Raw genomic sequence first — 56,048 nt, 5'->3', positions numbered from 1 at the left:
CCCCGTCGTCCTTGAAGCCACAGCTTTGTTGGCTGCGCTGCTCGCCCCAGTCACATAGGACTACTATGCTCCAGGGGTCTCAATCTCTTGCCGGCGCGCTGCAACTCCAATTACTTAGGCTAAAATCCCCGCCGTATTTGGCGCTGCAGCGTTCGGGCGGGGATAAACCCCGCCCCTACAATTTATTGAATTTAATTAGAGTTATTGTAGGGGCGACCTTTATGGTCGCCCGTAGTTTTTAATCAATTTTATTACCCGTCGTCGTATTTGGCGCCGCAGCGTTCGGGTGGGGATAAACCCGCCCCTACAATTTATTGAATTGGAATTTGAAACGGGCGGGGATGAACCCGGCCCCTGCAATTAGCTTTCTTTCTTCGGTTCTTTATCCAGCAGCAAAGCAATCTGTTCTGGTTGCACTGGTGGGCTGAATAAGTATCCCTGCACCACCTGGCATCCCATTACATGCAGCAAATAGGCCTGCATTTCAGTTTCCACACCTTCGGCCACTACTGCAATTTTCAGATAACTGGCCAGCCGGATTATAGTGGAGGTGATATTGCGATCCTGCTCTGAGCTATCCATGTCTTTAATAAAAGCCCGGTCAATTTTTAAGGTGTCGATAGGGAAACGCTTCAGGTAACCCAAAGATGAATAACCAGTGCCAAAATCGTCCAGCGCCAACGTAAAACCAAGGGCTTTCAGTTGATGCATCACCTCAAGGCAATGCTCTGCATCGCGCATCATGGCGGTTTCGGTAATTTCCAGTTCCAGTAAACTGGCGTCCAGTTGGTAATGCTGCAGTTCCTGCTGTAAAAAATCTAATAAGTCCGGTTGCTGCAGTTGTTGTACCGACAGGTTCACTGCGACACGACCCCGCATCCGGCCTTGTTGTTGCCATTGTCGGATCTGAGCACAGACCTGACTGAATACCAGCCGGTCCAGCTGAATAATAACGCCATTTTCTTCTGCTATAGGGATAAACATTGCAGGAGACACCATACCGCGACTTGGATTGTGCCAACGACATAAAGCTTCATAACCCACTATGGTATTGGTGCTGACATTGTATTTGGGTTGGTACACCACTTTAAATTCGCCCTGACTGATGCCCCGCCATAAGTCACTTTCCAATGCCAGATATTCAGGAGTGCGTTGCAGCATCTTGTCATTAAAGAACTGTGCGTTATTGCGACCCATTTGTTTGGCATGGTGTAGCGCTGTATCGGCGCTGCGCAACAAAATGTCTGACGAGCGGCCATCGTCTGGGTAAACCGCTATACCAATACTTGCGGTCAGGGTGATTTCCAAATCACCTAATAACAGCGGCTGCCTGATGTGCAACAACAATTGTAAACTCAGCCGGTTCAGTAACAGATCAAACTGTTCAACACTAAAATGGGAAGGGACCAGAACAGCAAATTCATCAACGCCTAGTTTTGCCAGAATATAGCCTGCTGGCAGTTGTTTTTGCAGGCGTTCAGCCACCATTTGCAGCAGCATATTGCCGCTGTCGTGGCCTAAGGAATCGTTTATTTTGGCAAAACGGTCCAGGTCAACCAGCAGCACAGCAAAGTGCGGAAAACGACTGCTGCAACTAAAAAATGCTCTGTCCAGATGTTCCAGAAACAAGGCACGGTTAGGCAGTTGGGTCAGAGGATCTCTGGTGCTGAGTTTACGTAGCTCACGTTCATTCAGCTTACGATTGGTCACATCCGAGAAGATCGCCAGATAAAGTTTGGGTTCCAGAGCACCTTTACCAGACAACAAAGTAATAGCTAACGACAAAGCAAAGCTGTCGCCATTGGCTTTTTTACTCCAGACTTCACCCCGCCAGAAGCTGAATTGTTGTAACTGCTGCACTATGGTTTTCAGCAGTTCAGTCTGATGTCCTTGTGCTGTGTAAAGCTGTAGGGTTTTACCTTCAATTTGAGCTGGCGCAAAGCCGGTGATCTGACAAAAGGCCTGGTTTACTTTTTCTATCCGCAATTGCTCATCGCCTAACCAGACTGCATCCTGCGTATTGTCGAACAGGGAGCTTATCATCAGTTGCTGTTCCATCGCCTGATGCAAACGATACTGGTGTTTTTTGTAACGCCATAACAACAAAGCCAACATCAGGACTGAAGCAAACAACATCAACCAGAGCCAGCTTTGTTGGATCCACCAGTAGCGGTTAAATTGCAGTTGGTAGTCACCCACCCGTTGCCAGCTCAAGCCATCCTGACTGGCTTCGATAGACAACAGATAGGCAGCACTGTTATCCAGCCACAATTTGAACTGGCGTTGAGGGTAGGTCAGCATCACTGGCTGGGCGTTATCCAGACTGTAACGGAAATAATTCCATTGCTTACCTGCAGTAGGGTAATGGCTTACACGAAACTGTAGCTGTGGGCCCCAACTGTCCAGCTGCAACAAATGGTCCTGCTGTTTTAATCGCTGTCCATTTTCTGCAATGAGTTCAAGACGCAAAGGATTTGCTATAAAGCTGCTTTTTTGTTGAGCCAGCGGCAGTTGGTAATGACCTATGGAGCTGTTGATATGCAGTTGCTGATCCACTACCTGAACCTGAAAGGGGTTCAGCTGTTCTGCCTGATTCAGTTGCCATTGCAGCAGAGACTTATCGGTCAGATCCAATAAACTCAGGCGTTGTCTGGACCAAAGCCAAACCTGCTGGTCCTGCTTTAGCATATGCTGTTGTTGCCAGGGCACCTGCCATTTGTTTTGCAGTACCAGCGTCAGCTTAGAATTGTTTTGCTGAGCTTCATAGTGGTAAAGCTGATCCGGCGTTAGCAGCCATAACTGTTGTTGCTCCGGCACTATATCCAGTATTTGCCTTGCATCCAGACAGGGAGAGGAGGCGCAGGGGCTGATGTCGTAAGTACGCAACTGTTGATCAGCCAGTTGGTATGAATACAACCTGTTGCTGCCAGAGAGCCAGAGTTGTCCGGACTGATAACGTACTAAAAACCAGCTGGCCTGGTCGGTCAGTAAAGTGGATCCAACCGAAGCCTGCTCCCATTGCCAAAGTCCCTGATGCGTCAGATACCAGAATTGCTCATCCGCCAGAGTCAGATCCAATACGGGCTCTTCTTCCACTGATACCCAGTTGGCTGTGCTGTCGTTATAACGCCAGATTTGCTGATCAACCCAAACAAAATACTGTTGCTGGTACCAGAATTTTTTCACCTGCTCCAAAGCAAAAGGAAAAACCAGTACTGGCTTGTTGTTTTGTTCTGGTGTTACCTGAGTTAATTGCTGTTGTTCCAGTTGCCAGCTTTGGCCTTTGTGATCCAAGACGACAGACTTACCTCTGGCTTGCACTTCTAAAGCAGAAGATTGCGCCAGAGCTAAGGCACCGCCCGGGTCGGCCAGCCAGATATTCTGGTGCCGGTCGGCAAACAGCTGAATCCAGGGTTGAGCCAACTGCTGTGTTTGCCAGCTTTGGCTGTCATGCTGATAGAGGTAAAGTTTTTGAGCCGATAACAGCCAGACCTGGCCTAATGGATCAACTTCAAAGGCTGTGGCGTAAAAGTGCTCTGGAGTTTTTACCAGTTGTAGCTGTTGTTCTTTTAACTGATAAAGTGTTTGATTTTGCGCCAGCAGCCATAGCTGTTGGTCCGGACCTAAAGCTAAATCGGTTTGCTGGGGTAAATTCACCGGATAATGTTGCCAGCTTTGATCGACTAAATCATAGCGGGCTAATTTTGCATCTTTGGACCATAACCATAAGTAGCCGCCATCACTGACGCCCTGAGCCCAGCCTGCTGCTGTACTGCTACCGCGCCACAATAACTGGGCATCAGTGGATTCAGCCGACCATTGCCAGATTTCCTGTTCTGTTAAGATCAGTGGGGTGGATCTACCGGATAAAAACAGCGCTTTAATTGGGGCTTTGCTTTGCCAAATCTGGCGAAACTCACCACTTTGTTGTTCAAATAACCAGAGCTGATCAACACTGGCAAGCCATAATTTATGCTGATCCAGCGTCAGCAATTGCACCAAAGCCTGAGTTTGTAATTCGGCAGGTAAAGTGTAAGATCGGTGATCATGACCATCAAAGCGGTGCAGTTGGGTACTGGTGCTCCACCATAACAGGCCTGATTTATCCTGAGTAAAAAGTTCTATGGCCAAATGCTGCGACTGACGCGAATGCACTATAGGTTGCACTTGCAAATAAGCTTGCAGACCAGCGCTGCTGCAAGCAAGCCAAAGCGCCAGACAAAATTTTAGGCAACGCAGCAGCATCTGAATCTATTCCCTGGATAATTTTTTATTAAAAATACTGATAAATCAGCAGGCTGAGTATCACTATAGCTCTAGGATTCAGAGCTTGGCAAACTCAGGCTCTGGCGCCTGCATAACCCAGCTGACGCCATGATTCATAAACAAATACCGAGACCGCATTGGACAGATTCATAGAACGGCTGTCTGGCGTCATTGGAATACGTAACCACTGCTCTTTTGGTAAAGTGGCCAGCAGATCCGCAGGTAAACCCCGGCTCTCAGGGCCAAATACTAAGGCATCTCCTAACTGGTACTGCGCATCACTATGATGATTGCTGCCTTTGGTGGTACAGGCAAAAACCCGTCCTGGCTGAACTTCCGCTAAAAAGGCTGCAAAGTTCGCATGACGTTTCACATCAGCAAATTCGTGGTAGTCCAGGCCAGCTCTTTTTATGCGTTTATCGTCCCAGGCAAAACCCAGCGGTTCAATTAAATGCAGGCGAAAGCCTGTATTGGCACAAAGGCGGATAATGTTGCCGGTATTTGGCGGGATTTCAGGTTCGTATAACACTATGTCCAGCATGATGATTTCCAGTATTTGAAGCCCGGTGAGTGTATCAAAATTGGCGTACAATGCCTATGGATGCAGATGATGAAAGAGGCCGGCATGAGCACCTTGAATACACAAAAGAACCAAAGCACAGATTATCGGCTCTGGGTTAAGCGTTCTGGTTATCTGACCCTGACCATCGCATTCACTATCTTAGTGCTGAAGTTGTGGGCTGTGATAGTCACGAATTCCAGTTCTGTGCTGGCGTCATTTACCGACGCATCACTGGATTTATTGGTGTCGGTATTAAATTTTTCAGTATTGAGTTACGCACTGCGTCCTGCGGATCAGAACCATAGTTTTGGTCATGGTAAAGCCGAAGCAGTGATGGCCTTGTTGCAGGCGGCTTTTTTAGCCGGAGCCGCTTTGCTGTTATTCACTCAAACGGTGAGCCGTTTTCATCAAACCGGTATGGTGCAGCAACTGGCTTTTGGTATGTGGATCACTGTGCTTTGTGCTGGCTTAACTTTAACTCTGGTGCTGATCCAGCGCTGGATTATCCGGCGTACCGGTTCTTTGGCGGTAAAAGCTGATTTATTGCATTACCGCAGTGATTTACTAATGAACCTGTTGGTGCTGGTAGCTTTGTTTTTGACCAGTCAGAGTTTTTTATGGGTAGATAATCTGGTGGCCACACTGATTTGTGGTTATTTACTCTACAGCGCTGCAGTGCTGGCTAAAGAAGCCTTGCAGCATTTATTGGATGAGCAACTGCCTGCTGAACAATTGCAGCGTATCAAAGACACAGTATTGGCCCAAACCGAAGTGCTGGCGGTCGAACAACTGAAAACCCGCCAGGCCGGGCCTGCGGTATTTATTCAACTGCGGCTGGTGTTGCAGGATGATTTATCTTTGCTGGCCGCTCACGCCATAGTGGATAGGGCCGAGCAACAACTGATGGCCTTGTATAAGCAGGCGGAAGTCATTATTCATGCCGAGCCTTATTCATACTCCGAATTGAAGCGAAAGTGATGATTATCAAAGTCCAAGCTGAAGAAAAAACCGATTTAGTTCTCTGAACAATGGGTTACGCAGTGCATCGCTTTCAAAAATAATTTCGTGCAAGGCGCCTTCAATTTTCACTAACTCACAGTACTGCTCCTGATGTTTGTCCTGATAGCTTTGATGCATCTGGTTATCCACCACAGGGTCTGCTGTGGCCTGAATAAGCAGCTGTGGTAAAGACAAAGCCGGCGCTTGCTGTAGTTCTTCAATTGCAAGCAGAGCCTGTGCCAGCCAGCGGCAGGATACTCCGCCTAATTGCAGTTCAGGCTGCTCAAGATAGAGTTGTCGAAACTGCTGATAACGTACCTGGCTGTGCGTCAGATGATTGCCGGTAAAAGGCTTGTCTTTATAGCGGGATTGACCCGGAAAATACCAGTTTTGCGTACTGCACAACCTGTTTAGTCTTGCCATCAGGCGGGCAAAAGGCTCAGCTATTGCTTTTGGTAAAGGATGGCTTCGAATACCAAACATAGGGGAGCAATACACAGCACCGATAAGCCCATGCTGTGCATACTGCTGCAGATAACGGCATAAAATGGCGCTGCCCATTGAATGAGCCAGTCCCAGCAGCGGTGCCTGTTGCTGCGGCAGTATATGGCACTGTAACCAGAGTGCAAAATCCTGCACATAATGCTGGAAGTCCGCCACGTCGCCTAAATGCCGATCCGGATTGAGTCTGTCAGACAAGCCCTGACCTCTGTGATCAATCAGATGCACAGTAAAACCGGCCTGATATAAATCAAAACAGAATTCCTGATACTTCTGGCTGGCTTCAATCCGTCCTGGTGACAGCACTATTTCAGCTCTGGGCTTTGGATGGCGAAAACTGCTGTAACAAAGCCGGGTTTGATCAAAACTTAAAAAAGACTGATGCTGGCCTTGTTGCCAGAATTGCTGCAAAACGGGCAATGCTGATGCCAGTTGCTCTTCGCTAAAACGGGCGGACAAAGGGGGAAAGCGGGATTCAGGCAAGGGGTCGTCCTTCGTTGCTCAAAGGTAACAAAATGCGGATCACTAAACCGCCGGTTTCAGGCACTGTAGCACTAATGCTGCCCTGATGTTGCCGTATGGCTGAAGCTGCAATAGCCAAACCAAGGCCTGTGCCATTCTGGTGTTCACGCACTGCGGACACCCGGTAAAAAGGTGCAAAAATTTGCGATAAGCTCTCTGCTGGCACGCCAGGCCCCTGATCCTGAATCAGTAATTCCAACTGGTGTTCGTGCTGTTTCAGTGTACATAAAATCAGGCTTTCTGCCGGACTGTATTTAATGGCGTTACGCAGCACGTTTTCAATGGCACGACCCAATAAACGTTGATCGGCATCCAGCCAGCACTCTTCAGGAGCATTCAGATGTACCTGCTGTTGTTTAGCATCGGCTTCGAGCTGATTCAGTTCAATAATGGCATAAAGTAACTCAGTTAAATCCAGTTGCTGTTTTTCCAATGGGTATTGACCTGCGTCCAGCCTACTGAAGGTTAACAATTCATCCAGCAGTTGATCCAGTAATTTCAGTTCCATTTCAATACGTTGTAACTGAGGATGATCCCCTTGTCGTTGTTGCAATGCCAGCGCCAGTTGCGATCGGGTCAGGGGGGATCGTAATTCATGCGACACATCCCGCAATAAACGCTGCTGGTTATGGATCAGGTTTTCTATCTGAGCGGCCATGGTATTAAAACCCCGGCCTAAATCACCCAGTTCATCTTTACGGGCGGCCAGAGCTGTGACCCTGTTGTCCAGCTCACCTTGGGCAAATTTTAAATGACTGCTGCTAAGCTCGCGCAAAGGTCGTGTGATGGACAAGGCCAGAATTAAGCTGGCAACGGCAGAAACGGCCAGCAGTAAGATCAGTAAAAAGCCTTCCGGCAGTGTATGCAGTTGCCACCAGGCTTGTTCAGGCCGTTGTTTTAGCTGAAATAAGGCGACATTTTTATCCGAAGCCACGATCACTAATGGCCCCATCACAAAAGTATTTTTATACACCAGCATACGAGGCCTGTTGAGTTGCGATAGCTCAGTCAGCCAGTTCGGGTCGAAGTTTTTTGGCAAGGCCTCTGGATTCAGCAACTGATTATTGTCTACATCGACCATCAGCCAGCGGCCTTTGTATTTGCGTTCCAAATCCTGTTGTAATCGGGTGAGATTGGCAATTGGCTGAAAATGTTCTTTCAGATGCCTGAATTGTTCTGCCACAGGGTGGGGTAAACGCCGTATTTCCGTTTGTTCAGGCCAGCCTCTGGCCAATAAAATAGCGCCAGCTACAGCCACAGACAAGACCAGCCAGAACCATAAAAATATGCGGCCAGCCAGATAATTTACCGGGTTACAGCGCGACCAGTTCATCAGTTCTCACCCTGAAGTAACAGATAACCTAAACCTCTTAAGGTCTGAATTTTTTCACCTTCATCATACTGAGCAATTTTTTTGCGGATATTGCTGATATGCATATCCAGACTGCGATCGTACAGCTGTAGTCTTTTCCCTAAAGCCAGTTGGCTTAAATCTTCTTTACTGACCACATCACCCGCATGGCGCATTAACAACTCAAGAATTTGATATTCGGTGGCTGTTAATACCAGTGGGTTATCCAACACAGAGATTTGGCGTTTGGCGCTATCGAGTTTCAGCTGATTCACCTGCAAAGAACTGGCTTGGGGTTGTTGCTGTTGTTGTACCAGCTCGACCCGGCGCAAAATAGCTTTAATGCGCGCCACCAGTTCTCTTGGGCTAAAAGGTTTTGCCAGATAATCATCAGCACCCAGCTCCAGACCCACCACCCGGTCTATTTCATCCCCCCGGGCTGTTAACATCAGCACAGGGCAATAGCTGTGCTGGCGCAATTGCTTCAGCACAGTTAAACCGTCCATACCGGGCAACATAATATCTAACAATACCAATTGAAAGGCGTTGGATTTGGCAAGTTCAAGACCTTCAGGCCCCTGATGCACAGCCGTAAACTGATAACCATCCAGCTGCAGGTATTCCGCCACCAGTTGGGTCAGAGCTACATCATCATCAATCATCAATATAGAAGTCATTTCAGCTCCGGGCTGTTTTTTTGCCAGTGTAAAAGACAAGGCCATCTTGTTGCAGTCCTTTACACAACCTTTACGTTGGCTTTGCGCTGCTTTGCATTCAGTGTCGTAAGCTATCACTGTCGCAATACAGCCCAAACGAGGAAAGACACTATGAAACATTCTACAGTGATTGCATTATTATTCAGTGGTTTAGTTGCCGCAACCAGCATAAGCAGCTTTGCAGGTCCAGAACGAGGTCATCAAGGCCATGGCCCGGCAGCAGGCTTCCATATGAAAGCCTTAAAAGGCCTGGATTTAACCGAAGCGCAAAAAACACAGATCAAAACTCTGATGGAACAACACCGGGCCACTATGCCAAAACGTGGTGAAGCAAAACCAGAAATGGAGCAGTTAAAAGCGCTGGTACAAGCTGATCATTTTGACGAAGCAGCGGTACGGGCTTTATTAGAGTCCAAACAAAAAGACAGACTGGATCACGAAGTGGCCCGTGCCAAATTACAGTTTGAGATCAATCAGGTACTGACGGTTGAACAAAAAGCTAAACAGGCAGAACGCCAACAGAAATGGCAGGAAAAAGCCAAAGCAAAGGCAGAAGCCAGAGCTGAAGCCAAGTCTTAATTTGTAGTCTTAGAAAACGGCAGTCTGCTTAACAGGCTGCCGTTTTTTTATGGAGGGGGAAAAGGCTTACTGATCAGACGCAAGATTGTTTTCTGCTTTCCTAAAACCCACGACACTGCTACCTTAGCGGCTTTTACAGTCTTGGGGTGAAGCGATGAAAAAAAGCCTGTCTTATCTGAACTGGAGTTTGCGGCGTTTAAAATGGAGCAGTCTGTTCAGTTTTTTGCTTGCAGCTGCCGCAGTAGCTGTCTTTGTCTGGTTTCCCAAATACACAGTGCAAAGTGATGGCTCCGATTTATTGCAGGTTCCCGCTGTTTTAAGTGGCATGAGCTGTGATGCAGGTGCAGATCGCAAAGGCATTATTTACTTAAAAAGCAGCTTGTCGACCGAATGGTTGCCGCTGCAGGACAGACAGGACTGCGACAATACCCAGCAGTTATATGGTTTTTTAAACAGAGAAAATCAGCTGATATTTTTTATTGAAAATAAAGTTGGCGACTTTTTAATCCATGGTATCCGCTCTGCGGCGACCAACAAAAAGCTGCTGTGGCCAGAGGACAACATTATTGTGATGCAAAAGTGGAATAGTCTGCCGCTGGTGCTGGCTTTTATGTTTTTAATCTGTGGTGTGATGTTCTGGCGGGCCTACGCTCAGCGCACTGAATTCTGAACGTCTTGTGGCTGCAATTGCTCTGTCAGCCATTGAATAAACTGCTCTACAGCAGTGGCTTGCACACTGTCGGCTTTGTAATGCAACTGATACTGGCCCCAGGGCAACTGGTAACTAAACTGACGCAAGGCAATCAACTGACCTGTAGCTACTGCAGGTCCGGCAATAAAATCATTCGACAATGCAAAGCCACTGCCACAACTGACGGCTTTAGTTGCCAATAACGCCAGATTGACATAACGCAACTGCAAAGCCGCAGGGCTGCGCAGTTGTTGATGCTGACACCATAACTGCCAGTCTTCTCCTGTTTCCGAACTGTACAGTGGGTAATCCAGTAGCTCTGCTGCTTCTGTGCCAGTTAATAACTGAAACTGGGCCGGTGCACAAACCGGGTACCAAAACTCAGTGCGCAATTGCCGGCTGACAAAACCGGCAGGGGCCGGCCAGGTGCCAAGGATCATATCGTATTGCTCGGCGTCGGCGTGGTGCGCCATAGAGGCCATATCCAATAAGGTGTCCAAATCAGGGTAACGCTGTTTAAATAATTCCAGCCGGGGTGCCAGCCATTCCACTGCAATAGAAGTTTGCGCCAGAATTTTTAACTGCACCGGAGGCTGATTTAATAAATGCTGAGTGACAGAGTTCAGCCGGACAAAACAATCCCGCACCACTGAATACAACATATCGCCAGACTGGGTCAGCTCTACACTTTTGTTTTGCCGCAGCAACAAAGGCTGGCCGATAAAATCTTCCAACTGCTTCACCTGATGACTAATAGCGCTTTGTGTGACAAATAGCTGCTCTGCTGCTTTGCTGAAGCTTTTTAGTCGGGCTGTGGCTTCAAAAGCCTGCAGTGCTTTTAGTGGAGGTAACATGGATGAGCTCAATTCATGGGTTGTTGAGTTTATATCATTTTAATTCATGCAATCACAGTCGCATACTCAACACATCAGTTTAAAAGCGGAGTGCATAATGAGTCAGATAGGTGGTCAAACCAAACAACAGGCGCTGGACAGCTTAAGCTCAATGACGGCGGGCCTGTTGCCTGTTGGGCTTGCGGAATACCAGTCCCGGATCAAAAAAGCGCAGCAACTGATGCGTCAGCACGGCATAGATGCTTTGTATCTGAATGCCGGCACTAATTTAAGTTATTTCACCGGCACAGTCTGGTATGCCAGCGAAAGGCTAGTGGGGGCCTTGCTATTTGCAGAAGGGCCGGCTGAAGGTGAACTCTTGTATATCAGCCCTGTGTTTGAAATTCCTACGCTCAGCGGTTTTCAGGTGGTGCAGGGTGAAGTGCGGGGCTGGCATGAAGATGAAAACCCGTATCAATTAATGCTCAATGCCCTGAAGCAATGTTGCAATAAGCCAAAGCCAGTGCTGGCTTTGGATGACAGCAGCGCATTTTTTATTTTCGAAGGCTTACGTCAGGTCAATCCGGAGCAACAAATCCTCAGTGGTAAGGTTATTACTCAGGGCTCTCGATCGCAAAAATCAGCGGCTGAACTGGCTATTATGCAGCGGGCTATGGATATGACTTTGGCAGTACATAAAGCCGTCGCCAGTATCTTGTATGAAGGCATCAGCACCTCTGAAGTGGAAGCCTTTATCAACGAAGCACACCGCAAAGTAGGGGCCAGTGGCTCGTATTTTTGTATTGTGTTGTTTGGACCGGATTCGGCGTATCCGCATGGCGTGAAAACACCAAAAAATCTTGAAAGCGGCGATATGGTGTTAATAGATACAGGTTGTCGTTTATTAGGTTATGTCTCTGATATCACCCGCAGTTATGTCTTTGGCACTCCTTCAGAACGTCAACGCGAAATCTGGGCAGTGGAAAAAGCCGCTCAGGCCGCCGCTTTTAATGCTGCAAAGCCTGGAATGGCTTGTGGTCTGGTGGATGTTGCTGCACGTGAAGTGATAGAAGCTTTTGGTTTAGGGCCGGATTATGCACTGCCCGGTTTACCGCACAGAACTGGCCATGGTATAGGCATGGATATTCATGAAGGGCCTTATCTGGTGCGCAATGAACAGACTTTACTGGCGCCAGGTATGTGTTTCAGTAACGAGCCTATGATCTGTGTGCCGGGTGAATTTGGCGTGCGGCTGGAGGATCATTTTTACATGACAGCTGCTGGCCCTCGCTGGTTTACAGAACCTGCAGTCAGTATTGAGCAGCCTTTTGCTTAATACTGCATAAACCAGCCGTGTCCGGCGGCTGGTTTTACCTTTGGTTGTATCCGGTAACTTTTGCCAACCTAACCATTACAAATGGTCACAGCCTCACTTTTTCTTGCCCTTAGACTCAAGGCAGCAAAAAGGAGATCGATGATGCAGCGTTTGGCTTTCGTAATGGTTTTTAGTGGGGTGTTCCTTTCAGGCTGTGATGTGGAGCTGATATCAGCTAAGGACAAAGCCTACAATTTTAATTTCAACTCAGGAGCTCAGGGCTGGACCGCTGGCTTTTCAGATTATCCTGCCGACAATGCAGCTATTTACCAGTTGGAGTCGGGGATCCGCACTTTGCCTGGTGAGACATCAGCTAATGGCTTTTACCTGTCTGGTATGAATCGCAGTGATGATTTGTTTATGTTTCTGAAAAACCAGTTTTCCGGGCTGGAACCTTCCACTAAATATTACGCCAGGGTTCGTCTGAGCTTTTTATCCAATGCCGGTGTTGATTGTGCCGGAGTAGGGGGCGCACCAGGTGAAAGCGTTTATCTGAAGTTTGGTTACGGCGACAAAGAACCCAAACAAGAGGGTTACTATTTAAACCTGGACAAGGGGCAGCAGTCACAGTCAGGCAGTCATGCCAAAGTGATAGGCAATGTTGCCGCCCAAGGTGCAGCCTGTGATGGTTCTGCATTCGCTGAAAAAACAGTCCAAACCACAACCAGTCAGCGCATTCCTTTATACAGTGATGGGCAAGGCAAAGTCTGGGTTTTTGTAGGTACAGACTCAGGGTTCGAAGGCTTAACCTCGTTGTATTACAAAAGCATCGAAATTGCGCTCGAACCCTTTTGAACGCAATTCAGTTTCCTGCCGGCCAGATGGAAAGATGTGCCATCTGGCTGGTTTTTTTTATGGCTGAGCAGGGGGAGAACAAAATCCCCTATTCCATGTTCAGTTCTTTTAACTTACGGGTCAGAGTATTTCGGCCCCAGCCCAAACGTTTAGCTGCATCTTGTTTATGACCATGGGTGTAATGTAATGCCTGTTGCAGCACTATTTTTTCAAATTCAGGCCCTGCTTCAGCCAGAATGTTTTCTTCACCGGCATTGAGTTTTTGACTGACCCAGGCCGCTAACGCATCTTGCCAGCTTTGTTGACCGCCAGTTGTGGAGCTTACTATGACTTTAGGTGCGCTGGTGAGTTCAGGCGGTAAGTCGGATAACAGCACTTGTTTGCCACTGGCCATCACTGTTAACCAACGACAGCTGTTTTCCAGTTGGCGCACGTTACCAGGCCAGTCGAGCTGAGCTATAAATTTTTCGGTCTCAGGCGCCAGATTTTTTGCTTCCACATTCAGCTCACGGGCTGCCTGCTGCAGGAAATGCTGCGCCAGTTTGGGAATATCCTGTTTGCGATCTTTCAGTGCAGGAATTTGAATGCGGATCACATTCAGGCGATGGAATAAGTCTTCGCGGAACTTGCCTTCAGCCACCAGTATTTCCAGATTCTGGTGAGTGGCCGCAATAATGCGTACATCCACGCTGATGCCCTGGTGACCACCGACCCGGTAAAACTGACCATCAGCCAGCACTCTTAACAAACGGGTTTGCACGTCCAGCGGCATATCACCTATTTCGTCGAGAAATAACGTGCCACCATCTGCTTGTTCAAAGCGACCTTTACGCAAGTTGGCAGCGCCGGTAAATGCGCCTTTTTCATGACCAAACAGCTCAGATTCTATTAAGTCTTTTGGAATAGCCGCCATATTTAACGCAATAAAAGGCTGTTCTGAACGTGGGCTGTGTTTATGCAGTGCATGAGCCACCAGTTCTTTGCCTGTACCGGACTGACCGTTGATCAGCACGCTGATACTGGAGCGTGATAAGCGGCCAATAGCACGAAATACTTCCTGCATAGCCGGAGCTTCACCGATAATTTCCGGCACTTCAGTCTGTACTACAGCCTGTTGTTTTGGCTGTTTCGCCTGACTGTGCGCCAAAGCACGCTGAATAAGCGATACAGCTTCATTAATATCAAAAGGTTTTGGCAGGTACTCAAAAGCGCCTTTTTTAAAGGCATTGACTGCACTGTCCAGATCCGAATGCGCTGTCATAATAATCACAGGCAATTCAGGGGAGAGTTCCTGCAACTTGGTTAACAGCGCCATACCATCAGTGCCTGGCATCCGAATGTCGGATACCACCACTGTAGGTTGTTCATACTGCAGACGTTGCAACATCAAATCGGCAGAAGCATAACTTTCGCAGGCAATATCTGCCCTGGCTAACGCCTTTTCCAATACCCAGCGGATCGAATTGTCATCATCAATAATCCAGACTACTTGCTGCATTCTTCTTCTCCAGAGTTATTGAGCGGTAAATACAAAGTAAAAGCGGTTTGCCCCGGCCAGCTTTCGCAATCAATCCAGCCACCATGTTGATGGATCAGGGTTTGAGCTATCGACAAGCCCAAACCTGTACCACCAGGTTTGCCTGTGACCATAGGGAAAAATAAGGTGTCTTTAATTTCAGGTGGAATACCAGGGCCGTTATCTATCACTTTGACGGCTGCGACTAAGCGGTGACGACGACCATGAATGGTATGCTGATTTAAAATCCGGGTTTGTAAGGTGATTTGGCCACCTTCAGTCAGCACCTGCTGAGCATTGCCAACTATGTTCAGTAAGGCTTGTTCTATCAATTCGGGGTCAAATGAAAAGTCCGGAATACTCGGATCGTAATCGCGCACAAACTGCACCTGAGTCGGGTTATCCATTTGAGCCAGTTGGCTGACTCTTTCCAGCACCTGATGCACGTTAGACGATTTTTTATTGGGCGCTTTATAAGGCCCCAGCAAGCGATCCACCAGATTACGCAACCGGTCAGCCTGAGCAATAATCAGCTGAGTGTATTCTTTTTGATCCTCATTCAGCGACTCTTCCAGCAACTGGGCCGCACCGCGCAAACCCCCTAAAGGGTTTTTAATTTCGTGGGCTAAACCGCGGATCAATTCACGGGCAGCTAAGTGCTGGTGCTGTTGTAAACTTTCCAGACTGATTTTGCGTTGCTGATCCACCTGACGTAGTTCCAGCATCAAAGCTAAATGGGGCTGTTCAATCAGATTAACTGTGACATCCAGCAGAATATGCCGCCCATCCAGTAAAACTGCCTGCACATCACTGATGCCAAAACCCTGCCGGTTTTGCAGTGCGGTTAAAAAGAAACTGGAGGTTAAATCTGTGTATTGAAACAAGGTAAAAAAATACTGCTGCGCCAGTCGTTTTTCGCCCACACCAAACATTGCCGAACTGGCGGTATTAAAATACTGCACCTGTAATTGGCTATCCAGCACCAAAATGGCGGTACTGAGCTGATCGGTAAAGTCGGTGGTGGAAAAGTCCATCGTCTTTTGTTGTTGGGTCACTGCGCTCACCTGTTGCACCAAAATGGTGCTTTGATTTCACAGTGTACTGTAAAATCAGACGGATCTCCGTCAAAACGCACTATTTTGGTGTAGCTATTGTAGTTTTACGTAAATAAAAGGTTGTGACAGGACTTTCTGCAATTAGCTTGCCGTTTTGATCAAGGGCTTGAAGTTGAAGTTGATGTTCCCCCCGTTCAACGCCAAGTAAACGGAAGTTGCTACTTTGTTGCAGCGGGCTGTGCTGACTGTTATCCAGCACTAAACGTAATTTGTGGTGGTCGGCAAGTTCCGGGCTGACGTCGCTTTGTACTACCACTTCACCCTGATTGGAAATCACTGTGTCTTCTGCAGCTGGTGTCAATATGGTCAACTGATACAGTGGCGCTTCCTCAGTTAAAGAGGCAAGAGGGTCTATTTGAGTGGCTTGTTGTGGCTGTTGGCTTTGCAGTGATACTTTCAGTTCTATTTTTTTAGCCCCTGCGCTGGCTTTGTCTGAATACAGCGGAACGCCATTTTCATCAACACTGACATAAACCTGCTGTGCAAACAGGCTGGTGCAAAATGCAGTGGTGCAGAGTAAAACAAAAAACAGGATCAGCTTGTTCATGTAAATCCGGATTAGGGGTGCAGCTGTATTCACTCTAATCTGTCCGGGCGGGGATCTCAAATTCCAGCCAAAGAAAAACCCGCGCAGGCGCGGGTTTTCATAAGTCTACAGAGTAATTCGTGGATTACACGCTGTAGTACAGTTCATATTCCAGTGGGTGAACTGCGATAGAAACACGTTTGGCTTCAGCACGTTTCAGTTCGATGTAGGCATCGATCATCGCGTCAGACATTACGCCGCCTTTAGTGTAGATAGCGCGGTTTGAATCTAAAGCATCCAGAGCTTCGTCTAAAGAACCACAAACCTGAGGGATCAGTGCTTCTTCTTCTGGTGGCAGGTCATACAAGTCTTTATCCATGGCATCGCCTGGGTGGATCTTGTTCTGAATACCATCTAAACCAGCCATTAACTGAGCGACGAAAGCTAAGTAAGGGTTAGCTGCCGGATCCGGGAAACGCACTTCGATACGACGTGCTTTCGCACTTGGTACCAATGGGATACGGATAGAAGCTGAACGGTTACGGGCTGAGTAAGCCAGCATCACAGGAGCTTCGAAATGTGGCACTAAACGCTTGTACGAGTTGGTAGAAGGGTTAGTGAAGGCATTGATTGATTTAGCATGTTTGATGATACCGCCGATGTAGTACAGCGCAGTTTCAGACAAGCCAGCATATTTATCACCAGCAAACAGGTTGACACCATCTTTTGCTAATGACTGGTGACAGTGCATACCTGAACCGTTATCGCCTACTAAAGGTTTTGGCATAAAGGTTACAGTTTTGCCGTACAGGTTAGCTACGTTGTGGATCACGTATTTCAGAACCTGAATTTCATCCGCTTTTTTAGTTAAGGTATTGAAACGAGTTGCGATTTCGTTCTGACCCGCAGTAGCCACTTCGTGGTGGTGAGCTTCAACTACCTGACCCATTTCTTCCAGCACCACACACATGGCGCTACGGATATCGTGGTGTTGATCTACTGGTGGTACCGGGAAGTAACCGCCTTTGATACCAGGACGGTGAGCTTTGTTACCGCCTTCGTATACTTTATCTGAGTTCCATGCAGCTTCTGCTGAATCGATAGCGAAGAAAGCAGTAGACATAGTGTTTTTGAAACGCACGTCATCAAACATGAACCATTCTGGCTCAGGTCCAAACAATACAGTGTCAGCAATACCGGTAGACTTCAGGTACTCTTCAGCACGTTTAGCGATAGAGCGAGGGCAACGCTCGTAACCTTGCATAGTGCTTGGTTCGATAACGTCACAGCTGATGTTTACTGTCGTTTCTTCTGAAAACGGGTCCAGTAACATGGTGTCGGCCTGAGGCATCAGGATCATGTCTGAGTCATTAATACCTTTCCAGCCGGCAATAGAAGAACCGTCGAACATTTTGCCGTCTTCAAAGAAATCTTCGTTGATCTGGCTGACTGGAATAGTCACGTGTTGTTCTTTACCTTTGGTATCTGTAAAGCGTAAATCAACGAATCTTACGTCGTTCTCTTTGATAAAACTCAGTACTGTAGATGCAGACATGCATTCCTCCGGTTTGTGCTGTTGACGGGTGCGATAAAGCACCTGTTTTTATAATGCTGGCTTAGGCCAAAGCTTTGCGCTTTGTAATGCCATTCTTATGCCAAAGATTTATGGTGTTGATTTGTAACGACTTTCAGTTGTGCTGCTCCGCAATGATTCATGCCTGTGCATTATATTGGTGCAATGTTGCTTCATTGTGATGCAAAAGCCCCAGCCTGGTGCTTTTTCAAATAAACACGCCTTAAAATAGCAAGTTTCATCCTGTTGTCATTGAAAAGCGTTGAAATTCATCGTTTAGTTACAGTGGAGTAAAAATAAGCCGCTGCAGATCACAGTTATTTTTTCTTTCTGCGTAAAAACAGAGTAGAATACGCGCCCTTGAATTCGAACAACTTTTAGTCAATGCCTAGTAGTCAAGATTATGGTCAGCTAGTGCCACAGAGGAAATATAAATGAGCGGAACCGCTTCAGCGATCGAAAAACTGCGTAATGTCGCCATTATCGCGCACGTTGACCATGGTAAAACAACTTTGGTAGACAAATTGCTGCAACAGTCAGGCACTTTTGATGCCCGCGCTAAGTTGCAGGAACGTGTAATGGACTCTAATGCCCAGGAATCCGAACGCGGTATAACAATATTGGCAAAAAATACCTCAGTACGCTGGAACGGTTACCACATCAACATTCTGGACACACCAGGCCACGCCGACTTCGGTGGTGAAGTTGAACGTGTATTGTCTATGGCTGACTCTGTATTGTTATTAGTTGACGCTGTTGAAGGCCCAATGCCACAAACACGTTTCGTAACTCAAAAAGCTTTTGCTCACGGTTTAAAGCCTATTGTTGTTGTCAATAAAATTGACCGTCCGGGTGCACGTCCGGATTGGGTTATCGACCAGGTATTCGACCTGTTCGACAACTTAGGCGCAACTGACGAGCAGTTAGATTTCCCTATCGTTTACGCCTCAGCCATCAATGGTTGGGCGACTCTGGATTACAACGAGCCAAAAACAGATATCAACGATTTGTTCGCAGCCATTGTTGAGCACGTAGCTCCACCAAAAGTTGAATTGAACGGTGATACCCAGATTCAGGTGTCTCAGCTGGATTACTCAAGCTACTTAGGCATTATCGGTATCGGTCGTATCAAGCGCGGTACTTTAAAGCCTAACCAGCAAGTCACAGTGATTGGTGCCGATGGCAATAAACGTAACGCTAAAGTAGGTCAGGTTTTTGGTTACTTAGGTCTGGAGCGTATTGAAGCCACTGAAGCCAACGCAGGTGATATTGTTGCCTTCACTGGTTTAGGCGAGCTGAAAATCTCTGATACCATTTGTGCTCCAAACAATCTGGATCCATTGCCAGCTCTGCAGGTAGATGAACCAACAGTGACTATGACCTTCCAGGTCAATACGTCTCCGTTCGCGGGTAAAGAAGGTAAATTTGTTACTTCACGTCAGATCTTAGATCGCTTAAATGCTGAACTGAAACACAACGTGGCTTTACGTGTTGAAGAAACTGAAGACGGTGACAAGTTCAAAGTATCAGGCCGTGGTGAATTGCACTTAGGCGTGTTAATTGAAAACATGCGTCGTGAAGGTTTTGAACTGGCTGTATCTCGTCCTGAAGTGATCATGAGAGTGGAAGACGGTGTAAAAACTGAACCAATGGAAAACGTGACCATTGACGTTGAAGAACAACACCAGGGTTCTATCATGGAAAAAATGGGTGAGCGTAAAGCTGACCTGACCAATATGCAACCAGATGGTAAAGGCCGTATTCGTATGGACTTCAACATGCCAAGCCGTGGTTTAATTGGTTTCCGTACTGAATTTATGACTCTGACTTCAGGTACTGGTCTGATGTACCACAGCTTCGACTGCTACGGCCCGTACAAAGGCGGTACTATAGGTCAGCGTATGAACGGTGTATTAATTTCTAACGCTACAGGTAAAGCTGCTGGTTACGCCATTTTCTCTCTGCAGGAACGTGGCCGTATGTTTATCAGCCATGCTGAAGAAGTGTATGAAGGTCAGGTCATTGGTATTCACAGCCGTAGCAACGACTTAACTGTAAACTGCTTAAAAGGTAAACAGTTAACCAACGTACGTGCTTCTGGTACTGACGAAGCCATTAACCTGGTTCCGCCAATCCGTTACGCTTTAGAACAAGCTCTGGAATTTATCGATGACGACGAACTGGTTGAAGTAACACCAGCTTCTATTCGTATCCGTAAACGCCACTTAACTGAAAACGACCGTAAACGTGCTGGCCGTGCTGGTTAATACGTTGTTTTAGTTAAATAAAAACCGCCTCCGGGCGGTTTTTTGTTATCAGTATCCTCTAAAAAAATACAGCTCATAAAAGTCAGCAAAAGCTGAACAAATCCAAGTGTCAGGCTTTGTCAGCAAGCTATTACATCTGAACACTTCTTGGCACAATTAATCACTTCAGACAAAGGAACGGACTAAGCTATAGTGATGTCAGTAGAGTAAGAGATCCTGGATCATTTATTCAGAGTAACCAGCCACAGACTTTGTTGAACCAATAGTGTGGCAGGTGCAAAAAAGAAGAGGTGTGTTATGCGTTTTATGAAATCAGGTGTAGTGATACTTTCCCTACTTGCGATCAGTGCTGCGATGGCAGGTGAAGTCAAAGTGGAATACAAAGACTACAAAAAATTTACCGATATGAAACCAGCCAACGAAGCCCGTGGTGCTTTTGAAAAAAGAACTATGGCCAGCTTCGACAAAATATTTGCAGACTTAGCCAAAGAATTACCAGAAGGTTATAGCTGGAATGTGGTAGTGACAGATATAGATTTGGCGGGTGATGTGAATCATATGTTTACTCAGACAGGTCAACAGATCCGCGTGATCAAAGACATCTTTATCCCGCGTATTAATTTCAGTTACAGCCTGCTTGACCAAAACAAAGTGGTGGTCGCTGAAGAAAAAGATCTGAAGTTAAAAGATATGGGCTTTATGAGCAGAAGCAGCGTGAGCAGATCTGACCGTGCTTTTGAATACGAAAAGGTGATGCTGGAGCGTTGGTTTAAAGACACTATGACTCCTGCCGTTGCTTCACATCAGCAAAAAACGGCTAAATCAGATTAGCGATTTCTCTGTAAATGGCAACGGCCTCCTCCCGGCTTAACTGACCACTGGAGGCTGCTTTTCCTATAGTGCTTGTCACCCGAATTGAATCCTGCCGGGTTTCTTCTTTCTGGGGTTGCTCTTGTGGCAAGCTGGAAAAAGCCTGTTGAAATTTGTTTTGCTGTACTGCGGGCTCAAGCTCCTTTGCGAGCGAAGCTGCGGGATTTGCACGAGCCTGATTACCTGACAAGGCTAATTGTCTGGCTTCCAGTTTGATGCTGTCTAATGAAGTCGTTAAAGTGGCCATAGCGTACTCCTTCTCCTCTGTTAGAGTAGTGCAACGGCCTTTTTGCGTTAGAATAGTTTCTTATAAGCAGGTCAAAAAATGAGCTATTTTGTAATGGCCTGACGAAACTCAGCTAAGGTCTTGTGTAATAACTGAATTTGTTTGACCACCCGCTGCAAAGTTGCGGTATTAAATTGCTGAGTCTGACGCATAGCGGCAACTTGTTCAGCCGCTTCGCTTAAATAAGGCATAAATCTGTCGCTGCTGACCTGAAAACTTTTGTCATCAACAAAAATGCGTTGATATTTACCATGACCCTGCTGTTGCACTTCATCCAGTAGAGCGTCTGCATCCAAAGCTTTGCGGTACAACTCTTTTAAGTTCTGATCCAATTGATCCAATAATTGATCCACGACTTTGCCTCCAAAAAATTTTCCGCATTATGCCATAGCAGAGGCCAGAAACCGATTCAGTCAGCCAGCTTTTCTCTGCAGCTAGGAAAAGAATAGGACAGGCGGTTTGTTTTTCTTTTGATTTGTTATATTATCTCACTCCTTCAAAAACGGAGTGTCAATTCGTGTTAAGTCAGGTTCGTAGTACATTGGATAAAGTAGGCATAGCTATCACATCTTTGTGTGCTATCCATTGCATTATGCTGCCTGTGTTATTGCCCGTGTTGCCACTGTTGGGCTTAAGCGCCTGGCATAATCATGCCTTTGAGCAGATTATCCTGTTGATCACTATGGCCTTGGGTTTTATTACCTTGTTTGCTGGTTTCCACCGTTACCATAAAAAGATTTACCCTTTTTATTCGTTGTTTTTAGGTGGCTTTATCTATTGGCAAAAAGACATCTTTGGCCATGACTATGAACATTACATTCTGATTGTCGGTGCATCTTTTGTGGTGCTGGCGCACATACTCAATATTCGTTTGTGTAATCAGTGTCATAGCTGTGATAGCCACAAAGGCTGATCTTCTGTTGAACTGCTACCAGCTTCTGGCTTGCTGCGGATAATTACAAAAAATCCCATCTACTCCTAACTGCTGCATTTTTGCGGCAGTGACAGCATCGTTGACTGTGTAAACCAGTACTTTTAAGCCACGTTGATGTGCATCCGCAACCATCTGTTGATCAATAAAATCTTTATCACAATTCACTGACCAGGCGCCCAGTTCTGATGCAAAGGCGGCATAATCCAGCGGTAATGAAGCTGTTAAAGCGCCGGTTTTTAAATCTGGCCTCTGTGTTTTAATGTATTTTAGCAGAGGATGATTAAAAGAAGAAATAAGCAGTTTATCCGGCTCTGTGCCTAGTTCAGTTTCAGCTTTTTCGATCAGTTGTAATAACGCTTCTGCAGTATCGGCGCCTTTGAGTTCAATATTCAGCAGCGTTTGATTGTTCACCAGTTGCAGCACTTGCCATAAAGTAGGCACCTGCTGGCCTGAACCTGCGTCCAGTTGCTGCAGTTGCTTTAAGGTGAAATCCGACAAAAAACCTGTACCGTTGGTGGTGCGGCTGACATTCTGGTCATGGATCACCACCAGAGTATTTTCGACACAAAATACATCAATTTCAATGCCATCGGCCTTTGCCAGTAAAGCCTGTTCTATCGCCAGCAAGGTATTTTCCGGATAGGATCCGCTGGCACCACGGTGGGCAATAATCTGCATTTGTATTCTCCGTAACCTGAAGCAACACACAAATCAAAAGTTCAGATTAAAAAAAAGCAGAGCCAGGCTCTGCTTGATGTATTTAATCTTTCGAGACTATATCGGCAAAGGGCTCGCCCATTCGGGTGACCGCTGTTGGATATTGTTTGTCAGTAAATTCAATCTGACCAGCCTGGAACGCCAGGATCACTGTGGAACCCAGTTTAAAGCGGCCCATTTCTGCGCCTTTTTCTAAAGTAACAGCTTGTGGCCCTGTGGCAGGGTAAGTCCAGCGGAACACGTCTTTACCAGCAGGTGGCGTCACTGTACCAGCCCAGACAGTTTCTATGCTGGCCACTATAGTTGCGCCCACTAACACCAGCGCCATAGGGCCCAATTCAGTATCAAAAATCGCTACTACACGCTCATTACGGGCAAATAAATCCGGCACGTTTTCTGCGGTTAAAGGGTTCACTGAAAACAAGTCACCAGGCACATAAATCATTTCACGTAAGGTGCCGGTGATTGGCATATGAATACGGTGATAGTCTTTGGGCGCTAAATAAATAGTGGCAAACTTACCGCCAGCATAAGGCGCTGCCGTAGCCGCATCGCCGCCTAATAATGCCTGCAATGAATAGTTGTGGTTCTTCGCCTGAATCAACTTGCCGTCGACAATATCACCCAACTGACTGATAGCGCCATCAACCGGCTGACAAACGATATCAGCGTCGGTATTGATTGGGCGTATACCTTCTTTTAATGGACGGGTAAAAAATTCATTAAAGCTGGCGTAGTCAGAAGCCTTTTCAAATTGGGCTTCGGCCATATTAATTTTATAGGCCTTGATAAACAGGCTGATCAGTGCATGGCTGATAAAACCTAAATGCGCCGCCGCCAAATAGCCAACAAGACGGGACAACAAATGCTTTGGCATTGCATATTGCAATGCGATTTTGACTTTATCCATGGTGGATTTAAACCTCAGGGTTGAAAATAATTCGGTTTATCCTGCGCCATACTGAGCAGGATTTTATGATAACTGGCAAAACGTTCCGGGTGAACTTCACCAATACTGACCGCATGTTGCAGTGCACAGCCCGGGTCATTCAAATGTTTACAGTCACGGAATTTACAGCGGCCCAGCCAGTCTTTAAATTCCGGAAAACCCAAAACAATCTGGTCTGGTTCTAAATGCCACAGCGCGAATTCGCGGATACCGGGCGAATCTATTAAATCGCCGCCATCCGGTAAATGATACAAACGTGCTGTGGTGGTGGTGTGTTGGCCTAAACCTGAGTTTTCTGATACTTCGCGGGTTTCTACACCCAAATCAGGCAGCAGGTTATTCACTAAAGAGGACTTACCTACACCAGACTGACCGACAAAAATACTGACGCCTTGCTTCAGGTAAGAATCCAGCTGAGCTGTACCTTCACCGGTTTTAGCACTCAGTAATAAAAACTCGTAACCAATGTTCTGATAAATCGCCAGTTGCTGATCGACTTCAGCGCGCTGCTCTTCGGTTAATAAATCAATTTTATTCAGCAGTAACAACGGCTTGATATGCATGGCTTCGGCGGCTATCAAGTAACGGTCGACAATATTCAGTGAAAAAGCTGGCAAAACGGCTGAGACAATAATCATTAAATCTATATTGGCCGCTACAGGTTTTAAACCATCATAAAAATCCGGGCGCAGTAAAACAGACTCACGTTCTGCTACGGCCTCCACCACACCCTCTGGGCCACCGCCCGGTACTTTAGTTCGGCAGAATACGACTTTGTCGCCTGTGACTAAGGAGTTGATAGTGCGACGGATATTGCAGCGGAAAATCTGGCCTGAGCTATCTTCAATATCGGCATGTTGACCAAAACGACTGATCACTAAGCCATGTTCAGCTTCAGCCAATAAGTCTGAATCCAGCTCTTTTTTGTTGGTTTTATTCTGAGCCCGGGCTAAACGACGATCCTGATTGGCGGCTATACGTTGATGCTGGCGTTGATTAAGATGCTTTTTTTTGGTCACTGTGGCCTTGTGCCTTTACTGTCGCCTGACTGCGGCGGTTTTTACTTTGCTTAAGGCATAGTATGATACCGCTATTCGGGCAAGTTACAAAGCAGCAAAACTGGCTGCACTAATCAAAGGTATACAGCATGGCGAGCAACGACAATAATCTGGTGTGGATCGATCTGGAAATGACAGGTCTGGATCCGGAAAAGGATGTGATTTTAGAAATGGCCACTATAGTGACCGACAGCCAGTTAAATATCCTTGCTGAAGGCCCGGTGTTTGCTATTAAAACACCAAAAGAAGTTTTAGACGGCATGGATGCATGGTGCACTGAAACCCATGGCAAAAGCGGTTTAACCAAACGTTGCCTGGAAAGTGAAGTTGAATTAGCCGACGCTATGGCACAGACCATCAGCTTCTTGTCTGATTATGTGCCTGCAGGCAAATCTCCCATGTGCGGCAATAGCATTGGTCAGGACAGACGCTTTTTAGTCAAGTATGCACCGGAATTTGAGGCTTTTTTCCACTACCGCAATCTGGATGTCAGCACAGTGAAAGAGTTGGCCAGAAGATGGTATCCGGAAGTGACTAAGCTGGTTAAAAAGTCATCAAGTCATTTAGCTTTGGATGATATTCGGGAATCTATTGCTGAATTAGCAGTTTATAAAACACATTTTTTCAAAATTCCTGAATAAAATCTCTTGCAAAGGGCAGGGAATTTTGTAAAATGCGCGCCGCTTCGAACGAAAATTCAATTGAAGCGGTGTTTTTAGTAATCTTCTTTAATTCCAACGTAAAGAGCACAGATTACGAAAACAGGATGCGGGCATAGCTCAGTTGGTAGAGCGCGACCTTGCCAAGGTCGAGGTCACGAGTTCGAGCCTCGTTGCCCGCTCCAAATCAAATTGGTCCACCAATAACCAGTTTGAGACAAAAATCAGTAATACCCCTAAGCGGGCATAGCTCAGTTGGTAGAGCGCGACCTTGCCAAGGTCGAGGTCACGAGTTCGAGCCTCGTTGCCCGCTCCAAATTTCAATCTTGTTAAGTAATCAATTCACTCTATTCAAACACTACCCATGCGGGCATAGTTGTGTTGGTAGAGCGCGACCTTGCCAAGGTCGAGGTCACGAGTTCGAGCCTCGTTGCCCGCTCCAAATTTTATCGCTTTTCTGTTTCCAACTTAAATTCAAACTTACTCTTCTTTGTCCTGCGTCTAACTTGCTGCCTGATTTTATTACTGCTATCTTTGCCAGACTAAAACTTACAGGTAAGACCAGTATGAAAGCCATCAATAAACTTGGCCGTTATGTTGCCAAAATCAATCACTACTCGCCCTGGTTACGTTCACCTTTATTGACCTTGTTATTTGGCAAAGCAGTGAAGTTTGCCGGTACTGCTTCGGTGAAAGTAGATGTATTAAATTTCCAGCAAGCGCAGTTGAGCCTGGCGAATAAAACCAAGGTACAAAACCACATTGGTTCAGTGCATGCAGCTGCTATGGCTTTGTTGGGCGAGTCGGCCAGTGGCTTTTTGGTAGGTTTGCATGTGGCGGACGACCGTATTCCGTTGTTAAAGTCGATGCAGCTGAACTATGTCAAAAGAGCCACTGGCAAACTGGTTGCGACCACTTCGTTAACTGAAGAGCAGATCCAGTTTATCCGCGACACTGAAAAAGGCGACATCACTATTCTGGTGAAAATTACTGACGAAGTGAATGTGGAGCCAGTGATTGCAGAGTTTGTCTGGGCCTGGGTGCCAAAACAGCGTAAGTAGGGGATGGATGGTGGATTGCAGGCTATGCTTAATCTGCTAACGGAGGAGCCTATGCCTGCATCACCTTGTAACCGTATTTGTTGTTTAAACCACTCTGACGTCTGTTTAGGTTGTGGCCGTACTTTGCAGGAAATTAAAGACTGGCATACCGCCGATCGCACGCAAAAACTACAAATTTTACAAAATTCGCAACAACGTTTGACTGCCAAGCCCCAGTTTGACCTCAGGCATCCCGTGGTAAACCCTTCTGAATAACCCTTACTAAACGGTCAGTCTGGCGGCTTAATAAATTCTGTTGCAACAGACTTTTTTTCTGCTGTTGTAGCAAAGCCCACTGAATATGTTCCGCTACCAACTCTTCACTTTGCGGTAGTTGTTGCTGCAAAGCTTCAATAATGGCCAGATCATAAGGTGCATTACCCAAAGCCACAGCAATATTACGTTGCCAGCGTTGATAGCCTATGCGGCGAATGGCTGAACCTTGGGTGTAGTTTAGAAATTCGGCTTCAGTCCAGTGCCATAAATCCAGCAGCGATTTATTCAGCCACTGTGGTCTGCGCTGAAAGTCTTGCTCTTTAGTGATATCTGCCGCCCTGTTGACAGGGCACACCAGTTGGCAATCGTCGCAGCCATAAATACGGTTGCCCAGTAAAGGCCGGAATTCTTCCGGAATAGCGCCTTGCAGTTCTATCGTCAGATAGGAGATACAACGTCTGGCGTCCACAGTGTAAGGTGCTACTATGGCCTGAGTAGGACAGATAGTGATGCATGCGACACAAGTGCCGCAATCTTCCGAATTAGGTGTATCGACAGGCAGGGGAATATCAACCAGCAATTCACCCAGGAAAAACCATGAACCCGCATCCTGATTCAGCACCAGACTATGTTTGCCTTGCCAGCCCAAGCCTGCTTTGACTGCTAAAGGCCGCTCCAGAATAGGGGCTGAGTCCACAAAAGGCCGGAAACCCAAGGCCCCTAACTCTTTTTCAATGCGTTCGCCCAGCTGCTTTAAGCGGTTACGAATCAGCTTATGATAATCCCGTCCCAGCGCATAACGGCTGATATAAGCCATGGAGGGATCGGCCAGATTAGCGGCAAACTGCGCATGTTCTGGCAGATAGTCCATTCGTGCGCTGATCACGCGCAGAGTGCCTGGATGCAGTTCAGCAGGGCGGGCTCTTTTCATGCCATGCGCGGCCATATAGTCCATGTCACCGTGAAAACCAGCATCCAGCCACTGCTGCAATTTAGCTTCTTCCGAGGTTAAATCTGTATCGGTAATGCCTATCTGCTGGAAACCCAATTGCTGGCCCCAGACTTTGATTTGCTCTGCAAGATGCAGCCAATTGATGTCGCTGTTTGTAGTACTGAGGCTGTTGCTGGTCATCATAAAATCCGCTGTTTTTCGCTGCGCACTTTAGCATAAAAGCCAATCAGGATTTTGCTTTGCCTTTTATACCTCCCCAAAGTAATTGGAGTTGCAGCGAGGCGGCAAGTGATTGAGACCCCAGGAGCATAGTAGTCCTATGTGAAATTGGATTGAAGCGAGAACTCGCAGGTCTGCCAACCATCATATGCCACAAACTACTGGGGCGAGAGCTCACAGCCAACAAAGCTGCAGCTTCAAGTACGAAGGGGATAGAAAGAAACTGGCTGCTTTGCGCTGTTTTTGTTAGCATAGCGGCCAATTCATCTGCTGTACTTGAACAGCATGTGCGCTTATAAAATAGTTATGACTGAGATCACTCAGCTTAGGTACAGATGACAGCTCAAAGTTACACTTTTCACTTAACGGATGAAGCCGCTACTTTGGCATTGGCTGCCTTATTTGCCCCTCATTTACGGCAGGGTGCTGTGCTTTATTTGCAAGGCGATTTAGGTGCAGGTAAAACCACCTTCAGCCGCGGTTTGTTGCAGGCTATGGGCCATCAGGGCAATGTAAAAAGTCCAACTTACACTTTGGTTGAACCTTACACTATTGCTGACCAGCCCGTATTCCATTTTGATTTATACCGCCTGCGCGACCCGGAAGAGCTGGAGTTTATGGGCATCCGTGACTATTTCTCTAAAGGGAACTTGTGTCTGATTGAATGGCCAGAACGTGGTTATGGTTTATTGGCTGATGCCGATTTGGAGCTGAAATTACAGATTGATCAGAACCAACGCCAGTTGAGCGTGACAGCGAATAAGCCGGACGCTGTGGTATGGATGGACGCTATTGCCCTTCAGTGGAGTCAGGCTCAATGAGTCTGATAGTGCGGGTGTTTAGCCTGATGCTGTTGCTGCTATGCAGTCACAGCTGGGCAGTGAACAGTGTCAAGGGAGTGCGGATTTGGCATGCTCCTGATAACACCAGACTAGTGCTGGATTTAGCGAACGCACCGTCTCATAAAGTAAAACGCTTAAGTAACCCAAGCCGGTTGGAAATCGAACTGGCCGGTGTAAACAGCTTAAATATAGGTGCTGTTACTGGTGACTCGCCCTTAGTTAAACGTGTGTATGCCAGCCGCACTCCAAGTGCTGCCACAGCAGTAGTCATTGAACTGTCTTTCCCTGTCAGCGATAGCATTTTCTCTTTGCCACCTTCACCTCCTTATGGCCACCGTTTAGTTGTTGATTTAAAAGCTCAGGGGAGTGCTTCTTCCGCCAGTCAAGGCGCACCTGTGAGTTCAGCAAAACCTGCGCCTGTGGTGTCTCAGCCTGCTCAATCAGCAACAAGCAGCAGAGTCACTGGCCGAGATATTATTATTGCGATTGACGCAGGTCATGGTGGTCAGGACCCCGGTGCTGTTGGGCCTAAAGGTACCCACGAAAAAATTATTACTCAGTCGGTATCACGCCAGTTAGCAGCGATGATCAATAAACAGCCTGGTTTAAAAGCTGTGTTAACCCGTACCGGTGATTATTACATCCATCCAAATAAAAGACCTGAGATAGCAAGGCAAAAGCAGGCCGATTTATTAATCTCTATTCATGCTGATGCAGTGCAAAACCGCAAAGCTCATGGCGCTTCGGTCTGGGTGTTGTCTATGCGCCGCGCTACTACTGAAGTTGGCCGGATGCTGGAGCAAACTGAGCAGCATTCAGAGTTGTTAGGTGGTGTAGCTGAAGTTATCAAAGATTCAGCCAACGAACGTTATCTGGCGCAAACCGTATTGGATTTGTCGATGAACCATTCGATGGTGACTGGTTTTGAAGTGGCCAAAGAAGTATTGCGTGAAATGTCGACAGTGGCGCATTTACATAAAAAAGAGCCGCAAGCGGCCAGTCTTGCGGTATTAAAAGCACCTGATATTCCGTCAATTTTGGTAGAAACCGGTTTTATTTCTAACTACAACGAAGAGCGTTTACTCAAAGATCCAAATCATCAGCATAAGCTGGCACAGGCTATTTTCAGGGCTGTAAAAGGTTATTTTGAAAAATCACCACCGGCAGATTCATTATTTGCCGCACATAAAAATAACGGCCGTTCCGTGCCTACTGTGATGCCAACTGCACAAAACAGAAGTACAGCCGTTGCCAGCAGTGGTAACCGTACTCATAAAGTAAAACGCGGTGAGTCTTTATCCCGAGTGGCGAAACAGTATGGCGTCAGCATGGCGGAACTGCGCCGGCACAATAATCTGAAAAGCGACAATATTCTGATTGGTCAGGTGCTTAGGATCCCCTGATGCCTATTCAAATTTTACCTCCTCAACTGGCGAACCAGATTGCCGCAGGCGAAGTGGTAGAAAGGCCAGCTTCTGTCGTTAAAGAGCTGGTCGAAAACAGCCTGGATGCAGGTGCCGATCAAATTTTGATTGAGATTGAGCGCGGTGGCAGTAAAAAAATTCTGATCCGCGACAATGGTTCAGGCATAGCTGAAGCTGAATTAGGCCTGGCGTTAAGCCGGCATGCCACCAGTAAAATCAGTTCTCTGGATGATTTAGAACAAATTGTCAGCCTCGGTTTCAGAGGTGAAGCTTTAGCCTCCATCAGTTCAGTTTCCCGTCTGACTTTAACTTCCAAGCCTGCAGCTCAGGATAAAGCCTGGCAGGCTTATGCCGAAGGTCGTGATATGCAGGTGCAAATTAAACCAGCAGCTCATCCGGATGGCAGCAGTATTGAAGTGCTGGATCTGTTTTTTAATACTCCGGCGCGGCGTAAGTTTTTACGCAGTGATAAGACTGAATTTGCTCATATAGACGAGCTGGTCAAACGTTTAGCTTTAAGCCGCTTTGATGTCAGCTGGACTTTAATTCATAACGGCCAGACAGTTCGACAACTGAAAAAAGCCGAAAGCCGTGAAGCACAGCAAAAACGAGTTGCTGCTTTATGCGGTAAAAATTTTCTGGAGCAGGCTGCTTTTGTCGAAGTGGCGTACGACGATCTAAAACTCTGGGGCTGGGTGTTGCAACCTTCAGCCTGTAAAGAACAGCTACAGTGCCAGTACAGCTATGTCAATGGCCGTATGATGAAAGACAAATTGCTCAATCATGCGATACGTCAGGCTTATGGCTCTCTGCTAAGCGCTGAACAACAACCCGCTTTTGTGCTCTATCTGGACATTAATCCACGTCAGGTGGATGTCAACGTGCATCCGGCCAAACACGAAGTACGGTTTCATCAGGCCCGTTTAGTACACGACTTTGTTGCCTCTGCTTTAACCAATGCTTTGCTGCAGTTAGAACCACAACAACACAGTGTTGAGGTCGCAAGCACAACTGAACCAGCCGCTTTATCCAGAGCTGAAACTGCTGCACAGCAAAGAGGAGCTGAACAACGACAGCAGGCCGTAAGTGCACCCGCTTATGCCGCGCGACCTTCAGCTTATGCAGGTCAACCCTACAGACCTGCTGTGGCGCAACCTGTCGCACCAAGCTGGCCAGTTTTTGCTGAAAAAACTCAGCGAATGGAGCAATCAGATTCTGTTGTACTACGGGAAGCTCTGATAAGCCAGAATCGTTATCTGCTGTGCTCTGTTTCAGATCAACTATGGGTCATCGATATAGCTGCCAGCACAGCCAGCTTATGGCTGGAGCAAGGTGCAGATCCTTTGCCTCTGTTAATGCCGGTGCGGTTAACGTTGCAACAGGCAGAACAGCAGTTTTTGTTAAGCAAAGCGGATTTATTAAGCCATCTGGGCTTTGATTTTTTGGTCAATAACCAGACACTGATTGTCAGAGCTGTGCCTGCCTGGTTACGTCAAAGTGCGGTAGCGCAGTGGTTACCTTTGTGGTTGCAAGGCTGGTTGCAACAGCAGGACCATCAACTGCTAAGCTTGTTACTGCAGCAGCTACTGAGTTCCGCTCTGTTGCAGGCTGTAGTTTTAATCAAAAATTTCCCACTGTTAAGCCAGCAAGGGCCATATTGGCACGCTGTACCGCTGGATTTAACAGCTTCTATTCAGTTATTACAGGACTCAGATGGATCCTAAAGTTATTTTTTTAATGGGGCCTACCGCCAGCGGTAAAACTGCACTGGCGATTGATCTGTACAAAAGCATCCCGTCTGAGCTGATTAGTGTCGACAGTGCTTTAATTTATAAAGGCATGGATATAGGCACCGCCAAGCCAATTGCGGCAGAGCTTGCAGATGCGCCTCATCATTTAATTGATATCCTGGACCCTGCTTTGGCTTATTCTGCAGCTGACTTTCGTACTGATGCATTACGACTTATTGCTGATATCCACAGCAGGGGCAAAACCGCTATTCTGGTGGGCGGCACCATGTTGTATTTCCGCACTTTGTTGCAGGGTATATCGCCTTTGCCCGAAGCGGATCCGGAAATACGGCAACAGATAGAAGCAGAAGCTGCACAGCATGGCTGGGGTTATTTACATCAGCAACTGGCAGACTTTGATCCAGTGTCGGCGGCTCGTATTCACCCTAATGATCCACAAAGGGTAAACCGGGCTGTAGAGGTTTACCGATTAACAGGCAAGAGCCTGACGGAACTGACGGAGCACAAAGGTGAGCCTTTTCCATACCCAGTGCAACAATTTGCTATCAATCCAACAGATCGGTCTGAACTTCACCACCGTATAGCTGTCAGATTCCGGCAAATGTTAGATTGTGGTTTTGCGGATGAAGTAAAAGCTTTGATGCAACGTTCTGATCTGCATTTGGATTTACCTTCGATGCGCTGTGTTGGTTATCGCCAGATGTGGTTACACTTGCAAGGACAGTTGTCTGAGCAGGAGATGCTGGAGCAAGGTATTGCTGCAACACGTCAACTGGCGAAACGGCAATTGACCTGGTTACGCAGTTGGCCTGAATTAAATTGGTTAAAAACCGAAGACAAACAGGCAGAAAACTTGCAAGCCATTTTAACTTCGCTAAGCTAGTTGAAGATAATTGAAAAAAAGTTGTTATTTAACGACTTGAAAATAATATAATAATCCATATATAGAGAAACATAATTAGAAATAAGGAAAGCGAAAATGGCAAAGGGCCAATCGTTACAAGACCCGTTTTTAAATACTTTAAGACGCGAGCGTATCCCAGTCTCTATTTATCTGGTGAACGGTATTAAACTGCAGGGACAAATCGAGTCTTTTGATCAATTTGTGATCCTTCTTAAAAACACAGTCAGTCAAATGGTCTATAAACATGCCATTTCTACTGTAGTCCCAGCTCGTGCTGTCAATACTATGGCTAGCCATGGTACTGGTACAGGCGATATGGACGAGATGGAATAACCAGGAATTCTACAGCTTGTTTGACAGCGATATGGTGCCCGAGCAAGCGATCCTTGTGCATATCTATCTTTCACAAGACAGTGCCAGTGAAGATTTGCAGGAACTGGAGATGCTTGTTTCGTCGGCTGGAGTTGAATCACGTGCTGTGATGACTGCCAACCGTAGTACGATCGACGCCAAATTTTTTCTTGGTAGTGGCAAAGCGGCAGAACTAGCGCAAGCTGTCGCTGAGCTACAAGTTGATCTGATTATTTTTAATCACTCTTTAACCCCAGCTCAAACCCGTAACCTGGAATTGCTTTGTCAGTGCCGGGTTATTGATCGTACCACTTTGATCCTGGATATTTTTGCCCAGCGCGCCCGCAGTTACGAAGGTAAGCTGCAGGTTGAACTGGCTCAGCTGAAACATTTGTCGTCACGTTTAGTGCGTGGCTGGGATAATGCTGAGCGGCAAAAAGGCGGCATAGGCATGAGAGGGCCGGGGGAAACCCGCCTCGAAACCGACAGACGTTTACTGCGGGATAAAATCACGGCTTTGTTACTGAAGCTGGATAAAGTCAGTAAGCAACGCGAACAAGGCCGTAAAGCCAGGCAGCGTGCTGAAATTCCTGTGGTGTCTTTGGTAGGCTACACCAATGCTGGTAAATCTACTTTATTTAACCGCCTGACCAGTTCGGATGTGTATGCAGCCGATCAGCTGTTTGCTACTTTGGACCCAACATTGCGGCAAGTTAAACTGCAGGAGTTTGGCTCTATCATTTTTGCCGATACCGTTGGTTTTATCCGGCACTTGCCTCACGACTTAGTTGCGGCTTTTAAGTCAACCTTGCAGGAAAGCCGTGATGCAGACTTACAATTGCATGTGATTGATGTGGCCGACCAGCGTATGGCGGACAATATCAAGCAAGTGCAACTGGTGCTGCATGAGATTGACGCTGATCAGGTGCCACAGTTACTGGTGTTTAATAAAATTGACCAGACTGAGCAGCAGGCCCGTATAGAATACAACGAGCAGGCTGAACCCATTGCCGTATATATTTCTGCAAAGCAAGGTGTGGGTATCGAATTGCTGCTGCAAGTGATCCGCGAGCGTTTAGCTGATGATTATATGCAGCTGGATTTAAAGTTGCCTGCCGATGCAGCTGTGTGGCGGGCACGTTTACATGAATTATCAGCGGTTCAGACTGAATCTTTTACCGATCTGGGTGAAACTCAGGTGAGAATAGCGTTATCAAAAGCAGAGTGGGCACGTTTACTGAAACAAAGTGACGGACTGTTACAAAACTATATAGTCCGAACTTAGTTTTTTTATCGTCAGCCCTGAGCTTTTTTTGATACATTAGTTTCAATATCACAATTAGAGATGGAGTGAAGCATGGCTTGGAACGAGCCGGGCAATAACGGCAAAGATAAAGACCCTTGGAAACAAGGTGGTCGTGATCAAGGCCCGCCCGATTTAGATGAAGTCTTCCGCAACTTAAGCAAAAAGTTCGGTGGTATCTTTGGTGGCAATAAAAACAGCGGTAACAGCAACAGTAATAACAGTGGTGGTTCTGCCGCGCTGATATTGATACTGGTGGTTGCATTACTGGTCTGGGCTTTCAGCGGTTTCTATACCATTAAAGAATCAGAACGTGGTTTGATCTTACGTTTTGGTCAGTATCACTCAGAAGTGATGCCAGGTATTCACTGGAAACCCACTTTTATCGATACAGTGACGCCAGTTGATATCACCAGCGTTCGTTCATTACGTACTGATGGTTTTATGCTGACTCAGGATCAAAACCTGGTTCGTGTCACCTTTGAAATTCAGTACCGTGTGTTTGACGCCCGTGCTTACAAGTTCTCTGTAGTCGATGCCGACAGCAGCTTACGTGAAGCCACAGACGCAGCCTTACGTTATGTCGTAGGTCACTCTGTCATGGATGACGTACTGACGAAAGGTCGTGAAGTGATCCGTCAAAACACCAGAACCGAGCTTGAACAAATTATCTCTTTGTACACTATGGGTCTGGAATTAGTTGATGTGAACTTCCGTGATGCCCGTCCACCAGAAGAAGTGAAAGAAGCTTTTGATGATGCGATTTCAGCACAGGAAGATGAACAACGTTATATCCGTGAAGCTGAAGCTTATGCCCGTGAAATTGAACCACGTGCCCGTGGTCAGGTGAACCGGATGATGCAGGAAGCAGAAGCCTATAAACAACAAATTTTGTTAAAAGCTCAGGGTGAAGTGGCTCGTTTCGAGAAACTTTTACCTGAATATCTGGCTGCACCGCAAGTGACCCGTGACCGTATGTACTTAGAGACTATGGAACAGGTGTATGGCAACAGCTCGAAGGTATTGGTTGATGTGAAAAATGGTAACAACATTATGTATTTACCTTTGGACAAAATGATCAATAACAGCGGCGATACCAAAGCTCCTGCTATAAATCCTTTGTCGCCAAACAGCAGAACCAATAGTAACGATGGCAGAACTCCGGATCTGCGTCCTGAAGCAAGCCGTGCTGACAGCACCAGAACTGGCAGAGGTTAAGTGATGAAAAATTTAGTATTAGCCTTAATTGCTATCCTTGGTATTGTTGCAGTGTCTTCAGTCTTTGTTATCCCTGAAGGCGAACGCGGTATTGTGATCCGTTTTGGTAAAATCCAGCGTGATGACGCAGAACTGGTGCGTGTATTTGAACCAGGCCTGCACTTTAAAATGCCGCTGATTGAAAACGTTCGTAAGCTTGATGCCCGTATCCAGACATTGGCCGATCCGTCATCTGATCGTTTTGTAACTGCCGAGAAAAAAGACTTATTGGTTGACAGCTACGTGAAATGGCGTATTGCCGACTTTGGTAAGTATTTCTTATCAACAGGCGGTAATTTGTCTCAGGCTGAAGTGCTGTTAAAGCAGTATATCAACAACGGTTTACGTACAGAGTTTGGTAGCCGTACCATTCAGGAAATTGTATCAGGTGAACGTACTCAGTTGATGCAACGAGCGATGGAACAAGCTGCTGCTGGTGCAAAAGAATTAGGTATAGATATCCTTGACGTTCGCGTGAAGAAAATCAACTTACCTGATGAAATCAGTAACTCGATTTTCCAACGTATGCGTGCTGAACGTACTGCTGTGGCAAAAGAACACCGCAGCCGTGGTATGGAACAGTCTGAAATTATCAAAGCTGACGTGGATGCCCGCGTAACTATTATGGTAGCTGACGCTGAACGTAACTCCCGTACTGTGCGTGGTGAAGGTGATGCTTCTGCTGCAAAAGTTTATGCAGACGTGTACAGCAAAAACAGCGAGTTCTACAGTTTTGTTCGTAGTTTAGAGGCCTACAGAAACAGCTTCCAAAACAAAAACGATGTGATGGTTATTCAGCCAGACAACGACTTCTTCAAATATATGAAGTCGGACAAAGTGCAAAACTAAGCTGACAACAGCTGGTTTTCACTAAATAGAAAAGGCCCCGCGGGGCCTTTTCTATTTGAACTGCTTTCGGTTACTCTGGCTGCATCTTATGTAAGGATCTCTTTATGTATCAGCAGTTTTATCAGCACTTCTTAAAAGCCAACCCTGGTAAACAACATTTTGCCTGCCATTCCCACCACTATTGGCCTGACGTCACCCGTGATGCCACTTTGGCCTACTGGGATGACAGTGCCAGATTGGTGGACGACAAATGGGAGCTGGTGTTTGGTGAAAAGGTGCCGGCTGTACAGCAACATATAGCCCGTATTTTAAAGCTGCCTGAACCAGAGCAAATTGTGTTTGCGCCTAATACTCATGAATTTGTCATGCGTTTATTAAGTTGTTTTGACTGGTCCACCCCTTTGACCGTGGTCACTACAGACAGTGAGTTTCATAGCTTTCATCGTCAAATCAACCGCCTCTCTGAATTAAATACAGTTAATGTGATTCGGGTGCCCACAGAACCTTTTGCTACTTTGCCAGAGCGATTAGAAGCTGCAGTGGCTGCACAGCACACAGATTTGGTCTTTTTCAGTCAGGTGTTTTTTAACTCTGGTGTCGGTATCAAAGATTTAACAGCTTTGGTGCAGACGCTGGATAAAGTCACTGACGCTATGATAGTGGTCGATGGTTACCATGGTTTTATGGCAGTGCCAACTGATTTATCTGCTATAGCAAAGCGTGTTTTTTATCTGGCTGGCAGTTATAAGTATGCACAGGGTGGGGAAGGCTGCTGTTTTATGGCTGTGCCACAAAGTAGTGAACACAGACCCATCTACACAGGCTGGTTTGCTGAATTTGGTGAACTGGCAAAGGCCAAACAAGGCCAGGTGCAATACGCCAACAATGGTTATCGCTTCGCCGGTGCTACTATGGATTGCTCTGCTTTGTACCGTGTATTGGCTGTGTTTGATTTGTATCACCAGCAGCAAATCACAGTAGAAAAGGCACAGGCTTATATTCACAGTCTGCAGCAGGCTTTTCTTCTTCTGTTGGATGAGATGCAGCATCCACTGCTGAATCGCCGGCATTTACTGGATAAACAAAATCAGCAACAAGGCCAGTTTTTAACTTTTCGTTTTGCCGCCGAAGATGTCGCCCGTATTGCTTCTGCATTAAAACAGCAGGGCATTATGACGGATTACCGGGGTGACAGGCTAAGATTTGGATTCGCTTTGTATCACAATGCAACAGATTACAATTTGTCTTGTTTAAAGGATATTAGCTAAATGGCGGACTACTGGTGGGCTGCTTTAGGCTTGGTCCTGATCATTGAAGGTTTGGGCCCTATGTTTTTTCCGAACAGATGGCGTTCATACCTGCGAAAAATTGCAGATCAATCTACAGTGCAGATGCAACAGCTGGGTGGTTTTTTAGTGATCGCCGGAGTTTTACTGCTGATTTTCTTTGCGCCTTAAGCATTTTTTGCCCCTTTAGTTGTTGAAAAAGAACCAGAAAGAAAATATCTGGTTTTTTTTTCTCAATCGCGCTGAACTTTGGTTGTTAATTTGGTAGAATCCCCGCCTAATTTTTCTCCATGATGTAGGAACCATGGCCAAAAACGTTGTCGTACTCGGAACCCAATGGGGTGACGAAGGAAAAGGAAAAATCGTTGACTTGTTAACTGACAAGGCAAGCTATGTGGTGCGCTATCAAGGCGGCCATAATGCCGGTCACACGTTAGTAATAGACGGTGAAAAAACGGTACTGCACTTGATCCCATCAGGTGTTTTACGTGCAAACGTAAAATGTGTGATTGGTAACGGTGTGGTTTTATCCCCTGAAGCTTTATTAAAAGAGATGGCCATGCTGGAACAGAAAGGTGTTCCGGTGAAAGAGCGTCTGTTGTTGAGCGAAGCTTGTCCGTTAATCCTGCCTTTCCATGTGGCTTTGGATAAAGCGCGCGAAGTAGCACGTGGCGATAAGCCAATTGGTACTACAGGTCGTGGTATTGGTCCAGCCTATGAAGACAAAGTAGCGCGTCGTGGTCTGCGTGTAGGTGATTTGTTTAATCCTGAATTGTTTGCTGAAAAGCTGAGAGTTCTGATGGACTTACACAACTTCACTTTAACTCAGTACTACAAAGTGGATGCGATCGACTTCCAAACCACTTTAGACAATGCCTTAGCTATAGCTGATGTGTTAAAGCCTATGGTCGTAGACGTTACCGATTTACTGGATAAAGCCCGTAAAGCCGGTAAAGAAATCATGTTTGAAGGTGCCCAGGGTACTTTATTAGACATTGACCATGGTACTTACCCTTACGTGACTTCGTCTAACACCACTGCTGGCGGCGTCGCTACTGGTGCTGGTTTTGGCCCACGTTACTTAGACTATGTGTTAGGTATTGTGAAAGCTTATACCACCCGTGTTGGTTCAGGCCCGTTCCCAACAGAACTGGACTGTGAAGTCGGTGAACACTTAGGTGTCAAAGGCCATGAATTTGGCGCAACTACTGGCCGTAAACGCCGTTGTGGTTGGTTTGATGCTGTTGCAGTAAAACGTGCAGTGCAGTTAAACAGTATCTCTGGATTCTGCTTAACCAAGCTCGACGTTTTAGATGGCTTAAGTGTTGTCAAAATCTGTATTGGTTATAAAGCAGCTGACGGTTCTATCACTGATGTGCCTCCAATGGCAGCAGAAGGCTATGAAGTTGTCACTCCGGTCTTTGAAGAAATGCCGGGTTGGACCCAAAGTACTTTTGGTGTACAGAAGCTGGAAGAGTTACCAGTTCAGGCTCGCAACTACATCAGCCGTCTGGAAGAGATCACAGGCGTACCTATTGATATTATTTCAACAGGCCCGGATCGTATTCAGACCATCACGCTGCGTCATCCATTTGCCGTTTAATCTTCGGTAAAAAGAAAAAACGCTGCCATGTGCAGCGTTTTTTGCATTTTACTATCCTGTAAAATGCCTTCCAGGCCAACGCTGACGCGTTGTTCAAAAAACGGCAGGACAGCCGTTTTGCACAGCTTTAGCTGCCGAAGGCGAACGTCATGGATGATGTGAGTGAAAAAGGTTCCCGACCTTTTTGTTATCGGGGGGCATGAGCTATTTGCTCTGCGAACTAAACAGGATAAGCTGGTGTCAGAACACTGTCTTTTGCGATGGCCTGATTTTTGTATAGATTTTATCTAAGTGTATAAATATCAGTGGCTATAGCCCGGGGTAACTATGAAGTTTTGTTTTTTCGTTTTAAGTTCAGTCATTGCTCTGCTTGGCTTACCTGTCAAAGCGCAGGAAGTCACAGTAGTGCAGCTTTATACTCAGGATGAATTACTGGACTTAATCAAACAAAATAGTCACTTACAGCGGGTGCAAAAAGACGACTGCCAGCTGGTGAATGATATTCAGGCCAGAGCAGATGTGATGAAAGTGCCAGCCTATCAATTTTTATATGGTGATATGCTGGCCTTTGGTGTTTGTGTGAAAAAAGACGTTGAACGAGGTTGGGATTTAATGCAACAGGCTGCATCTCAGGGTTTACCTGAAGCACTGGAGCAAGTAGGGCGTTATTACCACATTGGTCGTTTTGTTCAGCAGGACAACAGCAAAGCTGTGTTATATCTGCGTGAAGCCGCAGGCTTGGGCAACTTAAAAGCGCAAATGCGTTTTGCTCAAATGCTGATCAAAGGCGACGCCAGTCCATTGGATATGGAAGATTGTTACCGTTGGCTGCATCACTCAGTGATCGCCGACACCAAAACGCACCAACAGGTGCAACAGCTGTTAGCTCAGCTGGCAAACAAAATGCCGGGTGCTGCGCTAACGAGGGCCAAAAGGCCATTGTAGTGAAAAATTCACCTGCGACTGCTACACTGCAGGCTGAATTAGTGAAAAAGAGAAAACATGACGGTCAAAGATCCGCATCTTGCGCGTGAGCAAGAAAAATATGAAAACCCCATCCCTAGTCGGGAATTTATCCTCGAACACTTAAAGCAGCGGCAACAACCTGCCTACTTTGAAGAGTTGGCCGCTGAATTAAAGCTGACAGACGATGAAGCTATGTTTGCGCTGAAAAAACGTCTGCGCGCCATGGAACGTGACGGCCAGTTGCTGTTTAACAAAAGCAAACGTTATGGTCTGGTCGACGACCTGGATTTAGTCAAAGGTACTGTATTAGGTCACCGTGATGGTTTTGGCTTCTTAAAGCTGGAACAAGGTGGTCCTGACTGGTTTATTCCTAACTTTGAAATGAAACGTCTGCTGCATGGCGACGTGGTGCTGGCATCAAAAAGTGATTTTGCCAGCCGCGACAAAGTGGAAGCCCGTATAGTCCGCATTTTAGAAGCCCGTAATGAACCTATAGTAGGCCGTTACTTTAAAGATTTTGCTTTAGGTGTTGTGGTACCAGACGATCCACGTTTGAGCCAGGACATAGTGATACCTCCAGGTGAAGAAGGCGCAGCGCGTCATGGTCAGGTGGTACTGGTTGAAATCAGCCAGCGTCCAAGCAAAAGAGTCAATGCGGTAGGTAAAGTGATTGAAGTGCTGGGCGAACATATGGCGCCTGGTATGGAAATCGAAATCGCTATTCGTAACCACCAGATCCCACACGAGTTCTCTCAGGCTGTTGAACAGCAGGTAGCTGGTTATGGTGCTGAAGTACCGATGGAAGCTAAAGCTGGCCGGGTGGATCTGACGCAACTGGGCTTAATCACCATAGATGGTGAAGATGCCCGCGACTTCGACGATGCAGTGTACTGTGAACGTAAAGCCGATGGTGGCTGGCATTTATGGGTAGCCATTGCTGATGTCAGCGCTTATGTACTGCCGGATACTCCGCTGGATAAAGAAGCGCTGGAACGTGGTAACTCGGTGTATTTCCCGGATCACGTAGTCCCTATGCTGCCTGAAGTGTTATCCAACGGTTTATGTTCACTGAATCCGCATACAGACCGACTTTGTTTTGTCGCTGAAATGCATATCAGCAAACAAGGTAAACTGGATGGTTACCAGTTTTATGAAGCTGTGATGCACTCCAGTGCCCGTCTGACGTACAACAAAGTGCACGCCATTTTAGAAGGCGAGCCGAAGTTGCGTCAGCAATACGAAGCCAACTTAACCAATATTGATAACCTGTATTCGCTGTATAAACAAATGGCGAAAGTACGGGCCGAACGGGGCGCTATTGAATTTGAAACGGTCGAAACCCGTTTTATCTTTAACAGCCATCGTAAAATTGAACAGATAGTGCCAATTCACCGCAACGAAGCGCATAAGATCATTGAAGAATGTATGATTTTAGCCAACGTTTCAGCGGCGAAGCTGATTGAAAAACATGAAGCTTTTGCTTTGTTCCGTGTGCATGAGCGCCCGGATGCGGATCGGTTTGCCAACTTCAGACGTTTCCTTGCCGAATTAGGTATTGAAGCCAATCTGCCGGTGGAACCCACGCCTTTGGATCTGATGCTGACTTTGCAAAAACTGCAGGACAGACCGGATAAAGAGCTGATTGAAACTACGATGCTGCGTTCAATGAAGCAGGCGGTGTATCAGGGCGACAACTTAGGTCACTTTGGTCTGGCGTTAGAAGCGTATGCGCACTTTACCTCGCCTATTCGTCGTTATCCGGATCTGGTATTGCACCGTGCTATTAAAGCCATTTTGCAAACTCAGGGTCAGAAAGTGACAGGGCCTAAAGGCTACACTGAAAAACAAATTCATCCTTTGGGTGAACAATGTTCGATGACAGAACGCCGTGCTGACGATGCGACCCGTGAAGTAGCGGACTGGCTGAAATGTGAGTATATGCAGGATCACATAGGCGACAGCTTTAAAGGTGTGGTGTCTACCGTCACTAACTTTGGTTTGTTTGTCCGGATCAGCGACTTGTATATTGAAGGTCTGGTGCATGTCACCTCGTTGCAAAACGATTATTACCACTTTGATACCGAACGTCAGGTGCTGAAAGGCGAGCACAGCAATGTGCAATACCGTATGGGTGACCTGATTGAAGTCAAAGTGCTGGCGGTCAATCTGGAAGCGCGCAAAATTGATTTAGGCATAGTGGGCATGGAAAAACGCACAACCTCGAATCGCAAAGTCAGCGCCAGTAAAAAAGCGGCGATGACACCTGCGGAAGAAAAAGCCTCGATGCGTAAAAAAGGTGCCCGTAAAGCCGGTGCCGGTAAAGCAGCTTCGGTTAAAGCTGGTGATAAAAAGCCTGCAGCGAAAAAACCAGCTACTGGTAAACCTGCGGCCAAAAGCCCGGCTGGTCCACGTCCTGGCAAAGCGCCACGTAAGCGTAAGTAACAGCCAGGTCAGTGTTTTTGCTACACTATACCCAAATTAATTGGAGTTGCAGCGCGGCGACAAGCGTTCGAGACCCCAAGAGCATAGTTTTCCTATGTGATTGGGGCGAGATACCGCAGTCAACAAAGCTGCGGCTTCAAGTAAGAAGGGTATAGACGCTAGTTAAACTGAGCCCGGTGTTACCGGGCTCGGTCATTTTCAAAGAGGTTGCGATGAGCGCAGATTTTGTATTTGGTATTCATGCGGTAAGTGCGTTATTTGAACGTGCGCCGGAAGATGTTCTTGAACTTTTTATCTTAAAAGACAAAGACGATCAGCGTTTACAGCCGCTGCTGAAATTCGCCCGTGATTTTGGCGTGTCAGTGCAGTACTGCAACCGCAGAGCTTTGGATGAAAAGGTGAATGGTGCACAGCATCAGGGCGTGGTAGCGAGAGCCCGAGCTCAGCAATCAGGTAACGAGCAGGATTTAGCCCGTATTATTTCTGAGCAATCTAGCCCTTTTATTCTGATTTTAGATGGCATTACCGACCCGCATAACTTAGGCGCTATTTTACGAAGTGCCGACGCTGCCGGTGTGCATGCTGTGGTTGCAGCAAAAGACCGTTCAGTCAAAGTCACACCTGTGGTGCGTAAAGTGGCTTGTGGTGCAGCAGAAGTGGTGCCTTTTATTACGGTGACGAACTTAGCCCGCACTATTCGTGAGTTAAAAGACGCTGGTATTTGGGTGGTAGGGGCTGCAGGTGAAACTGACACCACTATATATCAAACGAAACTCAATGGCCCTTTGGCTATAGCTTTAGGTGCTGAAGGTGATGGGTTACGTCGTCTGACCCGCGAGCTCTGTGATTCGCTGATGAAGATCCCGATGTTTGGTTCAGTCTCCAGCTTAAACGTATCGGTAGCGACCGGTATCTGCTTATTTGAAGCAGTGCGTCAGCGCCAGTAATCCGGTTATGGGGTCAGCCTTGTGGCCAGACCCCAAGCCTTCTAACCCTTGCTAAGCAAGGCCGGGTCCAATAACTTTTCTAACTCTGCTCTGCTGTAACTGGTTTGTTCTATTGCCACATCAATCACAGGCCGCTTTTCTTTATAAGCCTGCTTTGCAATCTCCGCTGCTTTTAAATAACCAATTAATGGATTGAGTGCCGTCACCAGAATAGGGTTACGCGACAAGGCTTCGTCTATCTTGTCTTTTTGCACTGTAAAACCTGCTATGGCCTCTTCACCTAAAGCAGAGCTTGCCGAACTTAACAGCTCGAGGTTTTGTAAGATGTTATGGGCTATGACGGGCAACATCACATTCAGCTCAAAGTTACCGGACTGGCCAGCCACTGTAATAGTGGCATCGTTGCCTATCACCTGAGCGGCCACCATGGCCACAGCTTCAGGGATAACCGGATTGACTTTGCCCGGCATAATGGAAGAACCAGGCTGCAAAGCAGGCAATGCTATTTCGCCTAAACCTGCCAACGGGCCAGAGTTCATCCAGCGCAAGTCATTGGCTATTTTTAGTAAAGCCACAGCCAACACTTTGGTGGCGCCTGATAAAGCAACAATAGAGTCTTGCGAGCCTAAACTGAAAAAGAAATTAGAGCTGGGTTTAAATTTTAAACCTGTCTGGCTACTTAGCTTCTGGCAAAACAAAGCAGCAAAATCCGGATGGGCATTAATACCAGTACCCACAGCTGTGCCGCCCTGAGCTAATGCTAATACCTGCTGCTGTGCAAACTCCAGTTGCTGCCGGGCATGGGCAATTTGGGCCTGCCAGCCGGATAGCACCTGAGCAAAAGTCACAGGCATCGCATCCATTAAATGAGTACGGCCTGTTTTGACAATATGACCAATTGCCTGAGCTTTAGTGGTTATGACAGCTTCCAGTTTGGTGAGTGTCTCAATTAACTGATGGTTGGCAACAGCTGCACTTAAATGAATAGCTGTTGGGATCACATCATTGCTGCTTTGGCCCAGATTAATATGATCGTTAGGGCTGATGTTAAGGCCTGAACTTTTACTGGCTAAAGTCGCCAGCACTTCATTGACATTCATATTGGTGCTGGTGCCAGAGCCCGTCTGAAACAGGTCGATAGGGTAGTGCGCCATATCCAGCTTGAGCAGTTGTTGCTCTGCAGCAGAACTAATGGCCGAAGCAATTTCTGGTTGCAGTAACTCCAACTCAAGATTAGCGGCAGCAGCTGCTTGTTTAACTCGAAGCACGGCTTTAATAAAAGCCGGAGGCATAGTCAACTGACTGATTTGAAAATTATCCAAAGCCCGCTGCGTTTGTGCCTGATACAAAGCCTCTGCCGGTAGTTTTACGTCCCCCATACTGTCGCGTTCAGTTCTGAAAACCATGACTTTATTCCTGTTTGTTTTTTGCTCAGTTGCAAAGGTTATGGGGGCTTTTTGCCTAAATAGCAACAAAGTGCAACCAGACTAAGGGCAGCGCTAATAAAAATCTGTTCTGTAGCTTGTTTTAACAGCAAGAAACCCCTAGAATACCGCCCCTTCGACCATCCAGAACGTTCCTTGCCTCTATGCGAGTCTGGTCGAGCTCACCCGAGGCTAACTAACCGTAAGGAGCTACAATGCGTCATTACGAAATCGTGTTTATGGTTCACCCAGATCAAAGTGAACAAGTTCCAGGAATGATCGAGCGTTACACTGGCGCGATCAAAGAAGCTGGTGGTTCAATTCACCGCTTAGAAGACTGGGGCCGTCGTCAATTAGCTTATCCAATCGAAAAGCTGCACAAAGCTCACTATGTTCTGATGAACGTAGAAGCGCCACAGGCAGTAATTGACGAGCTGGAAACTAACTTCCGCTTCAACGACGCTGTATTGCGTAACCTGATCATGCGCACTAACACTGCCGTGACTGAGCCATCACCAATGGCCAAGGTACGTGACGAACGTCGTGACCGTGCTCCTCGTGATTCAGATGAGCTGGTAGCAAACGACGAGTAATTTGCAGATGGACAATAGCCTGGTCGTGACTGGCACTATATGCCGTCAGGTTGACCACAGCGAAAGTCCGGCCGGTATTCCTCACAGTTATTTAGTGATTGAGCACCAATCAGTGCAGCAGGAAGCCGGTTTTAACCGTCAGGTTTATGTCAGATTACAAGTAGTCTGTGCAGGAACCGGGTTGACGCAACAAACTCACAATTTGAAACTGGGAAACAAAGTTCGGGTGACAGGTTTTTTAAACCGGCATCAGAGCCGCAGCGGTCAGTCTAAACTGGTGCTGCATGCCCAACAGATTGAAATATTAAGTTAGGAGAAGTTTCATGGCTCGTTATTTCCGTCGCCGTAAATTCTGCCGTTTCTCTGCAGAAGGCGTGATTGAGATCGATTACAAAGATACAGCTACGTTAAAAAATTATGTCACTGAAAGTGGCAAAATTGTCCCAAGCCGTATCACTGGTACCAGCGCTAAGTATCAACGTCAATTAGCTCGCGCTATCAAACGCGCACGCTACCTGGCCTTGTTACCATACAGCGATTCACACAGCTAAGCAGCGACTGGTTAAACCGTATACAGAGAGGGTATTACAATGGAAATTATTCTGTTGGACAAAGTCGCTAACCTTGGTGGTTTAGGCGACAACGTAACTGTTAAATCTGGTTATGCTCGTAACTTCTTATTCCCACAGGGAAAAGCAGTTCCAGCGACCAAAGCTAACATCGAAAAATTTGAACAGCGTCGTGCTGAGTTAGAAGCCAAACTGGCTGAAACTTTAGCAACTTCTCAAGCTCGTGCTGAGAAAATCGCTGCTCTGGCTGAAGTGACTTTAGCTTCTAAAGCTGGTGACGAAGGCAAATTGTTCGGTTCAGTTGGTACACGTGATATTGCTGATGCTATCACTGCTGCAGGTGTTGCAGTAACGAAAGCAGAAGTGAAGTTACCTAACGGTACTATCCGTGAAACTGGCGAATTCGACATCGCGCTGCAGTTACACGCAGAAGTAACAACTACTATCAAAGTAGTAGTGGTTGCTGAGGCTTAATAAGCCTTTTGGGCACACAAATTTGTGTGCCCAATCCTTCCCCCGTTTTGCCTTCGTTTTACGTTAAAAAAATTCCGCTTTACTGATTTTTCCAAGCCTTTAAGCATGCTTTAATGGTAGGCTATCGCTCCCATGCAGGTGCTGTATCTAAGCTATATAAACCTGTCGCGCAATTTCTAGAATTTCTGGTGTTATGGACAATAAGCAAAGAGATAAACAAGTCGCAGCGGTAAAAATGCCGCCACATTCCATTGAAGCTGAGCAATCCGTCTTAGGCGGCTTAATGCTGGACAACGATGCCTGGGACAAGGTCTCGGAAAAAGTGGTTGAGCACGACTTCTATTTACGTTCACACCGCTTTATTTTCTCTGCGATGTCACGGGTGGCTGAAGCCAACCAGCCTATCGACTTAATTACCGTTTCTGAAACTTTAGAACGCAGCCAGCAATTAGCCGACGTTGGTGGTTTTGCCTATTTAGGCGAAATTGCCAAAAACACTCCCAGTGCGGCCAATATTCTGGCCTATGCCGACATAGTGCGTGAACGTGCTGTGGTTCGGGATATGATTTCTGTAGCGCACGATATTGCTGATGCAGGTTACGACCCACAAGGCCGCAACAGTGCCGAGCTTCTGGACTTTGCAGAAACCAAAGTCTTTAAAATTGCAGAACAGCGCGCCAATTCCAATGAAGGCCCTGAGCCTATCAACAGCATTTTGTCGAAAACCATAGATAAAATAGATGAGCTGTTCCGTAACCCAAGCGCTGGTGGTTTAACTGGTGTCTCCACGGGTTATATGGATCTGGATAAAATGACCAATGGTATGCAGCCGTCGGATCTTATTATTGTTGCGGCCCGTCCTTCTATGGGTAAAACCACTTTTGCGATGAACTTGTGTGAACACGCCGCTATTACCAGCGATAAGCCGGTGCTTATTTTCAGCTTAGAGATGCCGTCCGAACAAATTATGATGAGGATGCTGGCATCTTTAGGCCGTATTGACCAAACCAAAGTGCGGACAGGCCAGCTGGATGATGAAGATTGGGCGCGTTTATCCTCCGCCATCGAACTTCTGAACAGCAAAGGCAAAATGTATATCGATGATGCTTCAGGTTTAACACCGACTGAAGTGCGCTCCCGTGCCCGTCGTGTAGCACGTGAACATGGTGGCCTGAGCATGATCATGGTCGACTATCTGCAGCTGATGACAGTACCGGGTTTATCGGAAAACCGTACTTTAGAAATCGCCGAAATTTCGCGTTCATTAAAAGCTCTCGCCAAAGAGTTAAAAGTGCCGGTCGTTGCCTTATCGCAGCTTAACCGTAGTTTGGAACAACGAGCCGACAAGCGCCCGGTGAACTCTGACTTACGTGAATCCGGTTCTATCGAGCAGGATGCCGACTTAATTATGTTTATCTACCGTGATGAGGTGTATCACGACGACAGCCCGGATAAAGGCACGGCCGAAGTCATTATAGGTAAACAACGTAACGGCCCTATAGGTCGTATTCGCCTGACTTTCCATGGCCGCTATTCACGTTTTGATAATTACGCCGGTACAGCCCGTTTTGAGGACGAGTATTAATGAGTCGTCGTCCACAGGCCCGCATTGATTTAGCGGCCTTACTGCATAATTTACAACAAGTGCGTGCTGCCGCGCCAAATAGCAAAGTGCTGGCGGTATTAAAAGCCAATGCTTATGGTCATGGTTTATTAAAAGTGGCCGAACAGCTAAAAGACGCCAGCGCTTTTGGTGTAGCCCGTATCGACGAAGCGCTGATGCTGCGCGCCGGTGGCATAGTTAAACCTATAGTGCTGCTGGAAGGTTTTTTTCACGCAGACGAATTACCACAGATCGTCGCCAGCAACTTACAAGTGGTAGTGCATCATGAAAGTCAGGTTGAGGCTTTAGTTTCGGCAGAGCTGGATTCACCCATCCATGTCTGGCTGAAAATGGACAGTGGTATGCACCGCTTAGGTTTATTGCCAGAGCAATTTCTACAGGCCTACCAGCAGTTGTGCCACAGCCCCAATGTGATCCAGCCGATGCGGCTGATGACTCATTTTGCCAGCGCCGATGAGCTGGCGCAGGATAGCACTCAGCAGCAGATTGATCTCTTTGCTAAAACAGTTGAAGGTTTGGCTGGTGAGCATTGTCTGGCAAATTCCGCAGGAACTTTGGCCTGGCCTCAAAGTCATGGTCACTGGATCCGGCCTGGATTGGCTTTGTACGGCGTTTCGCCGATGGAGCGGGGCAGAGCAGAGCAACATCAATTAAAAGCCGTGATGAGCTTTAGCAGCAGCGTGATTGCGGTGCGTGACGTGAAGCAAGGCGACAAAGTAGGGTACGGCGGTACCTGGATTGCGCCAACAGATACCCGCCTGGCTGTAGTGGCTGTAGGTTATGGCGATGGTTATCCAAGAGCGGCCGGCAATGGCTGCCCTGTGCTGATTAAAGGTGAGCGTTATCCGATAGTTGGGCGTGTCTCTATGGATATGACCACAGTGGATATTGGCAAAGCCGATGTGCAGATTGGTGATGAAGTGCTGTTATGGGGTACTGATTTGCCGGTCGAAGAAATTGCAGAGCAGGCCCAGACTATTCCTTATGAGTTACTGTGTAATATCACCAGCAGGGTCGAGTTCAGATATATGAATGCTGAACAGCAAAAAGCCGACTGAAGTCGGCTTTTTTGTAGGTGCAGATCAAATTATTCGTCGAAGCTGACTTCAATAAAAACTTTGCCGAAGTCTGAATCAAATGGCATCAAAATTTTAGCACCAGTGGTTTTATGAGTAATGGTATGGCCTTTGCCTGATACGACAACAGGGGTCGCCATACTGAATTCATGGCCTTTTTCACCCAAAATACGCTTAGCGCCACCTGTCACCATATTAGTAATTTCACCCACCATATCAGTCACATCAGCGTTAATAGTGTCAGGTTTCTCTCCCAACATTCTGGACATGATTTCCAGCGCTAAGGATTCTTCAAAAGTGACTGAAAATGACCCTTTTGTGGTAGGGCCTATCATACCAATCAAACCTGATACTTCGCCGCGAGCCTGCTCGTCTTTCTTCAACCGTGGCTGCCCTGGCACAATTTTAGTATTGGCCATGGTACCTAACACATTGACTAACGAAGAGAGAAACGGATTTACATACTCAACATTCATTTAATTAGCCTGTTCGGAGTCTGGACCTGAGTGCATTGCCAACTTCAAGATTAGGTGGCTATGTCGTATAACACAAGTCTAGCTTATTGTTTTGGTATGATTTTTTCTAAAATATTTACAATTTTATTCGGTTCTAATCACTAAAATAGCCACTGAGGTAGCAAGGCGTCAAGCGGATTCAGTCAATTGACGCTTTTTTAAGGCAGCTTTGGCAACTTCCGTGAGCTTCTACAGTTTGTCGTTGAATTAAAAAGCCTTTTTCTGAGGCTAATTTTACGAACTCTTGCTGTAATGGGGATGAATGTAATTCTTCCACATGGCCACATTGATCACAGATCAGCAACTGCGCCGGATGATGTTGCTCAAAGTGATGGCAGAGCAAAAATGCATTAGTCGATTCAATTTTATGAATGAACCCCTGTTCGGTCAGAAAATCCAAAGCACGGTAAATAGTGGCAGGTTTAGCTGCGGGTTCACTGGCTTTTAATTGCTCCAGTAATTCATAGGCACCAATACCACCGTGAGTTTGCGCTAATAAACGAAACACTTTTTCACGAATGCTGGTAAAGCGGGCACCATTCACATCACAAATATGGCGGGCTCTGGTGACCAAAGATTCAATCGACATAAGGTAGCTCACTCCGGTAGCAATGGCGGCAGTTTATCACAGAAGTTTGTCTGCTCCAGCCTTTGAATTGGTAATTCCTTATACAAAACAAAAGTTAAGTTTTACTGCAGTTGTTATGGTTCAGTTGCCATCTACAAGCCTGCAAACTGAAAAGCTTCGGCTGGCCTGAATTGTGAAACCGCATTTCCTGCGTAGGTTTGATGTTCTGACAAGGCAAGTTTACGCACGGGCTGCCCCTTTTGCAGGTCAGCTTGTTTCAGGTCAACCCAGAAGGTATTCGGTGTTAATACAGTCTCAAAGTAGTAACGTAGTGCTTTATGATCAGAAACAGAGCGCCAGCGGGTAGATGAAATATTGGGCTCAGTGGGTGATGAAATGCCAAAGGGCACTGAAGCATTACGGATCACACTGAACAGGCTGGCTACCGCAATCCAGGGATCACTGGTCTGAGGTATTGCTTGCAGGTAAAACGAGGCTCTGACAAAACGGTCTGCTGCTCTGTTTGTTCCCGGCAGCATAGTGGTGCCTCCCAATTCACGCCAGTATTCGTTGATTGCCAGCTGTTTTTCAAATACGGGGGAGTTGGTCATCACGGTATAAGACGGATCGTGATGGATCACCAGCTTTCCATTGATATACTCAAACACCGCATTGTCGCCTGAAGCGTCTGATAAAGATAAATGTAAGGTGGCTAAACGGTCAGTTCCTGGAATATTTGCAGAGACAACAACAAAAGGTTCGTTCTGCATGGCCTCTACAGCTTCAGAGACTGTCGCAAAATTATCCAGCATATATTGTACCCAGGCAGCAATACTCAAACCGGGTTGACTGCCGTCATAGTCGGCATAACGTGACTCCACTAACCACAACAGATTAGCGACCAGGCCTTTTTCGTTCAAACCATCAGTGCTTGAAATATCAAAGGCACTGGCGACTACGCTGCCATATCGCGAGGTCCAGCGCACTGAGTTAGGGCCAACTTCTCCCTGGCGTTGCATACCTCGGGGAAATAGCCAAAGATTCACCGGGATCTCATCACGCCAATCCATCGAACGGGCAGTAAGCACCAGTTGCTCAGGACCCTTATAAACAGCTCTGGTACAGGCTTCAGCTGTTGAGATCAGGCTAAGGGTACAAATCAATGTAAAGATAAACACCAGAAAGTTACGCATACAAGCTCCTTTGTTTTAGTCTTTTGCCTTACAAATCTGTAATTTTGTCAGGCTCCAGCATCTGACTGTAGCTGCATTTCTATTGTAGTCACATAATGCAGCAAGGCTAAAAATCAGTATAGCCAGAAGCTTTGCACTGAAAAGCCTGGCCTTCTGGTGTATACTCGCGCGATTTTTCTACACTCTGTGCTCAGAGTTTGCAGAAAACAGCAGATTAACCAAATGGCAGCCGTTTATGACTAGTTCGAATACTTCCTCCTCCAAGCCTGTGACTATGGATCACCGTTTCTCCATTGCCCCTATGCTGGATTGGACGGATAAACATTGTCGTTATTTCCACCGTTTATTGTCTGAACATGCGGTGCTTTATACCGAAATGGTGACCACAGGGGCCATTATTTATGGGCAGGGGGATTATCTTGGTTTTAATGACGAAGAACATCCGGTCGTAGTTCAGCTGGGTGGTTCAGACTCTAAAGATATGGCGCATAGCGCTAAGCTTTGTCAGGAAAGGGGCTACGACGCTATTAATATCAATGTAGGTTGCCCTTCGGACAGAGTACAAAATGGTATGTTTGGCGCTTGCCTGATGGCCAGACCTGAATTAGTGGCTGCCTGTATTCATGAAATGCGTGCTGTAGTGGATATTCCTGTCACGGTAAAAAGCCGCATTGGTATTGATGATCACGACAGCTATCAGTTTTTAGTCGATTTTATCGGCACTATCGCTGAATCCGGTTGTAACCAGTTTATTGTGCATGCCCGTAAAGCCTGGTTAAGTGGTTTAAGCCCTAAAGAAAACCGTGAAATTCCGCCACTGGATTATGAGCGCGTTTATCAGCTGAAAAAAGATTTCCCGCATTTAGATATCTCCATCAATGGTGGCGTTAAAACCCTGGCTGATTGTTTAACCCATTTACAGCATGTGGATGGTGTGATGGTAGGCCGCGAGGCGTACAGCAACCCGCTAATGCTGGCGCAAATCGACGCTGCTATTTATAACAACCCACGAGCTGTACCTACACCCCATCAGGTGGTTGAGTTGATGTTGCCTTACATTGAACGACAAATGACTCAAGGTGCACGATTCTGGCATATAGCACGCCATATGCTGGGGCTGTTTCAGGGCGTACCAGGTGCCCGTTTATGGCGCCGGCATTTAAGTGAAATAGGTCATCTGCCGACCAGTGGTCCACAAGTGATGCTGGATGCGCTGAAAAAGGTGCCACAGCTTTAACGTTGAAAACAAAAAAGTGGTGAATTTCACCTACTTTTTTGTTTTATTGGTTTTTTATTTGATTTTGAAAACCCCTTTTAATCTTAGTTAAGTTGTTTATTATCAATAACTTAAAAAATATTATTAGTATGGCACGCACCTTGAAATAGAGATAGTGAACTTCATTACTCATTAAGGAGCACGACCATGAAAACACTCGCTACGTTAGTCCTGATTACCTCTGCAGCTTTTGCTGTTACCCCTGTAGCGCAAGCCAATGAGCTGAGCTTACCTTCAGTCAATACACAAGCGATCAGCAATTTTGCGACAGAATTGATGAGTCAGCAAATGACTGAATTAAAAGCGGCCATTGCTGAACAAAGTAAAAAAGCTCTGGCCGAACTGGAAGCAACTTTAGTCACCAGCACTGAAACTGATAAACAAACAGTTGTTGCGGCAGCTAAGGTGAACTAAGGATGCTGAGCTTAACATTAGGCTTGTTGGGGCTGTTTTTATTGCCCGTCGTTAGTGTTGGCCTGGTATCTGTGATCTGGCATTGGTTATTACCCCCGTTCGATATTCCTGCTTCAACCCGGTTTTAAGTAGTACCGGGTTTTGTTTTTTTAAGTCCTTTTCCATGGCTAAGTTTGTTTCTCTGGCTCCTTTTATACCCCTGATTTTCTGATCCCTCTTTAGTGCAAGTCGGTTGCACCTGCTTGTTTGAATTTGATTGAAATTGCCTTATTTAAAAATAACTAAAAAATGGTTAAAAACGCTACTTTTGTGTTTTGACTATAATTCAAACAACAACCTTGCTTTGATGTTTTTCATAAAATAATGATTTAAAACAGTGGCTTGAAATTAATTTTTAAGTTGGCATAACAGCTGCAATGTATAGATATCAACAGATGAACTGATGATGAATTAAACCACTAACTAAGGTTAAGGAGAGTCAAAATGGAAATAGCAGCACTGATGGTTGTATTAGCTTGGTTCGGTATTGTTGGCAGCTGGGCTGCAGACGAAGTCTGAATAACTAAGCGCTGATGGGTATCAGCAAAAAGTGAAAAACATAAACAGAGGTAAGGAGAGTCAAAATGGAAATAGCAGCACTGATGGTTGTATTAGCTTGGTTTGGCATTGTAGGCAGCTGGGCTGCAGACGAAGTCTGAATAACTAAGCGCTGATGAGTATCAGCAAAAAGTGAAAAACATAAACAAAGGTGAGGAGAGTCAAAATGGAAATAGCAGCACTGATGGTTGTATTAGCATGGTTTGGCATTGTTGGCAGCTGGGCTGCAGACGAAGTCTGAACAAAAAGCGTTTAGGGAGAGGCAGAACATGTCACTGATTATTATCAATATTGTCGTGGTCTGGGCTTTAGCTGGTTTGCTCTGGTTGTTAGACAGAGCGGTTTATAACAAGATTGGAGAGTAAGCATATGAGTTTAGAAAAAGATAAAAGTGCCTGGTTTGTGAACAAGGCTAAACGTAAAATTTCAGGTGTGTGTGCAGGTTTTGCTGCTTTTTATGAGCAACCAATCTGGTTAATCCGCACTGTAGTGGTATTGCTGGCGCTGTGTTTTCCGGTTGCTGTGGTAGTAGCTTATATCGCCGCTGCGTTAATACTGCCAGAACGTTGGGTGTACTGATATGAGTTTGTTAGAAACAGGCGACCTGATGGGCAGGTCGCCTGTAGAGCAGTCAGGCTATAGATCGAACGATGAGGCCTTAAACTTTCTTCCGTGCCGTTAAGCGCACCCATTCTTCTTTGACCGCTACAGGGTCAAACTCAAATTCTGCCGCGTAAGCATCGATCACCGACTGAGCCTGACTTTCCAGAATACCGGACAGCGCCAGCAGGCCACCTGGTTTGACGTAAGCACTGATAATGCCAGAAAGCTGTGCTAAAGGGCCGGCCAGAATATTCGCCACTACTACATCGGCTTCTAATGAAGCAGGTTGATCCTTCGGCAAATACAACTCAATTTGTTGCTCTACACTGTTACGGGTGGCGTTGGCGAGGCTGGATTCAATAGCTTGTGGGTCAATGTCGATACCGACCACACGCTTAGCACCAAGCTTTAATGCCGCAATACCTAAAATACCTGAGCCACAACCAAAATCGACCACTAAACTTTGCGACAATTCCTGTGCATCCAGCCATTCCATACAAAGTGCTGTGGTTGGGTGAGTGCCGGTACCAAAAGCTAAGCCCGGGTCCAGCATCACGTTCACTGCCGTTGGATCCGGAATATCGCGCCAGCTTGGACAGACCCATAATCTGTGACCGAAACGAATAGGGTGGAAGTTATCCATCCATTCCCTTTCCCAGTCTTTGTCTTCCAGTTGTTCCAGCTTGTACTGCACACCGTTTTTGAAAATGGCGGCTTTTTCCAGCTGGCGAACCACTTTATCCATGTTATGTTCAGCGTCAAACAAACCTACCACAACCGTATTTTCCCAATACAAGACTTCACCCGGCATAGGTTCGTAAATAGGGGTGTCTTTGGCGTCAACAAAACTGACTGCTTGCGCTCCCCAGCTCATCAGCATATCGCTGACCTGCTCGGCTTGTTTTTCAGTGCTGTTTACGCGTAATTGGATCCACGGCATGGCGTTGCTCTTCACTTTCTGGAAATGGGCGCGAATTGTAGCAGTTTGGCGGCTTAAAATCAGCGCTTAGGTGGCGCAAATAACAAAGCCACCGTGAAGGTGGCTTTGGC

The 56,048-nt window shown here is 46.6% G+C and carries 56 protein-coding genes and 3 tRNA genes; 38 read left to right on the top strand and 21 right to left on the bottom strand.

What is annotated here, in order from left to right; all coding sequences use genetic code 11:
• Positions 1 to 360: 360 nt before the first annotated feature.
• On the bottom strand, positions 361 to 4,245 hold the full coding sequence (locus tag RHEIN_RS20485) for an EAL domain-containing protein (RefSeq protein ID WP_008899592.1): 3,885 nt from the start codon (positions 4,243 to 4,245) through the stop codon (positions 361 to 363).
• 94 nt (positions 4,246 to 4,339) lie between these two features.
• Entirely contained in the window at positions 4,340 to 4,807 is a 468-nt protein-coding gene (gene trmL, locus RHEIN_RS13800; RefSeq protein WP_008899591.1) for a tRNA (uridine(34)/cytosine(34)/5-carboxymethylaminomethyluridine(34)-2'-O)-methyltransferase TrmL, read from the bottom strand.
• 84 nt (positions 4,808 to 4,891) lie between these two features.
• Here trmL and RHEIN_RS13795 point away from each other — a divergent pair, with 84 nt between their 5' ends.
• Positions 4,892 to 5,806: a cation diffusion facilitator family transporter gene (locus tag RHEIN_RS13795; RefSeq protein WP_040555220.1), complete on the top strand. Its 915-nt coding sequence runs from the start codon at positions 4,892 to 4,894 to the stop codon at positions 5,804 to 5,806.
• 6 nt (positions 5,807 to 5,812) lie between these two features.
• Here RHEIN_RS13795 and RHEIN_RS13790 read toward each other — a convergent pair whose 3' ends face one another.
• From RHEIN_RS13790 to RHEIN_RS13780, 3 genes are read right to left on the bottom strand one after another with little or no spacing between them, the layout of a single operon-like run.
• Positions 5,813 to 6,811, bottom strand: coding sequence for an alpha/beta fold hydrolase (locus tag RHEIN_RS13790; protein WP_008899589.1), 999 nt, complete (start codon positions 6,809 to 6,811; stop codon positions 5,813 to 5,815).
• Positions 6,804 to 8,183 carry an ATP-binding protein gene (locus RHEIN_RS13785; RefSeq protein WP_008899588.1) on the bottom strand — a complete coding sequence of 460 codons (1,380 nt, stop codon included), beginning with the start codon at positions 8,181 to 8,183 and terminating at the stop codon, positions 6,804 to 6,806. The genes RHEIN_RS13790 and RHEIN_RS13785 overlap by 8 nt, the downstream gene beginning before the upstream one ends.
• A complete protein-coding gene (locus tag RHEIN_RS13780) occupies positions 8,183 to 8,878 on the bottom strand; it encodes a response regulator transcription factor (RefSeq protein ID WP_040555218.1) in 696 nt (231 codons plus the stop codon). Before RHEIN_RS13780 ends, RHEIN_RS13785 begins: the two co-directional genes overlap by 1 nt.
• 150 nt (positions 8,879 to 9,028) lie before the next feature.
• On the opposite strand from RHEIN_RS13780, the gene RHEIN_RS20480 reads away from it, so the two are divergent.
• On the top strand, positions 9,029 to 9,496 hold the full coding sequence (locus tag RHEIN_RS20480; protein ID WP_008899586.1) for a Spy/CpxP family protein refolding chaperone: 468 nt from the start codon (positions 9,029 to 9,031) through the stop codon (positions 9,494 to 9,496).
• 154 nt (positions 9,497 to 9,650) lie between these two features.
• Positions 9,651 to 10,166, top strand: coding sequence for a hypothetical protein (locus tag RHEIN_RS13770; protein WP_008899585.1), 516 nt, complete (start codon positions 9,651 to 9,653; stop codon positions 10,164 to 10,166).
• Here the strand turns inward: RHEIN_RS13770 and RHEIN_RS13765 are convergent.
• Positions 10,148 to 11,041 (bottom strand): LysR family transcriptional regulator, encoded by an 894-nt coding sequence (locus tag RHEIN_RS13765; protein WP_008899584.1) that lies wholly within the window; start codon positions 11,039 to 11,041, stop codon positions 10,148 to 10,150. The genes RHEIN_RS13770 and RHEIN_RS13765 overlap by 19 nt on opposite strands.
• A 97-nt stretch (positions 11,042 to 11,138) precedes the next feature.
• Between RHEIN_RS13765 and RHEIN_RS13760 the strand changes: the two genes are divergently transcribed.
• Entirely contained in the window at positions 11,139 to 12,356 is a 1,218-nt protein-coding gene (locus tag RHEIN_RS13760; protein ID WP_008899583.1) for a M24 family metallopeptidase, read from the top strand.
• Between the two features lie 138 nt (positions 12,357 to 12,494).
• On the top strand, positions 12,495 to 13,190 hold the full coding sequence (locus RHEIN_RS13755) for a hypothetical protein (RefSeq protein ID WP_237704368.1): 696 nt from the start codon (positions 12,495 to 12,497) through the stop codon (positions 13,188 to 13,190).
• Positions 13,191 to 13,278: 88 nt separating this feature from the next.
• On the opposite strand, the gene glnG is transcribed toward RHEIN_RS13755, so the two are convergent.
• The 4 genes from glnG to glnA form a co-directional block, all read right to left on the bottom strand.
• The gene (gene glnG, locus RHEIN_RS13750) at positions 13,279 to 14,688 is read right to left on the bottom strand and encodes a nitrogen regulation protein NR(I) (RefSeq protein ID WP_008899581.1); all 1,410 of its coding nucleotides are present in this window, start codon (positions 14,686 to 14,688) and stop codon (positions 13,279 to 13,281) included.
• Positions 14,676 to 15,761, bottom strand: a complete 1,086-nt coding sequence (glnL, locus tag RHEIN_RS13745) for a nitrogen regulation protein NR(II) (RefSeq protein ID WP_008899580.1) — start codon at positions 15,759 to 15,761, stop codon at positions 14,676 to 14,678. The genes glnG and glnL overlap by 13 nt, the downstream gene beginning before the upstream one ends.
• A 79-nt stretch (positions 15,762 to 15,840) precedes the next feature.
• Positions 15,841 to 16,368, bottom strand: coding sequence for a DUF4124 domain-containing protein (locus tag RHEIN_RS13740; protein ID WP_008899579.1), 528 nt, complete (start codon positions 16,366 to 16,368; stop codon positions 15,841 to 15,843).
• Positions 16,369 to 16,492: 124 nt separating this feature from the next.
• On the bottom strand, positions 16,493 to 17,902 hold the full coding sequence (gene glnA / locus RHEIN_RS13735) for a glutamate--ammonia ligase (RefSeq protein WP_008899578.1): 1,410 nt from the start codon (positions 17,900 to 17,902) through the stop codon (positions 16,493 to 16,495).
• Positions 17,903 to 18,354: 452 nt separating this feature from the next.
• On the opposite strand from glnA, the gene typA reads away from it, so the two are divergent.
• Positions 18,355 to 20,187: a translational GTPase TypA gene (gene typA, locus RHEIN_RS13730; RefSeq protein WP_008899577.1), complete on the top strand. Its 1,833-nt coding sequence runs from the start codon at positions 18,355 to 18,357 to the stop codon at positions 20,185 to 20,187.
• A 297-nt stretch (positions 20,188 to 20,484) separates the two neighbouring features.
• Positions 20,485 to 21,018 (top strand): DUF3016 domain-containing protein, encoded by a 534-nt coding sequence (locus RHEIN_RS13725; protein ID WP_008899576.1) that lies wholly within the window; start codon positions 20,485 to 20,487, stop codon positions 21,016 to 21,018.
• Here RHEIN_RS13725 and RHEIN_RS13720 read toward each other — a convergent pair.
• Positions 21,005 to 21,304: a hypothetical protein gene (locus tag RHEIN_RS13720; RefSeq protein ID WP_008899575.1), complete on the bottom strand. Its 300-nt coding sequence runs from the start codon at positions 21,302 to 21,304 to the stop codon at positions 21,005 to 21,007. The two genes, RHEIN_RS13725 and RHEIN_RS13720, sit on opposite strands and share 14 nt — an antisense overlap.
• Before the next feature lie 83 nt (positions 21,305 to 21,387).
• Entirely contained in the window at positions 21,388 to 21,696 is a 309-nt protein-coding gene (locus tag RHEIN_RS13715; RefSeq protein ID WP_008899574.1) for a prephenate dehydrogenase, read from the bottom strand.
• 164 nt (positions 21,697 to 21,860) lie between these two features.
• Here RHEIN_RS13715 and RHEIN_RS13710 point away from each other — a divergent pair, with 164 nt between their 5' ends.
• Positions 21,861 to 22,256, top strand: coding sequence for a MerC domain-containing protein (locus RHEIN_RS13710; RefSeq protein WP_008899573.1), 396 nt, complete (start codon positions 21,861 to 21,863; stop codon positions 22,254 to 22,256).
• Positions 22,257 to 22,271: 15 nt separating this feature from the next.
• Here the strand turns inward: RHEIN_RS13710 and RHEIN_RS13705 are convergent, their stop codons facing one another.
• The 3 genes from RHEIN_RS13705 to rsgA all read right to left on the bottom strand — a co-directional run bounded on the left by RHEIN_RS13705 (position 22,272) and on the right by rsgA (position 24,962).
• Positions 22,272 to 22,955 carry a glycerophosphodiester phosphodiesterase gene (locus RHEIN_RS13705; protein WP_008899572.1) on the bottom strand — a complete coding sequence of 228 codons (684 nt, stop codon included), beginning with the start codon at positions 22,953 to 22,955 and terminating at the stop codon, positions 22,272 to 22,274.
• Between the two features lie 82 nt (positions 22,956 to 23,037).
• The gene (gene asd / locus RHEIN_RS13700; protein ID WP_008899571.1) at positions 23,038 to 23,904 is read right to left on the bottom strand and encodes an archaetidylserine decarboxylase; all 867 of its coding nucleotides are present in this window, start codon (positions 23,902 to 23,904) and stop codon (positions 23,038 to 23,040) included.
• 14 nt (positions 23,905 to 23,918) lie between these two features.
• Complete coding sequence (gene rsgA / locus RHEIN_RS13695) at positions 23,919 to 24,962, bottom strand: small ribosomal subunit biogenesis GTPase RsgA (RefSeq protein WP_008899570.1); 1,044 nt, start codon at positions 24,960 to 24,962, stop codon at positions 23,919 to 23,921.
• A 128-nt stretch (positions 24,963 to 25,090) separates the two neighbouring features.
• On the opposite strand from rsgA, the gene orn reads away from it, so the two are divergent.
• The 6 genes from orn to RHEIN_RS13665 all read left to right on the top strand — a co-directional run bounded on the left by orn (position 25,091) and on the right by RHEIN_RS13665 (position 26,976).
• Positions 25,091 to 25,642 carry an oligoribonuclease gene (gene orn / locus RHEIN_RS13690; protein WP_008899569.1) on the top strand — a complete coding sequence of 184 codons (552 nt, stop codon included), beginning with the start codon at positions 25,091 to 25,093 and terminating at the stop codon, positions 25,640 to 25,642.
• 127 nt (positions 25,643 to 25,769) lie between these two features.
• Positions 25,770 to 25,845 (top strand) — tRNA-Gly (locus tag RHEIN_RS13685).
• Positions 25,846 to 25,900: 55 nt separating this feature from the next.
• Positions 25,901 to 25,976, top strand: a tRNA-Gly gene (locus RHEIN_RS13680).
• A 50-nt stretch (positions 25,977 to 26,026) separates the two neighbouring features.
• Positions 26,027 to 26,102, top strand: a tRNA-Gly gene (locus RHEIN_RS13675).
• Positions 26,103 to 26,226: 124 nt separating this feature from the next.
• Complete coding sequence (locus tag RHEIN_RS13670) at positions 26,227 to 26,721, top strand: DUF4442 domain-containing protein (RefSeq protein WP_008899568.1); 495 nt, start codon at positions 26,227 to 26,229, stop codon at positions 26,719 to 26,721.
• A gap of 51 nt (positions 26,722 to 26,772) precedes the next feature.
• Entirely contained in the window at positions 26,773 to 26,976 is a 204-nt protein-coding gene (locus RHEIN_RS13665) for a DUF1289 domain-containing protein (protein WP_008899567.1), read from the top strand.
• On the opposite strand, the gene queG is transcribed toward RHEIN_RS13665, so the two are convergent.
• On the bottom strand, positions 26,945 to 28,108 hold the full coding sequence (gene queG / locus RHEIN_RS13660) for a tRNA epoxyqueuosine(34) reductase QueG (protein WP_008899566.1): 1,164 nt from the start codon (positions 28,106 to 28,108) through the stop codon (positions 26,945 to 26,947). The two genes, RHEIN_RS13665 and queG, sit on opposite strands and share 32 nt — an antisense overlap.
• 374 nt (positions 28,109 to 28,482) lie before the next feature.
• Between queG and tsaE the strand changes: the two genes are divergently transcribed.
• From tsaE to rlmB, 14 genes are all read left to right on the top strand, one after another.
• Positions 28,483 to 28,968, top strand: a complete 486-nt coding sequence (gene tsaE, locus RHEIN_RS13655; RefSeq protein ID WP_008899565.1) for a tRNA (adenosine(37)-N6)-threonylcarbamoyltransferase complex ATPase subunit type 1 TsaE — start codon at positions 28,483 to 28,485, stop codon at positions 28,966 to 28,968.
• A complete protein-coding gene (locus tag RHEIN_RS13650) occupies positions 28,926 to 30,392 on the top strand; it encodes an N-acetylmuramoyl-L-alanine amidase (protein WP_050801197.1) in 1,467 nt (488 codons plus the stop codon). The genes tsaE and RHEIN_RS13650 overlap by 43 nt, the downstream gene beginning before the upstream one ends.
• Positions 30,392 to 32,137 (top strand): DNA mismatch repair endonuclease MutL, encoded by a 1,746-nt coding sequence (gene mutL, locus RHEIN_RS13645; protein WP_008899563.1) that lies wholly within the window; start codon positions 30,392 to 30,394, stop codon positions 32,135 to 32,137. Before RHEIN_RS13650 ends, mutL begins: the two co-directional genes overlap by 1 nt.
• On the top strand, positions 32,127 to 33,047 hold the full coding sequence (gene miaA / locus RHEIN_RS13640) for a tRNA (adenosine(37)-N6)-dimethylallyltransferase MiaA (RefSeq protein WP_008899562.1): 921 nt from the start codon (positions 32,127 to 32,129) through the stop codon (positions 33,045 to 33,047). The genes mutL and miaA overlap by 11 nt, the downstream gene beginning before the upstream one ends.
• A 96-nt stretch (positions 33,048 to 33,143) precedes the next feature.
• Positions 33,144 to 33,401: an RNA chaperone Hfq gene (gene hfq, locus RHEIN_RS13635; RefSeq protein ID WP_008899561.1), complete on the top strand. Its 258-nt coding sequence runs from the start codon at positions 33,144 to 33,146 to the stop codon at positions 33,399 to 33,401.
• Between the two features lie 16 nt (positions 33,402 to 33,417).
• Positions 33,418 to 34,704, top strand: a complete 1,287-nt coding sequence (gene hflX, locus RHEIN_RS13630; protein WP_008899560.1) for a ribosome rescue GTPase HflX — start codon at positions 33,418 to 33,420, stop codon at positions 34,702 to 34,704.
• A gap of 72 nt (positions 34,705 to 34,776) precedes the next feature.
• Entirely contained in the window at positions 34,777 to 35,940 is a 1,164-nt protein-coding gene (hflK, locus tag RHEIN_RS13625; RefSeq protein ID WP_008899559.1) for an FtsH protease activity modulator HflK, read from the top strand.
• 3 nt (positions 35,941 to 35,943) lie between these two features.
• The gene (hflC, locus tag RHEIN_RS13620) at positions 35,944 to 36,828 is read left to right on the top strand and encodes a protease modulator HflC (RefSeq protein WP_008899558.1); all 885 of its coding nucleotides are present in this window, start codon (positions 35,944 to 35,946) and stop codon (positions 36,826 to 36,828) included.
• A 104-nt stretch (positions 36,829 to 36,932) separates the two neighbouring features.
• Positions 36,933 to 38,096 carry an aminotransferase class V-fold PLP-dependent enzyme gene (locus RHEIN_RS13615; RefSeq protein ID WP_008899557.1) on the top strand — a complete coding sequence of 388 codons (1,164 nt, stop codon included), beginning with the start codon at positions 36,933 to 36,935 and terminating at the stop codon, positions 38,094 to 38,096.
• A complete protein-coding gene (locus RHEIN_RS13610; protein WP_008899556.1) occupies positions 38,097 to 38,285 on the top strand; it encodes a DUF2065 domain-containing protein in 189 nt (62 codons plus the stop codon).
• Between the two features lie 133 nt (positions 38,286 to 38,418).
• Positions 38,419 to 39,717: an adenylosuccinate synthase gene (locus RHEIN_RS13605; RefSeq protein WP_008899555.1), complete on the top strand. Its 1,299-nt coding sequence runs from the start codon at positions 38,419 to 38,421 to the stop codon at positions 39,715 to 39,717.
• A 327-nt stretch (positions 39,718 to 40,044) separates the two neighbouring features.
• Entirely contained in the window at positions 40,045 to 40,662 is a 618-nt protein-coding gene (locus RHEIN_RS13600) for a tetratricopeptide repeat protein (protein WP_008899554.1), read from the top strand.
• Positions 40,663 to 40,719: 57 nt separating this feature from the next.
• Entirely contained in the window at positions 40,720 to 43,125 is a 2,406-nt protein-coding gene (gene rnr, locus RHEIN_RS13595) for a ribonuclease R (protein ID WP_008899553.1), read from the top strand.
• A gap of 212 nt (positions 43,126 to 43,337) precedes the next feature.
• A complete protein-coding gene (rlmB, locus tag RHEIN_RS13590) occupies positions 43,338 to 44,072 on the top strand; it encodes a 23S rRNA (guanosine(2251)-2'-O)-methyltransferase RlmB (RefSeq protein WP_008899552.1) in 735 nt (244 codons plus the stop codon).
• 41 nt (positions 44,073 to 44,113) lie between these two features.
• On the opposite strand, the gene RHEIN_RS13585 is transcribed toward rlmB, so the two are convergent.
• The gene (locus tag RHEIN_RS13585) at positions 44,114 to 45,478 is read right to left on the bottom strand and encodes a class II fumarate hydratase (RefSeq protein ID WP_008899551.1); all 1,365 of its coding nucleotides are present in this window, start codon (positions 45,476 to 45,478) and stop codon (positions 44,114 to 44,116) included.
• Between the two features lie 233 nt (positions 45,479 to 45,711).
• On the opposite strand from RHEIN_RS13585, the gene rpsF reads away from it, so the two are divergent.
• The 6 genes from rpsF (at position 45,712) to alr (ending at position 49,814) form a co-directional block, all read left to right on the top strand.
• Positions 45,712 to 46,089 (top strand): 30S ribosomal protein S6, encoded by a 378-nt coding sequence (rpsF, locus tag RHEIN_RS13580; protein ID WP_008899550.1) that lies wholly within the window; start codon positions 45,712 to 45,714, stop codon positions 46,087 to 46,089.
• A 7-nt stretch (positions 46,090 to 46,096) separates the two neighbouring features.
• Entirely contained in the window at positions 46,097 to 46,402 is a 306-nt protein-coding gene (gene priB, locus RHEIN_RS13575; protein ID WP_008899549.1) for a primosomal replication protein N, read from the top strand.
• Between the two features lie 10 nt (positions 46,403 to 46,412).
• Positions 46,413 to 46,640, top strand: a complete 228-nt coding sequence (rpsR, locus tag RHEIN_RS13570; RefSeq protein ID WP_008899548.1) for a 30S ribosomal protein S18 — start codon at positions 46,413 to 46,415, stop codon at positions 46,638 to 46,640.
• A 39-nt stretch (positions 46,641 to 46,679) separates the two neighbouring features.
• Positions 46,680 to 47,132 carry a 50S ribosomal protein L9 gene (gene rplI, locus RHEIN_RS13565; protein WP_008899547.1) on the top strand — a complete coding sequence of 151 codons (453 nt, stop codon included), beginning with the start codon at positions 46,680 to 46,682 and terminating at the stop codon, positions 47,130 to 47,132.
• Between the two features lie 193 nt (positions 47,133 to 47,325).
• Complete coding sequence (dnaB, locus tag RHEIN_RS13560; protein WP_008899546.1) at positions 47,326 to 48,717, top strand: replicative DNA helicase; 1,392 nt, start codon at positions 47,326 to 47,328, stop codon at positions 48,715 to 48,717.
• Entirely contained in the window at positions 48,717 to 49,814 is a 1,098-nt protein-coding gene (alr, locus tag RHEIN_RS13555) for an alanine racemase (RefSeq protein ID WP_008899545.1), read from the top strand. Before dnaB ends, alr begins: the two co-directional genes overlap by 1 nt.
• 29 nt (positions 49,815 to 49,843) lie before the next feature.
• On the opposite strand, the gene RHEIN_RS13550 is transcribed toward alr, so the two are convergent.
• From RHEIN_RS13550 to RHEIN_RS13540, 3 genes are all read right to left on the bottom strand, one after another.
• The gene (locus RHEIN_RS13550) at positions 49,844 to 50,308 is read right to left on the bottom strand and encodes a chemotaxis protein CheX (protein ID WP_008899544.1); all 465 of its coding nucleotides are present in this window, start codon (positions 50,306 to 50,308) and stop codon (positions 49,844 to 49,846) included.
• 178 nt (positions 50,309 to 50,486) lie between these two features.
• A complete protein-coding gene (locus RHEIN_RS13545) occupies positions 50,487 to 50,936 on the bottom strand; it encodes a transcriptional repressor (protein ID WP_008899543.1) in 450 nt (149 codons plus the stop codon).
• A 131-nt stretch (positions 50,937 to 51,067) separates the two neighbouring features.
• Positions 51,068 to 52,108 (bottom strand): linear amide C-N hydrolase, encoded by a 1,041-nt coding sequence (locus RHEIN_RS13540; protein ID WP_008899542.1) that lies wholly within the window; start codon positions 52,106 to 52,108, stop codon positions 51,068 to 51,070.
• A 235-nt stretch (positions 52,109 to 52,343) separates the two neighbouring features.
• Here RHEIN_RS13540 and dusA point away from each other — a divergent pair, with 235 nt between their 5' ends.
• The 4 genes from dusA to RHEIN_RS13525 all read left to right on the top strand — a co-directional run bounded on the left by dusA (position 52,344) and on the right by RHEIN_RS13525 (position 54,974).
• On the top strand, positions 52,344 to 53,345 hold the full coding sequence (gene dusA, locus RHEIN_RS13535; RefSeq protein ID WP_008899541.1) for a tRNA dihydrouridine(20/20a) synthase DusA: 1,002 nt from the start codon (positions 52,344 to 52,346) through the stop codon (positions 53,343 to 53,345).
• A 186-nt stretch (positions 53,346 to 53,531) separates the two neighbouring features.
• A complete protein-coding gene (locus RHEIN_RS13530; RefSeq protein WP_008899540.1) occupies positions 53,532 to 53,798 on the top strand; it encodes a hypothetical protein in 267 nt (88 codons plus the stop codon).
• Between the two features lie 2 nt (positions 53,799 to 53,800).
• Positions 53,801 to 53,926 (top strand): hypothetical protein, encoded by a 126-nt coding sequence (locus RHEIN_RS21365; protein ID WP_272941642.1) that lies wholly within the window; start codon positions 53,801 to 53,803, stop codon positions 53,924 to 53,926.
• 838 nt (positions 53,927 to 54,764) lie between these two features.
• Positions 54,765 to 54,974: a PspC domain-containing protein gene (locus RHEIN_RS13525; protein WP_008899538.1), complete on the top strand. Its 210-nt coding sequence runs from the start codon at positions 54,765 to 54,767 to the stop codon at positions 54,972 to 54,974.
• A 79-nt stretch (positions 54,975 to 55,053) separates the two neighbouring features.
• Here the strand turns inward: RHEIN_RS13525 and prmA are convergent, their stop codons facing one another.
• Positions 55,054 to 55,938, bottom strand: coding sequence for a 50S ribosomal protein L11 methyltransferase (gene prmA / locus RHEIN_RS13520; RefSeq protein WP_008899537.1), 885 nt, complete (start codon positions 55,936 to 55,938; stop codon positions 55,054 to 55,056).
• Positions 55,939 to 56,048 lie beyond the last annotated feature (110 nt).

The sequence above is a fragment of the Rheinheimera sp. A13L genome, assembly GCF_000217935.1.
In the GTDB taxonomy this organism is placed as follows: Bacteria; Pseudomonadota; Gammaproteobacteria; order Enterobacterales; family Alteromonadaceae; genus Pararheinheimera.
The sequence above is the reverse complement of the archived record's forward strand: the minus strand, read 5'-3'. Positions and strand labels throughout refer to the sequence as shown.

Coding starts and splice junctions, on each gene's coding strand:
- RHEIN_RS13770 (WP_008899585.1), top strand. CDS start 9,651: ATGAAAAAAAGCCTGTCTTATCTGAACTGGAGTTTGCGGCGTTTAAAA.
- RHEIN_RS13585 (WP_008899551.1), bottom strand. CDS start 45,478: ATGGTTTTCAGAACTGAACGCGACAGTATGGGGGACGTAAAACTACCG.
- RHEIN_RS13605 (WP_008899555.1), top strand. CDS start 38,419: ATGGCCAAAAACGTTGTCGTACTCGGAACCCAATGGGGTGACGAAGGA.
- RHEIN_RS13600 (WP_008899554.1), top strand. CDS start 40,045: ATGAAGTTTTGTTTTTTCGTTTTAAGTTCAGTCATTGCTCTGCTTGGC.
- hfq (WP_008899561.1), top strand. CDS start 33,144: ATGGCAAAGGGCCAATCGTTACAAGACCCGTTTTTAAATACTTTAAGA.
- RHEIN_RS13760 (WP_008899583.1), top strand. CDS start 11,139: ATGAGTCAGATAGGTGGTCAAACCAAACAACAGGCGCTGGACAGCTTA.
- rnr (WP_008899553.1), top strand. CDS start 40,720: ATGACGGTCAAAGATCCGCATCTTGCGCGTGAGCAAGAAAAATATGAA.
- miaA (WP_008899562.1), top strand. CDS start 32,127: ATGGATCCTAAAGTTATTTTTTTAATGGGGCCTACCGCCAGCGGTAAA.
- RHEIN_RS13765 (WP_008899584.1), bottom strand. CDS start 11,041: ATGTTACCTCCACTAAAAGCACTGCAGGCTTTTGAAGCCACAGCCCGA.
- dnaB (WP_008899546.1), top strand. CDS start 47,326: ATGGACAATAAGCAAAGAGATAAACAAGTCGCAGCGGTAAAAATGCCG.
- tsaE (WP_008899565.1), top strand. CDS start 28,483: ATGACAGCTCAAAGTTACACTTTTCACTTAACGGATGAAGCCGCTACT.
- rplI (WP_008899547.1), top strand. CDS start 46,680: ATGGAAATTATTCTGTTGGACAAAGTCGCTAACCTTGGTGGTTTAGGC.
- RHEIN_RS13650 (WP_050801197.1), top strand. CDS start 28,926: ATGGATGGACGCTATTGCCCTTCAGTGGAGTCAGGCTCAATGAGTCTG.
- alr (WP_008899545.1), top strand. CDS start 48,717: ATGAGTCGTCGTCCACAGGCCCGCATTGATTTAGCGGCCTTACTGCAT.
- glnG (WP_008899581.1), bottom strand. CDS start 14,688: ATGCAGCAAGTAGTCTGGATTATTGATGATGACAATTCGATCCGCTGG.
- dusA (WP_008899541.1), top strand. CDS start 52,344: ATGACTAGTTCGAATACTTCCTCCTCCAAGCCTGTGACTATGGATCAC.
- RHEIN_RS13755 (WP_237704368.1), top strand. CDS start 12,495: ATGATGCAGCGTTTGGCTTTCGTAATGGTTTTTAGTGGGGTGTTCCTT.
- RHEIN_RS13780 (WP_040555218.1), bottom strand. CDS start 8,878: ATGACTTCTATATTGATGATTGATGATGATGTAGCTCTGACCCAACTG.
- RHEIN_RS13610 (WP_008899556.1), top strand. CDS start 38,097: ATGGCGGACTACTGGTGGGCTGCTTTAGGCTTGGTCCTGATCATTGAA.
- RHEIN_RS13525 (WP_008899538.1), top strand. CDS start 54,765: ATGAGTTTAGAAAAAGATAAAAGTGCCTGGTTTGTGAACAAGGCTAAA.
- RHEIN_RS13665 (WP_008899567.1), top strand. CDS start 26,773: ATGCCTGCATCACCTTGTAACCGTATTTGTTGTTTAAACCACTCTGAC.
- RHEIN_RS13785 (WP_008899588.1), bottom strand. CDS start 8,183: ATGAACTGGTCGCGCTGTAACCCGGTAAATTATCTGGCTGGCCGCATA.
- RHEIN_RS13550 (WP_008899544.1), bottom strand. CDS start 50,308: ATGAATGTTGAGTATGTAAATCCGTTTCTCTCTTCGTTAGTCAATGTG.
- RHEIN_RS13795 (WP_040555220.1), top strand. CDS start 4,892: ATGAGCACCTTGAATACACAAAAGAACCAAAGCACAGATTATCGGCTC.
- queG (WP_008899566.1), bottom strand. CDS start 28,108: ATGACCAGCAACAGCCTCAGTACTACAAACAGCGACATCAATTGGCTG.
- rpsF (WP_008899550.1), top strand. CDS start 45,712: ATGCGTCATTACGAAATCGTGTTTATGGTTCACCCAGATCAAAGTGAA.
- typA (WP_008899577.1), top strand. CDS start 18,355: ATGAGCGGAACCGCTTCAGCGATCGAAAAACTGCGTAATGTCGCCATT.
- hflK (WP_008899559.1), top strand. CDS start 34,777: ATGGCTTGGAACGAGCCGGGCAATAACGGCAAAGATAAAGACCCTTGG.
- RHEIN_RS13545 (WP_008899543.1), bottom strand. CDS start 50,936: ATGTCGATTGAATCTTTGGTCACCAGAGCCCGCCATATTTGTGATGTG.
- RHEIN_RS13670 (WP_008899568.1), top strand. CDS start 26,227: ATGAAAGCCATCAATAAACTTGGCCGTTATGTTGCCAAAATCAATCAC.
- RHEIN_RS20480 (WP_008899586.1), top strand. CDS start 9,029: ATGAAACATTCTACAGTGATTGCATTATTATTCAGTGGTTTAGTTGCC.
- priB (WP_008899549.1), top strand. CDS start 46,097: ATGGACAATAGCCTGGTCGTGACTGGCACTATATGCCGTCAGGTTGAC.
- mutL (WP_008899563.1), top strand. CDS start 30,392: ATGCCTATTCAAATTTTACCTCCTCAACTGGCGAACCAGATTGCCGCA.
- RHEIN_RS13725 (WP_008899576.1), top strand. CDS start 20,485: ATGCGTTTTATGAAATCAGGTGTAGTGATACTTTCCCTACTTGCGATC.
- rlmB (WP_008899552.1), top strand. CDS start 43,338: ATGAGCGCAGATTTTGTATTTGGTATTCATGCGGTAAGTGCGTTATTT.
- RHEIN_RS13740 (WP_008899579.1), bottom strand. CDS start 16,368: ATGAACAAGCTGATCCTGTTTTTTGTTTTACTCTGCACCACTGCATTT.
- orn (WP_008899569.1), top strand. CDS start 25,091: ATGGCGAGCAACGACAATAATCTGGTGTGGATCGATCTGGAAATGACA.
- RHEIN_RS13720 (WP_008899575.1), bottom strand. CDS start 21,304: ATGGCCACTTTAACGACTTCATTAGACAGCATCAAACTGGAAGCCAGA.
- RHEIN_RS13540 (WP_008899542.1), bottom strand. CDS start 52,108: ATGCGTAACTTTCTGGTGTTTATCTTTACATTGATTTGTACCCTTAGC.
- RHEIN_RS13530 (WP_008899540.1), top strand. CDS start 53,532: ATGAAAACACTCGCTACGTTAGTCCTGATTACCTCTGCAGCTTTTGCT.
- RHEIN_RS13705 (WP_008899572.1), bottom strand. CDS start 22,955: ATGCAGATTATTGCCCACCGTGGTGCCAGCGGATCCTATCCGGAAAAT.
- asd (WP_008899571.1), bottom strand. CDS start 23,904: ATGGATAAAGTCAAAATCGCATTGCAATATGCAATGCCAAAGCATTTG.
- hflC (WP_008899558.1), top strand. CDS start 35,944: ATGAAAAATTTAGTATTAGCCTTAATTGCTATCCTTGGTATTGTTGCA.
- RHEIN_RS21365 (WP_272941642.1), top strand. CDS start 53,801: ATGCTGAGCTTAACATTAGGCTTGTTGGGGCTGTTTTTATTGCCCGTC.
- RHEIN_RS13615 (WP_008899557.1), top strand. CDS start 36,933: ATGTATCAGCAGTTTTATCAGCACTTCTTAAAAGCCAACCCTGGTAAA.
- RHEIN_RS20485 (WP_008899592.1), bottom strand. CDS start 4,245: ATGCTGCTGCGTTGCCTAAAATTTTGTCTGGCGCTTTGGCTTGCTTGC.
- glnA (WP_008899578.1), bottom strand. CDS start 17,902: ATGTCTGCATCTACAGTACTGAGTTTTATCAAAGAGAACGACGTAAGA.
- prmA (WP_008899537.1), bottom strand. CDS start 55,938: ATGCCGTGGATCCAATTACGCGTAAACAGCACTGAAAAACAAGCCGAG.
- rpsR (WP_008899548.1), top strand. CDS start 46,413: ATGGCTCGTTATTTCCGTCGCCGTAAATTCTGCCGTTTCTCTGCAGAA.
- trmL (WP_008899591.1), bottom strand. CDS start 4,807: ATGCTGGACATAGTGTTATACGAACCTGAAATCCCGCCAAATACCGGC.